The following is a 56,391-nucleotide window of genomic DNA, read 5'->3' on the forward strand; positions in this document are numbered from 1 at the left end:
TGCATGTCTTTTCTTGCACTCGAGCAGTGCGAATTCTGGCGCTTCGCACTGCTAAAAAACATACGTTTTATGAATGGTGTGATAGAAAAAATGCATGCCGTTTTCAGTCCTGGTATTCAGAATTTAAAGGATATGCGATTATCAGTTCTGATGAATGACAGCTGCAAAAACGCCCTCGATATGAGGGCGTTCATGCGTAGCGCTGATGTCATAATCCTGGCTGGAACTCTCAATCTGAGAGCCCTATGCCCGCTCGTCAGTCGATCTTGTCGAGGACGGCTTCGGCTTCATCGATTAGCTTGTTCATCGTGTCATCGAGTTTGTCGTAGGGCGCCGGCGTTGCAAGGTCCACTCCCGCGTTCTTCAATAACTGATAACCGCTTTGCGCGCCTCCCTGGGAGAGCACGTTGAGATATCTGTCTCGCCACGTCTGGGAATTTTCCTCGAGGCCTTGGGCAAAAACCTGTGCCGCCGTGATAGAGGTGGCGTATTGGTAGACGTAGAAGTCGTAGTAGAAGTGCGGGATGTAAGCCCACTCGGCGTAGTCAGTCTCGTCGATGTCGGTAATGCCCTGGTCGACGCCGTAGTACTTGCGCAGAATCTCACCGTACATTTTCGTCAGGCGATCACCGGATAGCTGTTCGCCATTCTCGGCTGCCTGGTGAATAGCCAGTTCGAACTCGGCAAACTGGGCCTGACGGAAGTAGGTTCCGCGAATTGCTTCGAGTGCCTGTCCGATGTAGAAGAGCTTCTCCTCCGGGGTTTTGGCCCGTCGGATCATGCGATCGACCAGTAGCTGCTCGTTGGTCGTGGACGCGACTTCGGCGGTGAAGATCGAGTAGTCCGACGTTGCGTACGGCTGGCTCTCCGTGGTCAGCATGCTATGTACGCCATGGCCCCACTCGTGAGCGTAGGTCGATACATCGCCGTAACTGCCATTGAAGTTCATCAGCACGTAGGGATGAACGTCGTAGGCCGAGCCGTTCATGTAGGCGCCGGAGCGTTTGCCTTGACTCGGATAGGCGCTGGTCCAGGCGGAGTTGGTGGCTTGTCCGATTAGCTCGGCGTAATGCGGGCCGAGCGGTGTCGTCGCTTCCCGGGTCAATTCGCGTGCATCATCGAGATCGAATGTTCTGTCGAGTTCGGCCAGTGGTGGGTAGATATCGTAGTAGTGCAACTGATCAACGCCGAGAATGCGCTGGCGCAATCTGAGATAGCGGTGCAGCGTGTCCAGGTGGTCGTTGGTCGAGTCGATCAGTTGCTGGTAGACCGCTGGCGGAATGTCATCGCGAGACACCGCGGCGGCCATCGCGCTGTCGTAATGGCGCAGTTTCGCCTCGGTGACATGCTGCTGGACCTGGGCATTGAGCAGTGAACCGAATGTGGAGGTGTACTGCTGCCAGGCTGGCCAATAGGCTTCGAACACTCGCTGGCGCACATCGCGATCCTGGGATTCTCGCCACTGGCCGTAACCCGCCGCGTCGAGGCGTACACGCTTGCCGTCGATCTCGATGGTGGGCCACTCGATATCGGAATTCGCCAGCAACGAATAGGGCGTCTCGTGGCTCATTACCGGGCCGAGGGCGGCCAGTGCGGTTTCGGTCTGCTCGGAGAGCGTGTGGGGCGCTTCACGAATCACGTTTTCCAGAAAGCGGCGGTGATCCTGAAGTTGCGGGTTGGAGAGCCAGCTCGAGAGGGCGCTTCGGTCCATTGCGATCAGCGTCGGACGCAGATAGCCGATGGCCGAGTCGAACCGCGCCATCAGTTGCTCGGCTTGTCCCTGACGCTCCTGCGCCTGACCGTCACGTAGATCCTCGTCGGCCTGGAGGGACGCATAGGTCTGGACGCGGTTGGCGGATTTCTCCACCGAGCGAATGGCATCCAGTGCCTTGGCCAGCGCCTCCGGGCTGTCGGTCAGTGTCGCCTGATAGTCACCGAGGGTCTGGATACGGCTATCCACCTCCTTCAGTGCCTGCTGCCAGTCGTCGAGCGAGGCGTAGAGATCGGTGAGATCCCACTCCCCATTTTCGGCGGACGGCGGCTGTGACTGCGCCAACGCGCCTGTGGAAGCCATGACCGATGCGCTGGTCAGGAGTGTGCCAAGGATCAATGACGTGACTGTCTTGTTGGGGATGAATCTGCTGGAAACCACGATGCCCTCTTGAGTCGATTGTTGTTGTTGATCGTCTTTCTTCGCGAGCTGGGTGGTAACCTCAGGCCGCTACTTCGTTCTCCAGAAACGCCGCTTTCAGCAGCGCCTGGGTGTAGGGCTCCCGAGGATTCGAGAAGATCGTCTCCGACGGCCCCTGTTCGATGACGCGGCCTTCCTTCATCACCAGCACATGGTCGGAGAGCGCGCGCACGACCGAGAGGTCGTGGCTGATAAACAGGTAGGTCAGGCCGTGCTTCTTCTGCAGGTCTCGCAGCAGGTCGATGACCCGGACCTGGACCGAGCGGTCAAGTGCCGAGGTCGGCTCGTCGAGCAGCAACAGCTCGGGCTTCAGGATCAGCGCGCGGGCGATGGCGATCCGCTGGCGCTGGCCGCCGGAGAACTCGTGGGGGTAGCGGTTGCGCATCGCCGGGTCGAGGGCGACCTCTTCCAGCGCGGCGATGACTTCTGCCTCGCGCTGGCGGCGGTTCATTTCCGGATGATGCACCTTGAGACCTTCGCTGATGATGTCGCCCACCGTCATGCGCGGGGAGAGCGAACCGAAGGGGTCCTGGAACACGACCTGCAGACGCGAGCGCAGCGGACGCATGCCGGACTTGTCGAGTCCGGAGATGTCGGCCTCCTCGAAGCGGATGTCGCCTTCGGACTTCAGCAGCCGCAGCAGGGCGCGGCCGAGTGTCGACTTGCCGGAACCGGACTCGCCGACGATGCCCAGCGTCTCGCCGCGGCGAATCGACAGGTCGATGCCGCGCACGGCCTCGAAGTACTCGCTCTTGCCGAACAGGCGCTTCTTGAGGGGGAAGCGCACCTTGATATCGCGCCCGCTCATCAGCACCGGTGCGTCTGCCGGGGCGGGCTCCTTGCGCCCGCGCGGAATGGCGTCCAGCAGCATGCGGGTGTAGTCGTGGCGGGGGTTGTCGAACACCTCGAGCGTGCGGCCGCTCTCGACCACTTCGCCATAGCGCATCACCGCGACGTGATCGGCAAAATGGCGAACGATGCTCAAGTCGTGGGTGATGAACAGGATCGCCATGCCGTACTGGGCCTGCAGCGACTTGAGCAAATCCAGGATCTGCGCCTGTACGGTGACATCGAGAGCGGTGGTCGGCTCGTCGGCGATCAGCAGCTTGGGCTCGCAGGCGAGCGCCATGGCGATCATCACGCGCTGACGCTGGCCGCCGGAGAGCTCGTAGGGGTAGCTGTCGATACGTCGCTTGGGCTCGGGGATGCCGACCTGATTGAGCAGCTCGAGCACCCGTTGGCGGTTGGCGCTGCCCTTGAGCTGCTTGTGCTTGGTCAGCACTTCGCCGATCTGACGACCGATGCGATGCAGCGGATTGAGCGAGGTCATCGGTTCCTGGAAGATCATCGAGATGTCGTTGCCGCGCACCCGGCACATGTGCCTGGGCGTTACTTCCAGTAGATTTTCGCCGTTGAAACGGATCGCGCCGGTGGCCCTGGCCAGTTCCGGCAGCAGTCGCATGGTAGCTGTCGATGTCACCGACTTGCCGGAGCCGGACTCGCCGACCAGAGCCAGCGTCTCGCTCTCGGCGATGGAAAAGCTCACGTCCTTGACCGCCATCACCGGTCCGGTGGGCAGTTGAAACGTCACACTGAGCTTGTCGACTTCGAGTAGAGCACTCATGCAATGGCTCCCGACGTTTTTGAAGACTCGGACGATGACGGAGAATCGGACGCTGGCAAAAAATGGATGAGCGCAGGCATGTTTCGTCCTCAGCGGGTGCGTGGGTCGAGAGCATCACGCAGCCCGTCGCCCAGGAAGTTGAGACAGAAAAGCGTGACGGCGAGGAAGGCCGACGGCACCAGCAGCATCCAGGGCGCGCTCTCCATCATGTCGACGCCTTCGGAGATCAACACGCCCCAACTGGTCAGCGGCTCTTGCACGCCGAGGCCGAGGAACGACAGGAAGCTCTCCAGCAGAATCACCTTGGGTACGGTCAGGGTGACGTAGACGATCACCGGGCCGATGGCGTTGGGAATCAGGTGGCGGGTGACGATCTTCGAGTCACGTACCCCCAGGGCGTGGGCGGCCTCGATATATTCGCGGCGTTTGAGCGCCAGGGTCTGGCCGCGCACGATGCGTGCCATGTCGAGCCACTCCACCGCACCGATGGCGGCATAGATCAGGAAGATGTTGCGGCCGAAAACCACCATCAGCAGGATCACCAGGAACATGAACGGCAACGAATACATGATGTCGACGAAGCGCATCATCAGGTTGTCCGTGCGCCCGCCGACATAGCCGGAAATGGCGCCGTAAAGCACGCCGATCACCAGGCTGACGAAGGAAGCCACCAGCGCCACCGACAGCGATACGCGCCCGCCGTAGAGCACCCGGGTGAGCAGATCGCGGCCGTTGGCATCGGTACCCAGGTAGTGGGCGCCTTCCAGCGTGGGGCCGGTGCCGAAGGCGTTCCAGTCGACCTCGGCCAGGCCCCACGGCAACAGCCACGGACCGGCGACGCAGACGATCACGATCAGCACCAGCAACGCCAGGCTGGCCATGGCGGCACGGTTCTGGGTCAGGCGTCGCCAGGCATCTCGGCCCAGGCTTTCCCCCACCGGCGCCGCGCCGGGTGGCGCGGTGATGGATGAATTATCGGTCGTCATGCGCGGCCTCCCTGGGTTGTTGTAACGGATCAGTCGTCATAGCGGATTTGCGGGTCGAGCGCCGAATAGAGCAGATCGACGATCAGATTCATCAACACGATCAGCACGCCGTAGAAGACCACGGTGCCCATCACCAGGGTGTAGTCGCGGTTGAGTGCGCCCTGCACGAAGTAGCGGCCGATGCCGGGAATGCCGAAGATCTGCTCGATCACCACCGAGCCGGTGATGATCCCGGCGATGGCCGGGCCGAGATACGACATTATCGGCAGCAGGGCGGGGCGGATGGCATGACGCCAGATCACCTCGCCCTCGTTGAGCCCTTTGGCGCGGGCGGTGCGGATGAAATGGCTGCCCAGCACCTCGATCATGCTGGCGCGCATCATGCGGGCGATATAGGCGATCTGCTGGATCGACAGCGCCACCACCGGCAGGATCAGATTGGGCAGCGCGCCGCCGTTCCAGCCTCCCGCCGGCAGCCACGCCAGCAGCACCCCGAAGACCAGCGCGAAGATCGGCGCGATGACGAAATTGGGCACGGCGATGCCGGTCAGCGCGGTGCCCATGACCAGGTAATCCACGGTGGAGTTGCGCTTGAGCGCCGCCGCGATCCCCAGCGGCAGGCCGACGAGCAGCGCCAGCAGGATCGCCAGCCCGCCGATTTCCAGACTGACCGGAAAGCCCTGCGCGATCAGTTCGGTGACCGAGAAGTCCTTGTACTTGAACGACGGCCCGAAGTCGCCCTGCAGCAGGTTGCCCATGTAGCGCAGGTACTGCATCGGCAGCGGCTCGTCGAGATGGTAGGCCGCCATCAGGTTGGCCTCGATCTCCGGCGGCAGCTGGCGCTCGCCGTCGAACGGGCCGCCCGGCGCCACGCGCATCAGGAAGAACGAGATCGTGATCACGATCAGTAGCGTGGGAATCGCCTGCAACAGGCGCTTCAGGGTGTAGCTCAGCATGCCGGACCTCGCGGCGATACAAGTCGAATCATTGCTCACTCTCCTGGAGATAACGCAACGGGTGAACGTCCATCGGATTGCTCTCCCAGCCCTGGAGGTCGGGCGAAACCAGGTGAACGGAGACATAGTCGTAGAGTGGCAGCAGCGCATAGTCGTCCAGTAGCCGCTGCTGGGCCTGCGTCATCAACTGGCGACGCTTCTCGGCGTCGAGTTCGCCGGTGCTCTCGGCGACGAGCGCGTCGTAGGTCGCGTCGTGGTAGCCGCTGCTCCGGCTGGCCGAGCCGTTGTCGGCGTAGGCATTGAGGAAATCGAACGGGTCGTTGATGGTTGCCACCATGCCGTAGCGCGCCACCTCGAAATTACCTTCGCGGATGGTGGCGTAGTGGACGGCCGCCTCGGAGTTGATCAGCTCGACCTCCACGCCCAGCGGCTTCCACATCGCGGCCACCGCCACCGCGATCTTCTTGTGATCTTCCAGGGTGTTGTAGTTGAGCCTCAGGTGCAGCGGATGGTCGGGTCCGTAGCCCGCTTCCTGCATCAGCTCCTTGGCGCGTGCCATGCGCTGGTCCATCGGCATGCCGGCGAAATCCAGCTCGCCCTGCGGCGCGTTGGCGGTGTTGCGCGGCACGTACCAGAACGAGGGGGGCTGGCCTTGTCCGAGGATCTGATCGGTGATGATGTCGCGCCGGACGGCCAGGTTGAGGGCTTCGCGAACGCGTTTATCCGCCAGCGGCTGGCCGTCGTGAAGATTGAACATGTAGAAGTATTCCGCCGTCAGCGGGCCGACTCTCAGCGCGTCGCCGAGGTTCTCCCGCGCCCAGGCAAAGCGCGACGACGGCACGCTCGAATAGGCGATGTCCATCTCGCCGGTGCGGAAACGGTTGAGGGCCGAGCCGGCATCGTCGATGGGGTAGAAGGTGACCTTGTCCACGGCGACGCTGTCGGCAGCATGGAAATGGGGGTTCTTCTCCACCACGATGCGCGACTGCGGCTGCCACTCATTCAGGGTGAAGGCGCCGCTGGAAACGGTGTTGCCCGGCTGCACCCAGCCTGCTTCGTTGGCGATGACGTGTTCGGGAAGCGGCGCCGCTTCGGTCATCGCCAGCGCCTGCAGGAACCAGGCGGTGGGCTGGGTCAATCGGATGCGCAGGGTATGCGAATCGACCGCTTCGACCCCGAGGGCGTCGGCGCTCTCGTCACCGGCATTGATCGCCCGGGCGTTGACGATGGGGTAGTAGAGATTGGCGTTCTGGTTGGCGATCGCCGGATCGAGCACGCGACGCAGGGCGAAGACGGCGTCCTCGGCAGTGATCGGCTCGCCGTCGGACCACTCGGCGTCGCGCAGATGGAAGGTGTAGGTCTTGCCCTCGTCGCTGACTTCCCAACGATCGGCCAGCCCCGGGACCAGGCTGCCATCCTTGGCATAGGTGACCAGGCCCTCGAACAGCGCACGGGTGACGCGTGTCTCCCAGGTGCCGCTGGTCTTCTGCGGATCGAGGGTGCCCGGCTCGGCACCGTTGGCGATATTGATGCTGAAAGCCTGCGCCGGGAGGGCGAATGCAGCCAGCGTGATGCCGCCCAGCGTGGCAAGCAGATGCCGCGAGATCTTGCTGAAGGGTGTCGAAGTCATCTGGTAATGCGTCCCTTGGCCGCCGGTCGCTGCGAATCGATGACTCGGCGGCATTGGTGATTCGAATTGTCGTTTGTCAGTCCGACGCTAGCGAAAGCCACCGAGAAAGGTGCCGGTTGAGCGCGTTGTCTTCCCAGCCATCCAGCTTGGGGTTGACCAGGTTGCGCGAGACGTCGACATAGATCGGTGCCACCGCATAGTCGGACAGCGCCTGCCGCTCCGCCTGCTGCAGCAACTGCTGGCGAGCGTCTTCGTCGGTCTCGCGGCTGGCTTTGGCCATCAGCTCGTCGAACGCCTGACTGCGATAGCCGCCGTAATTCTTGGGCGAGTCGCTCTGCAGGATGCCGAGGAAGTTGCTGGCGTCGTCGAAGTCCGCGACCCAACTGCCGCGGCCGATGTCGAAGTTGCCGTTGGCGAGCTCGGCGTAGTGCACCGCGCCCTCGGCATTGACCAGTTGCGTCTCGACCCCGAGCGGCTGCCACATCGCGGCCAGGGCCACGGCGATGCGCTTGTTGGCCTCGGTGGTGGAGTAGCGCAGCGTCAATTCCAGCGGATGGTCCGGGCCGTAGCCGGCGTCTTCGAGCAGGCTCCTGGCCTCGGCAATCCGCTCATCCATCGGCAGATCCAGGCCGGGCATGGTCTGGGCGTCGTAGTGGCTGACACCGCCGGGGACGAAGCCGCTGGCTGGCGAGACGACACCGCCCATGATCTGGTCTGCGATGACGTCTCGGCGGATTGCGAGGTTGAGCGCTTCACGCACGCGCTTGTCGGCCGTCGGATGGCCATCGCGCTGGTTGAGCGCGAAATAGTAATTGGCCAGCTGCGGCGCGAGGTGAACGGCGTCGGGGAGGTTTTCCTGCAGCCACTGGTATCGGTCCGGCGAGAAATCGCGAACGATGTCGAGACCGCCGGCGCGGAAGCGTTGCAGACCGGCGCTGCGATCCTCGACCGGATAGTAGTCGACCCCATCGAGGGCGACGTCGTCGGCATCGTGGAATTCGGGATTCTTGCGCGCCGCGATGTGATCGTGGGAGGTCCAGCTTGTCGGGGTGAAGGCGCCGTTGGTCGCGATGTGATCCATCTGGGTCCAGTCGTTACCGAACCGCTCGACCAGGTGCGAAGGCACCGGCGACGCGGCGATATGCGCCAGCAGCGTCGGGAAGTAGGGCGTCGGCTGGTTCAGGGTGATCTTCAAGGTCTTGGCATCGACCGCCTCGACACCGAGTTCGGGGGCGTCCTGCTCGCCCTTGGTGTGCGCTTCGGCGCCGCGAATCGGATAGAACAGGCTGGCGTAGACGGCGCCGTTGGCCGGATCGAACAGACGCTGGAAGTCGAGCACGAAGTCCTTGGCGACCACGGGTTCACCGTCCGACCAGTTGGCGTCGTCGCGCAGCTTGAAGGTATAGACGGTGCCGTCTTCGCTGATGTCCCAACTGCTGGCTGCGCCGGGGATATACTCGCCGGCCGGGTCGAGGATGACCAGGCCCTCGAACAGGTCGCCGAGGACGTCGTTCTCCCAGGCGGTACCCCCGATCCGGGCGGTATCCAGCGAGGCCGGTTCACCCTGGATGCCGATACTCAGCGTGGCGGCCCGGGCGGTGTCGACGGACAGGGCTGTCGCCAGGCTCGCGGCCGCGAGCAGGGGAAGAACGAGCCTGGCGGTTCTTCGATGTGAGCCGTATCTGGGCTGTGTACGCATGATCGAGTCCATCCGTTGTTGAGCGTTTGTTATTGCCGGGGCTGCTGGCGCATTCGCCGGTTTTGGCGACCCCGTCTCGATCTTAAGTCTTCATGTTCCTGCGGGAATCGCCGTTCCCGGATCGCCCGGGTCGAGAAAGCGACGCACGGCGCAGAGCTGCGTTTCGTAGCGACTGCCGGCAAGCCGGCGGCACTCGATCCGCGCATTGTTGGTCGGGGAGTGCAGCATGCGGTCATCGCCGAGATAGAGCGCGACGTGGTCGACCACCAGCCGGCCTTCGTTGTTGGGCTTCTCGAAGAACAGCAGATCGCCCGCACGGCGCGCGTCCAGCGCGACCGGAAGCCCCGTCTCGACCTGATCGTGGGCGTCCCGGGGCAGGCGGATGCCGATGGCGGCGAACAGGCTATGAACCAGCCCGGAGCAGTCGTAGCCGAAGCTTGAGTTGCCGGCCCATAGATAGCGCAGGCCATCGAAACGCCGGCCCAGCATTTCCAGGCTGGCGGCGGTAGCCGGGAAACATTCTCCCGGCAACTGAACGCTGTCACGCGGCAGCCAGCCCTGCCCCAGTGGACTCTCGACCCGGACACGGGCCGCGCCGTCGGCGACCGGCGCCGCCAATCTCAGCCGGGTCAGAAAGCTCAGCTTGAGTGAGCGGCCCCGGGGCAGACCCTGCAACCAGGCGATCGGCGCGACCACCATCGCCGCTTCGGCACCAGCGATGCAACCTTCGCCCTCGGCGAGCTGCGCCGCCGGAACCCAGCCGGGATAACCGCGGGCATCCAGCGACGAAGGCTGACTCGGCACCACCACCCGGCACCACTCGCTGCCCAGGTTGTCGGTAGTGCGTTCGATGATTTCGACCGGGGTATCCAGCAGCAGCTGGGTCGCCAGCAGCTTGTCGCGACACAATGCCAGGCGGCTATCGTCGTCCAGTGCCGATAGCCAGCGCTCCAGTTGGGCCGGATTCTCCAGCGCCGGAGCGTCGACTGCCCGCGGCGCCTGCGGAGCGGCCCAGAGTCCGGCGACCGAGACGCCGACGCAGCTCATGCCGTCACTCCGTGAAGTTGACCCAGCGGGACGGATGATCGTCCTCGACGTTGTCTTCCCAGCCTTCGAGCTTCGGATTGACCAGGTTGCGGGTGACGTAGGTCAGCATGGGTATGAACGCGTAGTCGTCCAGCGCCACGTTCTCCGCCTTTTCGAGCAGCTTCTCGCGGGCATCGGGATCCTGGGTCTGCGCCGCCTGATCCATCAGCTTGTCATACTCGGGGTTGGAATAGGCGCCGTAGTTGTTGCCCACGCCACTGTGCAGCAGGGTCAGGAAGTTCTCGGCATCGTTGTAGTCGGCGATCCAGCCGGCACGGGCGACATCGAAATCTCCCTGCTGGATGGTCTGGTAGTGGACGGTGGCCTCGGAGTTGATCATCTGCACGTTGACGCCCAGCGGCTTCCACATCGCGGCCACGGCGATGGCGATCTTCTTGTGCTCGTCACTGGTGTTGTAGCGCAGGCTCAGATTCAGCGAATGATCGGGGCCATAGCCGGCCTCCTGCAGCAGCTCCTTGGCCCTGGCCATGCGGGCATTCATGTCGTCGCTGCCCAGGTCCATATGCTGGGCTTCGTAGTGACTGGTACCCGGCGGCACCATGGCGGTGGAGGCCTTGAAGCTGCCGGCCATGATCTGCTCGGAGAGCACGTTGCGTCGCACCGCCAGATTGAGCGCCTCGCGTACCCGCTTGTCGTTCGTCGGGTGCCCGTCGCGCTGGTTGAGCACGTAGTAGTAGGAACCCAGCATCGGACTCATGTGGGTGGCGTCCGGCAGGTTCTCGCTCAGCCACTGGTAACGGCTGGACGGGTAGTCGCTCAACACGTCCAGTTCGCCGGCGCGGAAGCGCGAGATGCCGGCGTTGCGATCTTCGACGGTGAAGTAGTTGACGCCATCCAGGGAGACATCGTCGGCGTCGTAGTAGGTCGGGCTCTTCTCGACGCTGATCTTAGACTGCGAGATCCAGTTCACCGGCTTGAATGCGCCATTGGTGGCGATGTGGTCCAGCTTGACCCAGTCCTTGCCGTATTCGTCGACCAGATGCTTGGGCGTTGGATAGGCCGTGTAGTGGGTCAGCAGTTGTAGAAAGTAGGGCGTTGGGTGGTTGAGGGTGACCTTGAGCGTCTTGCCGTCATCGAGAGATTCCGCCCCCAGCGTGTCGGCGGCCTTGTCGCCGGTGTTGATCGCCTCTGCGTTGACGATCGGATAGAGCATGTAGGCGTACTTGGAGGCGTTCTCCGGCGCCAGCAGATGCTGCCAGCCGAACACGAAGTCCTCCGCGGTGACCGGCTCGCCGTCGGACCACTTCGCATCTTCCCGCATGTGGAAGGTATAGGTCTTGCCGTCGTCGGAGACCTCCCACTTCGTTGCCATGCCCGGCAGCAACTCACCATCGGGAGACTGCTTTATAAGGCCCTCATAGACGTCCATCAGCACCTGGGATTCCCACACGCCGCCGGAGACCTGGGAGGTATCGAAAGAGGCGAGCTCGCCCTGGACGCCGATGTTGAGCGTCTCGGCAAGCGCCGGCGAGGCCAGCAGGGCGGAGGATAGCGCCAGAGCGCTCAATGGAAGCAGAGCACGAGAAAGAGCAGGCTTTGACATGAAAGTGAACTCCGGCTTGTTGTTGTGATGCGCTCAAAAGATGATGCGCTTCGCATGATTCGGAGGCTGCAAATTGCCAGCCAGATAGACGCAGTACCTTCGCGCGATCGTGATTAGCCGTCTAATATAAAAACTCGATGATTCATTTCATTTCTTGCATATCTCCGGGGCAAGGGCGGGCGCTACGCCGCCCCCGGCTTGTGAATCCTGTCACATCGAGACGATAGATCGGTCACTCCTGCAGATGAACCCAGCGCGAGGCATGCATGTCCAGCGCATTGTCCTTCCAGCCTTCGAGTTCGGGATTGACCAGATTGCGCGAGCTATAGGTATAGATCGGCGTCAGCGGATAGTCGGCCAGGGCGAGGGCTTCGGCCTGCTGCATCAACTGAGCGCGCTTGTCTGGGTCCTGCTCCGCATCCGACCGGCTCATCAGCTCGTTGTACTGCTCGTCCTGATAACCGCCGTAGTTGTTGGTCTCCGCCGACAGCAGTTGCAGGAAGTTCTGGGCGTCGTCGTAGCTGGAGATCCAGGCCGCCCGCGCCACCTGGAAGTCGCCTTCCATCAGGTCGGCGTAGTGGACGTTGGCCTCGGTGTTGCGCAATTCGACATCGACGCCCAGTGGTTGCCACATCGCCGCGACCGCAACGGCGATCTGGCGATGTTCGTCGCCGCTGTTGAATCGCAATGTCAGTTCGAGCGGGTGATCCGGGCCATAGCCGGCTTCCTGCATCAACTGCTTGGCGCGGGCCAGGCGGCTGTCCATGTCATCGTCGAGGCCCGGCTGCGATTGGGCGTCGTAGCCGCTGGTACCCGGCGGGACCAGCGAGGTGGCCGGCTCGACGCCGCCTTTCAGCAACTGCTTGGCGATCACGTCGCGCCGGATCGCCAGGCTCAGCGCTTCGCGCACGCGCTCGTCGGCGACTGGCGAGCCGTCGCGCAGATTGAACACGTAATAGTAGGTGCCCAATGACGGGAACAGGTGGGTGGCCTCGGGCAGGTTCTGCGACAGCCGCGGGTACTGCGCCGCCGGATAGTCGCGCAGAATATCCAGCTCACCGGCGCGGAAACGCTGGATGCCGGCGTTCTTGTCCTCCAGCGGGTAGTAGTCGACGCCGTCCAGGCTGACGTTGTCGGCGTCATGGAAGCGTTCGTTCTTGACTGTCTCCAGCTCGGTATTGGAGACCCACTTCACCGGCTTGAAGGCGCCATTGACCACAATGTGCGAGGGATCGCTCCAGTCGTCGCCGTATTCGTCGAAGAGGTGTTTCGGGATCGGGTAGGCGAACGGCAGCACCAGGGTCTTGAGGAAATAGACCGTCGGCGCCTGCAAGGTGATCCTGAGCGTCTTGCCGTCGTCCAGGGATTCGACGCCGAGAGCATCGAGCGGCTTGTCGCCGGCATTGATCGCCTCGGCGTTGACCACCGGATAGAGCCGGTGGGCATAGTTGGATGCGGTGGCCGGGTCGACCTGATGGCGATAGGCGAAGACGAAGTCGTCGGCGGTCAACGGCGTGCCATCCGACCACTCGAGGCCATCGCGCAGGTGGAAGGTATAGGTCTTGCCATCGTCGGAGATCTCCCAGCTTTCGGCGGCGCCGGGGATGATCCGGCCGTCGGCGTCGATGGCGATCGGTCCTTCGAAAATGTCGCGCAGGACATCCTCTTCCCATACGCCGCCGGTGATCTTGGCCGGGCTCAGCGAGGCGGGATCGCCGGAGATACCCATGTGCAGGGTGGCGGCTTGGAGAGGCAATACGGTCAGGCCGGCGGCGAAGCCGATGGCGGCGGCGAGGCGGGTCGGTGACATGGAAGCGCTATCCCTTGTGTCCGGAAAGATTGTTGGTGTGGTGACATTGGCATTTTTCACTACCTTAGCGCATCGCGCTCCGGCGCACAGCGCCACGGCTTCGCGATTCGTGCCGGGATGACGCTATGCCGGGGTTTGGCTACAATAGGCGTCCTTTTTTCGGCGTCTCCCGGAGTCATCGGCGAGGCGCCCAGGCAATGCCGGCAGGAGCCCCATGCAAGAGATCAATCCCATCAACAACCTCATCAAGGACCTGTCCGAACGGACGGACGTCCTGAGGGGGTATCTTTGACTATGCCGAGAAGAAAGATCGGCTAGAGGAAGTTTCCCGCGAGCTGGAAAATCCCGACGTCTGGAACGACCCCGATTACGCCCAGAAACTGGGCAAGGAGCGGGCCTCGCTGGAGGCCGTGGTCGCCACCATCGATACGCTCGACAGCGGACTCGCCGACAATCGCGAACTGCTCGAACTGGCGGTGATGGAAGAGGACGATGCCACCGTCGACGAGGTGCGCAAGGAACTGGCTTACCTCGAGACTCAGCTCGACAAACTGGAGTTCCGGCGCATGTTCGCCGGCGAAATGGACGAGAACAACGCCTATCTCGACATTCAGGCCGGCTCCGGCGGTACCGAGGCCCAGGACTGGGCCAACATGCTGCTGCGCATGTACCTGCGCTGGGCCGAGCACCACGGCTTCAAGGCGGAATTGACCGAGGTCTCGCCGGGCGAAGTGGCCGGGATCAAGTCGGCCACCATTCATGTTCAGGGCGAGTACGCCTTCGGCTGGCTGAGGACCGAGACCGGCGTTCACCGACTGGTGCGCAAGAGCCCGTTCGATTCCGGCGGCCGTCGCCACACCTCGTTCGCGTCGGTATTCCTGTCGCCGGAGGTGGACGACAGCTTCGAGGTCGAGATCAACCCCGCCGACCTGCGTGTCGACACCTATCGCTCATCCGGCGCCGGCGGACAGCACGTCAACACCACCGATTCGGCGGTGCGCATCACCCACGAGCCGACGGGCATCGTGGTGGCGTGTCAGAGCCAGCGCAGCCAGCACGCCAACCGCGACTTCGCCATGAAGCAGTTGAAGGCGAAGCTGTGGGAGCACGAGATGCAGAAGCGCAACGCCGCCAAGCAGCAGGCCGAGGAGAGCAAGGCCGACATCGGCTGGGGCAGCCAGATCCGCTCCTATGTGCTCGACGACCAGCGCATCAAGGATCTGCGTACCGGCGTGCAGACCAGCAACTGCGAAAAGGTGCTCGACGGTGATCTGGATCAGTTCATCGAGGCGAGTTTGAAGCAAGGGCTCTAAACCGAGCTTCGCTCGCAGCTGTAAGTTATGAGCTTTAAGCCGTAAGAAAGGTCAAAAGCGAAAAGCTGGTTGTTGGTTTTTGTGGTGGTGGTTTGATTTTGGCTTNNTTTTGATAGGCGACGACATGGCGAACCAGGACAACCCGCAATCTCGACCCGAGGCGCAGGCCGAGGCCCACGACGACAACCGGCTGATCGCCGAGCGTCGTGCCAAGCTGGCGGTGCGGCGTGAGCGCGCGGTCGAGCTGGGCGGCAGCGCCTTCCCCAACGACTTCCGTCGCGACAGTCTGGCGGCCGAGCTGCAGGCCGAGTTGGGCGACAAGGACAAGGCGGAACTCGAAGCCCTCGATCGCCAGGCGGCGGTGGCCGGGCGCATCATGCGCAAGCGCGGCCCGTTCATCGTGATTCAGGACGTCTCCGGCCAGATCCAGTTCTACGTCGACAAGAAGGGGCTGCCGACGCCACTGCTGGAGGATATCCAGAGCTGGGATATCGGCGATATCGTCGCCGGGCGCGGACCGGTGCATAAATCCGGCAAGGGCGATCTCTACGTCATGCTGGTCGAGGCCAAGCTCTTGACCAAGAGCCTGCGTCCGCTGCCGGACAAGTTCCACGGCCTGACCGATCTCGAGGCGCGCTACCGTCAGCGCTACGTCGACCTGATCATGAACCCGCAGTCGCGGCGGGTGTTCGAGGTGCGTTCCGGGGTGATCGCGGCGATCCGCCGCTTCATGGTCGAGCGCGGCTTCATGGAAGTCGAGACGCCGATGCTGCAGCCGATCCCCGGCGGTGCCACGGCGCGCCCGTTCATTACCCACCATAATGCGCTGGATATCGACATGTATCTGCGCATCGCCCCCGAGCTCTACCTCAAGCGTCTGGTGGTCGGCGGTTTCGAGCGGGTGTTCGAGATCAACCGCAACTTCCGCAACGAGGGGCTGTCGACGCGCCACAACCCCGAGTTCACCATGCTCGAGTTCTACTGGGCCTATGCCGACTACCGGGATCTGCTCGATTTCACCGAAGCGATGATCCGCGAAGTCGCCGACAGTGTGCTGGGTTCGACCACCGTCACCTATCAGGGCACCGAATACGACCTGAGCCAGCCCTTCCGCCGCCTGACGCTACGTCAATCGATCCTCGAATACGGCGATGGCATCGGCGAGGCGGACATCGATACGCTCGAGGGCGCGACTGCGACCTGTGATCGCCTGGGCATTGCCGTCAAGTCAAGCTGGGGGTTGGGCAAGCTGCAGACCGAGATCTTCGAGGCCGTTGCCGAGCACCGGCTCGACCAGCCCACCTTCATCACCGAGTATCCGGCCGAGGTCAGCCCACTGGCACGGCGCAACGATACCAACCCCCACGTCACCGACCGCTTCGAGTTCTTCGTCGGCGGGCGCGAGATCGCCAACGGCTTCTCCGAGCTCAACGACGCCGAGGACCAGGCCGATCGCTTCGCCGCCCAGGCCGCCGAGAAGGACGCCGGCGACCTCGAGGCGATGTACTACGATGCCGACTACGTACGTGCGCTGGAGTACGGCATGCCGCCCACGGCGGGCGAGGGTATCGGTATCGACCGGCTGGTGATGCTGCTGACCGACAGCCCGTCGATCCGGGATGTACTGCTGTTCCCGGCGATGCGCCCGGAGTGACGGAGGGACTGCGTGCCTAATCCAGAGTTGGCTCACCTGAAAATACCTTCGGGCTCGCGGTTCGCATAGTCACACGACGATCGGAGAGGCAAGCTCCAGCGATGGGCGGTGGCAGGCGGCATGATGGCCGGCGGAGACTTCGCGCAGGACCGGGATCGACTCGCCGCAGGCGGCGGTGGCGTAGGGGCAGCGGGTGCGAAAGGCGCAGCCCGACGGTGGGTCGATCGGGCTCGGCATGTCTCCCTTCAGCGTGATGCGTTCGCGGGAATGGTGTCCCATCATCGGCACCGCCGACATCAGCGCTTCCGTGTAGGGATGTCGCGGGCGGGTGAATAGTTCCCGCGTGCTGGCGATCTCGACGATACGCCCCAGGTACATCACCGCGACGCGGTCGGCGATATGGCCGACCACGGCCAGGTCGTGGGTGACGAACAGCATGGTGAGCCGCCAGCGGCGCCGGATCTGCGCGAGCAGGTTGAGCACCTGGGCCTGCACCGAGACGTCCAGCGCCGAGACGGCCTCGTCGGCCATGATGAATTCGGGGTCGGTGATCAGGGCGCGTGCGATGCCGATGCGCTGACGCTGGCCGCCGGAAAACTCATACGGGAAGCGGTCCAGATGGCTGGCCGATAGACCCACCGTCTCGATCGTTTCGCTCGCCTTTTCCATCCGCGCGCGTGCACTCAGCCCGGGCGAGTGAAAACGTAGCGGCATGGCCAGCGACTCGCCGACGCTCATGCGCGGGTTGAGCGAGCTGAACGGGTCCTGGAAGATCATCTGCATGCGCTTGCGATACGGCTTCAGCAGCCGCTCGCTGAAGCGGCTGATCTCGGTGTCGCCGAACACGATCTGTCCCGCGGTGGGCGGTTGCTGCATCATGATCGCCTTGCCGAGCGTGCTCTTGCCGGAACCGCTCTCGCCGACCAGTCCGAGCACCTCGCCCCGGCGAATGGTCAGCGATATGCCGTCCACTGCCCGCACGACTCGATCACCGCCTTTGAGCCAGCTCCGGCGGACCGAGAAATGCTGCTTGAGATCGACCGTCTCGATCATGACGTCAGTCGGCATGGCTGGACTCCTCGCTCGCTATCCACTCCCCGGCACGGGCGCAGCGTATTCGCCGAGCGCCGGGAAGGTCGGCGAGGGGCGGGACCGCGCCGTCGCAGATGCCCGGGCGGTATTCACGACAGCGCGGATGGAAGCTGCAGCCCTCGGGCAGCCGGGCCGGGTCCGGTACGCTGCCCTCGATGGTGGCCAGGGGCGCGCCCGGCAGTCCGGCCAGTTCGAGCTTGGGCACCGAGGCTAGCAGGCCGGCGGTGTAGGGCATGAGCGGCCGCTCGAGCACCGCGCCGACAGCGCCTTCCTCCACCACGCGCCCGGCGTACATCACCGCGACACGATCGGCGACTTCCGAGACCACGCCGAAGTCATGGGTGATGAACAGCATCGCCATGCCGTTGTCACGCTGGAGCTGCTTCAGCAGCGCCAGGATCTGGGCCTGGACGGTGACGTCGAGTGCGGTGGTCGGTTCGTCGGCGATCAGTACCTCCGGCTCCATTGCCAGGGCGATGGCGATCACCACGCGCTGGCGCATGCCGCCGGAGAGTTCGTGCGGATAGCTGTCGAGGCGGCTGCGCGGCTCGGGTATCCCGACCTGCTCCAGCAGCTCGAGCGCCCGCGCCCGCGCCGCTCGTCTCGAACAGCCGCCATGGAAGCGTACCGCCTCGGCGATCTGGGCACCGATGCGCTGAACCGGATTGAGCGCCGTCAACGGCTCCTGGAAGATCATCGCGATGCGCCGTCCGCGCAGGCGTCGAATGGCGTGGTCGTCGACGGCGAGAAGATCGACGAAGTCGCCATCGCTGGCACCCGGCAGCAGTACCTGCCCGGAGAGGCTGACCCGGTTGGCCTTACCGAGCAGGCGCATCAGCGCCATGCTGGTCACGCTCTTGCCGGAGCCGCTCTCTCCCACCAGCGCCAGCGTCTCGCCGGGGGCGATCTCGAAGCAGACGTCATGGATGACCTGGACGCTGCCGCCGGCCTTGTGGAAGCTGACGCACAGCTCCCTTGCGATCAGTGCGGGGGCGGTCATTGCAGGTCGCTCCTGCTGTCCAGCGCATCGCGCAGCCCGTCGCCGATGAAGTTGAAGCTGGTGACGGCGAGGGTGATGGTGATGCCGGGGACGATGGCCAGCCAGGGAGCGTTGGTCAGATATTGCTGGGCACTGTTGAGCATGTTGCCCCAGCTCGGCAGCGGCGGCTGAATGCCGTAGCCGAGGAAGCTGATGTAGGCTTCGAGCAGAATCGCGTTGGCGATCGTCAGCGTCGCGGCGACGATGATCGGCCCCATGGCGTTGGGCACCAGTTCGCGAAACATGATCCAGCGCGCGCTGGCGCCGGCAAGCCGGGCCGCGACGGTGAAGTCGCGCTCCCGCAGCGAACGGATCTCGGCCTCGACGATGCGCGCGATCTCCATCCAGCAGGTCAGCGCGATGATCACCGTGATCATGAAAGGACTGGGCTTGACGAACGCCGACAGCACCAGCACCAGAAAGATGCTGGGAAAGGCGAGGAAGGCATCGACGATGCGCATCAGGACCACGCCGGTCCAGCCACGAAAATAACCCGCGATGACGCCGATCAGGGTGCCGAACGCGGTGCTGATCAGCATCACCGAGAAGCCCACCAGCAGCGAGATGCGTCCTGCCATCAGCAGGCGCGAGGTGATGTCCCGGCCGAGGGGATCGGTGCCGAGGTAGAAGTCGTCCGTCAGTGGCGGCGAGAAGCGTGCGCGCAGATCGACGGTCAATTCGTCGTGCGGCAGCAGGTAAGGTCCGAACACGCAGGCCAGCGTCAAGGTGACGATGACGATCAGGCCGATGAGCGCCAGGCGGTGGCGAAGAAAGCGCGACAGCGTGCGCTGTTGCCACCAGTGCGGACGTCGCTGCACGCTGATCGCAGTTGCCGTTGTCATTGCCATTACGATCTCCTCAGGCCAGGCGCACGCGAGGATCGGCAAGCGCGACCAGCAGGTCGGCCAGCAGATTGCCGAGCAGTACGAAGATCGCCGACAGCATCAGAATGCCCATCACCACCGGGTAATCGCTGTAGCCGATGCTGTCGAGAAACAGCCGGCCCATGCCTGGCCAGGTGAACACGGTTTCGGCGACCAGGGCGCCACCGAGAATGGTCGGCAGTTGCAGGCCGCCGAGCGTGATCATCGGCAGTAGTGCATTGCGCACGATGTGGTGCACCAGCACGCGATACCGAGGCAGCCCCTTCGCCCGTGCGGTGCGGACGAAGTCCTGGTGCAGCACGTCGAGTGTCGACGAACGCATGTAGCGACTCCAGATCGCCACGTTGACCAGTGCCAGCACCAGGGCTGGCATGACCAGGTGGTGCAGATAGTCCAGCACCGAGCCATCGCCTATCGTGATCATGTTGCCGGCTGGCAGCCAGGCGAGCTTGAGCGCAAAGAGATAGATCGCTACCAGCCCGAACCAGAAGGTCGGAATCGACAGCGCCACCATAGCGCCGACCGTCGCCAGGTAGTCGAAGATGGAATAGCGGCGAATGGCCCCGGCGATGCCGACCAGCGTTCCCACCACGATCGAGATCGCCATCGAGGTACCCATCAACAGCAGCGTGGCCCACAGGTGTTCGACGATGATGGCGAGAACCGGTCGCCCGTCACGAAACGATTCTCCCCAGTCACCTCTCAGCAGCCGGCCCAGCCAGTCGATGTACTGCACGATCAGTGGCCGGTCGAGGCCCATCTGGACAGCGAGCCGCTGGATGTCGGCCTGGCTCATGCCCGGTGTGAGCGCAAACTGCGACAGTGGCCCACCCGGCGCCAGGTTGAGAATCATGAAACCGATCAGGGAAACCAGAAACAGCACCACCACGCTCTGTCCCAGTCGCCCGATGAGATAACGTCCCATCGCGTCATCCTCCCATTACTTGTGGCATGGATGCCCCGGACAACGGGGCGATCAGGACCTGTCTGATGTCAGGCCCAATGCCACTGGCGAACGTTCCAGGTGGTGATGCGGGTGTTGATGTTGCCCTCGTAGCCTTCGAGCCCGGTCTTGTAGCCGCGCACGTAGGCGTACTGGAACAGCGGCAGCATCGGCAGATCCTCTCGGATCGTGGCCTGGATCCGGTGGTAGATCGGTTGGCGCTTGGCCGGGTCCTGTTCGCTGGCACCCTCGGCCAGCAGCCTGTCGACATCGGCGTTCTTGTACTGGAAGGTATTTTGGCCGCCGCCGTTCTGGGCCGGGATCGAATCGGAGCGGAAGTAGTTCGACACGTCTGGATCGCTGCCGGTCAGGAAGTTGATCCCCACCACTACCGAGTCGAACTGCGACTGCATCCAGTAGTCGCCCCACATCACCGCCGGCGGGCGATTGGATATCTGCATGTCGACGCCCAGTTCCTGCCAGCTCTGCTGCACGAACTGTTGCATCTGCTCGCGTACCTGGTTGCCGGAAGTCGTGGAGTTGGTAAAGGAGAGCCTGACCCCGTCCTTCTCGCGAATGCCGTCGCCGCCGGGCTTCCAGCCGGCGTCGTCGAGCAGCTTCTTCGCCGCGTCGATATCGTAGCGATGCTGCGGCAGGTCGGCGTTGTAGTACGGCGACTCGTGCGGCATGTAGGTTTCGGTGGGGGTCGGCAGGCCATAGTAGAGCGCATCGAGAATGGTGCCCTTGTCGAGCGCTAGGTAGAGCGCCTGGCGTACGATCGGATCCTTGAACTGAGGGCGCTCCATGTTGAAGGCAATGCTCTCGACGCTGGACGAGGGCACGACCACCACCGTCTTGCCGGACAGCCCCTTGGCCTCCTGGTAGTGGTCCGGCATGATGCCCTGCATGGCGATCACGTCGATGTCGCTGGTCTTGAACTGGGTGTAGAGCACGGTGAGATCGGGAATGTAGCGAAAGACCACCTCCTCGATTCCCGCTGGCCCAGCGAAATAGTCGCTGTTGGCCTCCAGCAGGATGTGATCGCCGGCCACCCGCTCCTTCCACTTGAACGCGCCGGTACCCACCGGTGCGTTGTTGAACGGCGCCTGGTTCGGGTCATCCGATAGCAGGTGCTTTGGCACGATGAAGGTAGTGGCCAGGATCGAGGAGAACGGAGCGTAGGATTTGCTCATTTCCCAACGCAGTTCGGTCGGCGAGATCACCTCGATGTTTTGCACCAGGTCAAAGCCTGCATGGCGGCTGCTCCTGAAATCGGGGTCCACCGTCAATCGGAAGGTGAAGGCCACGTCCTCGGCGGTGAAGGGGGTGCCGTCATGCCATGTCACGCCCTCGCGCAGCTTGATGTGCCACTTGAGCCCATCCTGCGAGATACCGCCGTTGGCGACCGTTGGCACTTCCATGGCCAGTGCCGGGACGAAATCGCCCTGCGGATCGGCAAAGAACAGCGGATCGAACACATTCCAATGGATACCGTCGTCGACCTCGATATGCGGCATCAGCGGATTGAAGACGGTCGGTTCCTGGGAAAACCCGATGGTCACGCGGCCCGCAGGTGCGCCGACGTCTGCGGCCAGGGCTTGGCGTGCCAGACTCCACGGTAACAGCAGTCCGGCGCTACCTACCGCGGCCATGCCGAGAAACTGGCGCCGGTTCGGGTGAGCCAGGAACGGTTTGTCGATGGGATTGTCGTTGTCGTTCATGGTGAGATTCCTGTTGTTGTTGAGTTGTTCGATCTCGTGGGTGATTTTTCAGTATCCAGGCTTTAGGTGCCGACAGGCCGATGATCTCCAATGTCGAATCCGTTGTCCGGCCGTACCTTCGAACCGTCGGTGAATCGAGAGAAGCGGAAGGCATGGGGATCGACCAGGGGAGTGTCGTTACATACCAGATCCGACGCCAGCCGCCCGGCTCCCGGGCCGATGCCGAAACCGTGGCCGGAAAATCCGGTGGCCAGCACCAGGCCGGGCAACGACTCCACGTTCGAGATGACGGGAATGGCGTCCGGCGTCACGTCGATGCAGCCCGCCCAGCGCTGTTCGATGTTGGCATCCCGGAAGACGGGAAATGCCTCGCAGAGTTTCTCCATCGCCTCATTGGCCATACGCCGTGAAGGTGCCGGATCGAGCACCCGGTGGTACTCGAACGGAGAAGGCTCATCCAGCGCCCACTGTCTGGGAATTCTGGCTTCATCGAGGAAACGCCAGCCCAGGCGAGGCTTGAGGTTGTAGCGCTCCATCTTCAATGCTGGTAGGAAACGGCGCAGATAGCGGAAGGTGTCAGGCACGATGTCGGCAATGTTCCCGCCGCCGTTGGCGATGGTATAGCCACCATCCTGACGCTTGCGCAGGGCGAACCCGGAGGCCCACATCGCCGCTTCGGGACCGTCGAGGGGAGACGTGCGCAGGACATTGTTGATGACCTTGAGCTGTGGCAGATCCAGGCCATGGCGAGTGCAGAACAGATTCGACCAGGCACCGCCGGCCAGCACCACGGATTGGCAGCGGATGCGCCCTCGCTCGGTCACGACGCCAGCCACTCGGCCGGCTTCCGTCTCCACGCCCCTGACCGCGCACTCTGTCAACACGTGAGCACCTTTGGCACGGGCGGCTTCGGCAATGGCTGGCGCTACCTTCTGCGGCTCGGCGCGTCCATCCGCTGGCGTGAACAGGGCTCCCTTGACAGCCAACCGACAGCCAGGCATCTGCGCTTGCAGCTCCTCCCGGCTCAACATGCGACTCTCCAACCCCGTACCTGACAGATGGCGGCGCCAGCGATCATGCTCCTCGAAGGTCTTGTCATCCTCGCATCCGAACAGGATGCCGGCTCGCCGATAGCCGATGTCGCATCCAGTACGACTTTCCAGGTTTTCCCACAGCTTCAGGGTTTCCGCCATCAGCGGTACCTCACGCGGGTCTCGACGCGAAATGCGTACCCAGCCCCAGTTTCGGCTGGACTGCTCATGGCCGATGCCACCTTTCTCGCACAGCGCCACGTGCAGACCACGTTCGGCCAGTTCCAGCGCGGTCGACGTACCGATGATACCGCCCCCAACCACCACGACATCCACTTTTCTCGGCGGTTCGAGGTCCCCATGAACCGGGATCACGTGCGGGCCGGGCATGTCAGACCTCCTTGGCGCTGGCCGAGATGGAGCCTCGACCGGGTGATGGCGATGAAAAAGGCGTCGCGGTGCAGTTTGATCGACATCCTTCTGGACCCTCGCGTTGTTATTGGTCTTCAGTGGTTAAGATGCGCTCTCGCAGGGACGTGGCTCCAGTCCCACGATGCGCTGATATGATGTTCTCAGGATTCTCATCAATTGCCGTTGATCGTCGGCATCCAGATGTGAAAAGAAGTCTTCGCTTTGTGCCTTGGCAAGGCGGCGCACCTGACGCGCGACGCTCGCCCCCTGGGGGGTGATGAATAGCTGGAGTGCTCGGCGTTCCTCCGGTGCCACCTGGCGCTCGATCAGACCGGCCTTCACCAACTTGTCAACGATCCTGCCAATCTCCGCCTTGCTCTTGGTGCTGAGGTGGGCGATGACGGAGGGACGGATGCCGGGATGGGAATCGACCAGCAACAGAGTGATAACCTTGCCGGTGCCCTTGGCGACCTCCAGGCCTTCGAGGCGCTGATCCAGGTCGCGCGACAGGGCGATGGTGATCGTTCGCATATAGAAACTCAGCAGGTCTCCCAGAATATCGAGATCGACTTCCCGGGAGTGATGGGGCGCATTGCTCATCGAGCGAGGGTCTCCTAGAGGGCCGTGATCCCGTTGGTCGATGCCGGGGCGCTTGAATCGACCTTAAGACCAAATAGTATTCAAATGCAACTGTTGTGCTTGTTGCCTATCGTGGCAAGGTGTCCGCGGCCTGGATTAGCCAATCCTGGAACAGGAGCGAACGCTGCTGGTGTGATTTCCGCTCGGGACTGACTACCCAATAGGCGTGGGGAGAGCGCACGGGATCGCCGAAGGGCAAGTGGAGTTCGCCATTCTGCAGCTCGCGTTCCACGTAGTGGGCGGGCAGGACGGCGAGCCCCAGGCCGCTCACTGCCGCGCCGATCAGCATGTCGCTATCGGCGAATCGAATGCCCTGGATCGTCCCTCTATGGTTCAAGCCCGACGCGCGCAGCCATTCGAGCCACAGGCTCGGCCTGCTGGCGTTCTGCAGTGTCGGGATGCGCGAAAAATCCAGCCGATCGAGCTGCTCTTCACGCGGAATGAGTCGCGGGGAGGCGACCACGGCCAGTGTTTCCACGAACAGTTTCCGAGCCCTGGCTCCGCTCCAGACACCGGCGCCGCGCATGATGGCGATGTCGATCTGGCTCGTGCTGAAGTCAATATCGTCGCCAACGGAGTGGATCTCGATGGGAAAGTCTGGAGCCCGCTGGATGAAGTCCGCCAGGCGGGGGGCAAGCCAGCGGGAAGCGCAAGCGACCGTGGCGCCGATCATCAGCGCGGCGTCTCTCTTGCGCCCCCTGACGAGGTCGATGGACGTCTCCTCCAGTTCGTTCAGCAGGGGTTCGATCTCGTGGAAATAGGCGTTGCCGGCATCGGTCAGCACGATTCGGGAGCCCGAGCGCTCGAACAGGCGCAGGCCGAGGTGCTGCTCCAGATTGGCGATCTGTCGGCTGACACCGCTCTGGGTGACGAACAGCTCCTTCGCGGCACGGGTAAAGCTCAAATGCCGCGCGGCGGCTTCGAACGCTTGCAGGGCGGAAAGGGAAGGGAGGAAGCGCCGCATGCGGATGTGCCTTATTTTTGATTATCGTTGTCATGACTTTTAGTCATGGATAACTCAAATTTCAACGTTTCCCTTCGGCGGCGGCCTATGGCAACAATTGACCTGAATGAGAAGGAACAGGTTTCTCGGGGCGTCGGTGCTAGGGCGCTTCCGTCACCGAGTCGATCGGTCTCGCCCTGAGTTGGCGTCATCCTGTCCCTCGATTCGCCTGATATGGGCGACAACGGAACGAGGCAGGCGGTGTTCGTCACTGTCATTCGTAGGCGCACGATTGCATGCCACTCTTGCTGGAAGACCTGCATATGTCGACTCGTGGACATCCCGAAAGCGTTCTTGGCGATCCTCGTGTCGGGGGCGAATCGGTCGCGATGGGAGTGGCAGCGGGGCCGAGCCCCGCCGATGACTTCCGGCTCGGCGTCATGATGCTCGACACCCGCTTCCCGAGACCGGTCGGGGACATTGGTAATGCCGCGAGCTTCGATCACCCCGTCCGCTTCGCCAGAGTGACATCGGCAAGCGTTCCGGCCGTGGTCAATAGCTGTATCGCGGAAACGATCGTCGAAGATTTCGTCGATGCCGGCCTGCGCCTCGTCAACGATGGCGTCAGTTGCCTGGCGACCTCTTGCGGGTTCGTGTGCGCCATCCATGACCGACTGCAGGCGCGGTTGCCCGTGCCACTGGTCTCCTCGGCGTTGAATCTCGTGCCCTGGCTGCATGAGGGGTGCGCCACCGATGGCCCCATCGGTGTGCTGACCTTCGATGCCCGTGTCCTGGGTCGGGCCCACTTCGGGCGCTTCTGGCGCGATGGCCTGGTCATCCAGGGACTGGAAGCGAGCGAGACGTTCTATCCGACGATTCGCTTCGATCGAAGGTGCTGGGACCCGGCACGGGTGGAGCAGGAGGTATTCACCGCTGCAGATGCGCTCCAGCGCCGGGCTCCCGACATGCAGGCGCTGCTTCTCGAATGCACGAATCTCGCTCCGTATCGCCAGCGCTTGAGAGCGCGACTGGGCATTGCCGTTGCCGACATCCATACGGCCATTCAACGAGTGCGGTGTGGGGTGGAGCGCTTTTGAACCTCTCATGACTCTTGGCAAATGACTCTCAACAATAAAAAGGGTATTTACCATGTGGTTGGTCATTGTTCCCGTAGCAGTGCTGTTTGCGATCATTCTGCTGCCCCTGCCGCGCATCGGCGGCAACGTCATCGTCGGACTGCTTGCGGCAGCGGCTGCCGCGGCATTGTTGGGCGGGCTCGGTCCGCTGGCGGCACTCGAAGCGGCCATACTGGGCATCGACAAGTTGGCCTGGGTGATCATGCTGTCGATTTTCGGCAGCCTCTATGCCGAAGCCCAGGTGCGCCTCGGTGCGATGCAGACGGCGTTGGATGGCTTTCGCGCGCTGTTCGGACGCTCCACCGCAGGATTGGTGTGTGCGGTCATCCTGACCCTGGTTCTGAGCGGCTCTCTGCTGGGCGATGCCATTGCCGCTGCCACTGTCATCGGGTTGCTGGTGATTCCCGCCCTGGCGGCCATCGGCCTCAGCGGTGAGCGCATCGCGGTGATCATCGTCATGGGCGCAGTGATCGGCTCGGGGATGCCGCCCATCTCGCAATCCTTCTTTCTCGCCGCGTCGCTGACCGGCATCGATCCAGGCGCGATCCTGGGGCGTGCCTATCTCACCATGGGCGGTAGCGTGGTGATCGCCATGCTGGTGGGAGTGTGGCTGTGCCGACGCACCTCGTCTGCAACACTGGCGGCACCACAGCCGCTGGCGACGATCTTGAGCTCACGCTGGTGCACGCTGATACCGATGCTGGTGCTGCTGGCGATCGTGGTTGCCGCCTCGCTGGGCTTCAATCTCTTCGAGCAGACGCCCGGGCTGGCCGATGGTGTCGCTTGGTTGAGCCAGGTGCCGATCCTGCGCGGGCTGGCGTTTCGGGTGGTGCTGGCGATCATCGCTGCGTTGCTGATCAGTTTTCTGTTTCGCACGGTACGCCGCCAGGCCGTCGCGATAGTGGGCTCGGGGTTGAGCAACATCACCAAGACCGTCCAGATCCAGCTTTGTGCCGGCGTCATGGTGGGGGTGTTCTACCAGGCTGGGCTGATCGAGGTGGTGCAGCAGGCGACCGGCCACCTGGTACCGCACCTGATGGCTACCGTCGGGGGCATCGCGACGCTGGTGGTCGGCATGTTGACCGGGTCGCAAACCACGGCTCAAACCATGATCGTGAGCATGATGGCGCCAGCGCTGACCCACCTTGGGCGCGATCCCGAGGCGGTGGCGGTGGGTGCCGCCCACCTGGCGATGGCTGGCCAGTCGATGCCGCCGGTAGGGTTGACCACCTTTGTCGTCACCGGACTGGTGGGCGGTGTGATCGGTATCCGTGTCGATCCGGTCAAGACCATGCTGCTGGCGCTACCGGTGACGATCTATTTCGCGCTGGTCGGATTCGCCTTCTGGTTCATGGGATAAGGGTTTCCGAGGCACCGCATTGCAGGAGAGATCATGAGTACGCCGAATCCGGTTTCCCACCGTATCGTCGTGATCGGCGGCGGCATCGTCGGGGTCTGCAGCGCTTGCGCGCTACTCCGGGATGGACACCGCGTCACGCTCCTGGAGCCGGGCGAGCCGGGGGCGGACCAGGCGGCCAGCTACGGTAACGGCGCCTTCCTCAGTCCGGCGTCGATCGTGCCGATGTCGGTCCCCGGATTGTGGAAGAAGGTGCCGGGCTATCTGCTCGATCCACAGGGGCCGTTCACGATTCGCTGGCGTCATCTGCTGGCGCTGTCGCCCTGGCTCATTCGCTTCCTGCGGGCCGGTTGCTCGGTGACCAGGACCGCGCGAACCGCGGAGATTCTCGCTGCCTTGCTGTCCGATGCGCCGACCCGCCACCTGGCGCTCGCCCAGGCGGCGGGCCTGGCCGGTCTGATTCGTCGGGATGGGTTGCTCTACGTCTATCCCGACCGGTCGGCTTTCGAGCAGGAGGCGTTCTCCTGGCAGTTGCGGCGCGATAACGGCGTCGTCTGGGAAACGCTGGAAGGCGAACGGTTGCAGGCCTTCGAACCCACGCTCAGCCGTCGTTACACTTTTGGCGTGCTGGTCGAGAGCGGCGCGCACTGCCTCGACCCGGGGGCATACGTGCGCGGCCTGGCGCAGTGGGCGCGGAAACAGGGGGCGATACTGGTCGAGGCACGGGCCGAAGGATTCGATGTTGCCGGGGGACGCCTGCGGCATGTGCTGACGGACCGGGGGCCGGTCGCTTGCGAAGGCGCGGTGATCGCGGCCGGCATCCACTCGAAGCGACTCGCCGCGCAGGCGGGGGATCCGGTGTGCCTGGAGAGCGAACGCGGCTATCACGTACAGATCGCACATCCCGCCGCGGCGCCACGCATCCCGGTGATGCCGGGCGACGGCAAGATGGCCAACACGATGACGCGCGGCGGCCTGCGTGCCTCGGGCCAGGTGGAACTTGCCAGCGTCGATACGCCGCCCGACTGGAAGCGGGCGGACGTCCTGCTCTCCCATCTGCTTGCCACCTATCCGGGATTGGCCGGGGATCCCGCGCGGCTGCAGGTTTCCCGCTGGCAGGGCCACCGTCCTTCGACGCCCGACGGGCTGCCGGTCATCGGCCCTGCCAGCGTGACGCCCGATATCGTGCATGCTTTCGGTCACGGGCATATCGGCGTCGCCTCCGCGCCGATGACGAGCGAACTGGTCGCCAGTCTCTTCGGCGGCAGAACGTCCCCGCTAGATATCTCTCCTTTCGCCGCGACGCGATTCCGCTAGCGGCGCAAAGGCGCCTTGCGCTCGTTCCCTGCCGGTTGAACTCTCCCTTGGTAAGGAGCGCGGGGGAATCTTGCGCGGCACAGGGAGCGACTATCTGTCGGCAGCACTTGGTTCGGCGGGCCGCTGCGCCCATAATGGCTGCGTTTCGACATTCCCGTGACTCCAGGCCGGTTCCTACGCAAGGGGTAACACCGATGAAACTGCTCAATCGTTCGGCGCTGAGCGTCAAGCCCACCCAGGCCTTCGTCGACTGGGTCAATTCGCTGGAGCCGACCGTCGGTGAAGACGATCTGACCCTAGACGATATCGCCGGCGAAAACACCGTCTATCTGATCCCCGAGATGGATACGCCGGAGGCGCTGTTCGCCTATGTCGAGGAGCGCTATGTCGATATCCTCGAGAGCGAACTGCGTGCCTGGGAGGAGGATGAACGCCAGTGGCCAGAGACGCTCGACTGGTCCTTGTTCAACGAGTTTCTCGCCCTCGAACACAGTTATCTGGTGGTGGATCTCGACGACGAGGCGGAGCTGGAGACCTCGGAGGTCGACGATGAGCTGTTGATGGAAACCGACGAGGAGTGATGGTGCTTTCGATCCCGGCTCGACATCGCGTGATACGTTATCTGACGAGGATGCTTGGCGTCGCATGTTGAGGCGTTTGTTCGAGGAGCGCGAGGGGGACGACGGTCTACCCGGGCGTGAACGCAAGCTGGCGCTGCTGGCGATGATTACCGGCACGCAACTGGCGGTGCTCGACAATGGTATCGTCAACATTGCCTTGCCGACGCTCGCCGATCAGCTATCGATCAGTGGCTCGGAATCCATCTGGATCGCCAACGTCTATCAACTGACCACGGCGGCGCTGCTGCTGACCTGCGCCGCCCTGAGTCGTCGCCTGGGGCGCCATCGGCTCTACATCGGAGGCTTGGCGGTATTCACCGTGGCATCGCTGGGTTGCGCGCTGGCACGCTCGTTCGAGTTTCTGCTGGTGATGCGGGGGCTGCAGGCCGTGGGGGCCGCCGCCATGCTCAGTATCGGGCCATCGCTCTATCGGATCATCTTTCCTACCCGGCTGTTGGGATCGGCGATCGGCTTGAGTGCCTTGACCGTCGCTTTCGGTATTGCCGCCGGTCCCTCGCTGGGCGGCCTGATCCTGCATGTCGCGAGCTGGCCGTGGCTGTTCGCGATCAACGTGCCGATCGGTCTGCTGGCGCTGACGCTGGGCATTCGTTCGCTGCCCCGCGAGAAGCCTCACCCGGGAATGATCGATATCTGGGGGGCGCTGCTGTCGATCGTCATGCTCAGCGGCAGCGTGTTCGCGCTCGACCAGTTCGGCCATGGCAAGGGGGGGCTATCGGCGGGACTGACCCTGACGGTCAGTCTCGCTTGCCTCGCCGGCTTCATCTATCGGCAGCGTCGTGTCGCCAGGCCGCTGGTGCCGTTGGCGCTGTTCGAGGAACCACGGTTCTCGTTCGCCGCCACGGTATCGATGTTCGCCTTTCTCGCCCAGGGCGTGGCGTTCGTGGGGTTGCCCTTTCTCTATCAGACGACGATGGGCGTTTCGCCGATCGCCTCGGCAATGTTGTTCACGCCCTGGCCGCTGGCCATCATGGTGATCGGGCCGCTGGCGGGACGGCTGGCGGACAAGGCCAATCCGGCGCTGATCAGTTCGACCGGGCTGGGGCTCTTTTTGCTGGGCATGCTGGCGTTGACCGGGCTTGGGGCCGACTCCAGCTATGTCGACGTGATCTGGCGCACGGCGCTGTGCGGTATCGGTTACGGCCTGTTCCAGGCACCCAATAACCGCGAGATGATCGGCAGCGTGTCGGTGGATCTGAGCGCCAATGCGTCCGGCGTTCTGGCTTCGGTGCGCACCTTCGGGCAGTCGCTGGGAACGGCCTCCGTCGGCCTGATATTGGGGCTCTCCTTCGGCTCGCTGAGGCTATCGTTGTGGCTGGGGTGCATCTCGGTGGTGTTGGCGCTGGCGCTGAGCCTTTATCGGATACCGATGGCGGCTACGCGTCGACGCTGAGATCTTGCCGTCGCTCCACGCAGTGCAAGACGTTACAATGACCCGATTGGCACAGGAGGAGCTGTCATGAGTGTTCAGGCACGTATCGAAGAGAAGCTCACGGCTCTCGAACCGCTCCATGTGACGGTCGAGAACGAAAGCCACATGCACCATGTGCCGCCCAATTCCGAAACGCATTTCAAGGTCACCCTGGTTTCCGAACGGTTCGAGGGGCTGATGCCGGTCAAGCGTCATCAGCTGATCTACGCGACGCTGGCCGATGAACTCGCCGGGCCGGTCCATGCGCTGGCACTCCACCTCTATACCCCTCGGCAATGGGCGGCGCGTGGCGAAAGCCGACCGGATTCGCCCAGTTGCCGGGGCGGAGGCGGCCGGTGATCGGCGATCCCCAGCGACTGCAGTATCTCGAGGCCATGGGCATTCCCGCCTGGGTCTCGCGCTACCGCTTCGTCAACGCCCGGCCGACCGAGCAGGGTGAATGGCAGCTGCCGGCCAAATCCGAGAAAGCCGCGCCAGGGCAGCGTCTCCAAGCGCTGCTCGAAACACCGGTCGAGGCCGGCGGGCGTGCGTCTGCCGAGCCGAGGCGTGAGGGTCCGGCGCCCGCGGCGCGAGCGCGAGCCTTGCTCGACGGCGACGGCGAATCCCCGGGCGCTGCCGAGTCGACCCGGCCGACACGCGCGCCTTCCTCCGAGCCGAACGAGGTTGCCGCACCGGAGCCGGTTGCGACAACCGCGCCACTGCGTTTCACGCTCTCGCTGGCGGTGCTGGAAAAGCGCTGGTGGCTGTTGTTGCCTGGCGAGCATGTGCTGTCGGCGTCCGCACAGAAATTGTTGCGTCAATTGCTGCGCGCGGCCGGTCTGCCTTCGAAGTGGTCGCCGCTCGCCACGCTGTCGTGGCCATTGATCGAGACGCCGGTGAGCGATCCGGCCGGCGAGGCACGCGAGGGCATCCAGGTATTCTGCGCCGGTCAGGCGCTGCGTAACCAGCTCGCGATCGACGGTGCCCTCGTGATCGGCGATAGCGAGCCCTGGACGTCGCTACTGACTGAAGACGCCGACGCGTTCGACTTCCCTTGCCATCACTGGCCGCATCCGGAGGCACTGCTCGTTTCCGCCAAGGCCAAGCGGGAGTGTTGGCCGTTACTGCACGCCTGTGGCCGGGCTTGGCAAGAACGTGCGACCACAACCGCTAGGTCCCTCTGATCCGCGAACATGACGCCATGTCCACGACTTGCCCGGCATTTGACCCGCCGCCACGCCGACTCGATTCGCGCGATCTGTCGAGGCTGATCGCGTTCGAAGCGATGGCCAATGACGACGCCTGGTCGGAAGCCCTGCTGAGCGCGGCGCTGACCGATGACACGCATGAAGTCTGGGGAGTTTCGGCGGAGGAGGGAAGCGCGCTGCGCGCCGTCGCCGTGATCGCCTATCTGCCGTTTGACGCCGAACTGCAATCGATCAGCGTGCTGCCCGAGAGTCGACGGCAGGGGCTGGCCCGGGGCCTGCTGGCTTGGTTGTCGCATCACGCGCGGCGGCGTGGTGCGGAGAAGCTGCTGCTGGAGGTCAGAGAGTCCAATCGTGCGGCGCGTAGGCTCTACGCGCGCGCCGGTTTCGCTGTCGATGGTCAGCGTCGCGGCTATTATCGACGACCCGACGGCAGTAGCGAGGACGCGGTACTGATGTCGCTCGCGTTGAATGACGACATGGCGAACCGCTGAAATGCGACGGCCAGCGGTCGCGAAGGCCGCCGGCCGTTGGGGACTGTCGGTTAGACGTCGGAGCCGCTACCGGCCTCGTCGAGCGACTGCAGTTTGTCGAGCAGGCCGCCGAGGCGCTGTTCCCACTCCTCGCGCTCCTGGCGGAAACGCGAATTCTCCGCCTTGAGCTCTTCGTTCTCCATCTTCAGCATCTCGATGCTGTCGACGGCATTCTGAATCTTCTGCTCGAGCTGGGCGAAGATCTCTCCGTTCATGACTCTCTCCTTGAAACCATCTAGTGACCGGGTTGGCCGCCAGCCTACGTGGCGTTGGTGTCGACGACAAGCGTCTCAAAGCGGCGACGTCAATCGACCGCCGGCGTGCGCCGGAACAGCCGACCATGGCTGTCGCCGGCGACGATTTCCCGATGAAGCTGCCAGCCTGTCGGTGGCTGCCAGGCGAGCTCGTGCTCGCTCTCGACGTAGATCAGCGCATCGGGAGCCAGCCAGCCGGCGCTTTCCAACCGCTCGCAGGTGGTCGCGGCCAGTCCCCTGCGAAATGGCGGATCGAGGAATACCAGATCGAATGGCACCGGCGTGCTTGCCAAGTAGCGGGCCACGTCGGCGTTCAATACTCTGGTTTCCACTGCTTTGGTCTCCACCGCCCGGGTCTCCACTGCATCGGCCTCGATGTCCAGTAGCCGCAGGTTGGCTTCGAGTGCTCCGGCCACTGCGGGGGACATCTCGACGAAGGTGACCTGAGCGGCCCCGCGCGAGAGTGCCTCCAAGCCCAGGGCGCCGGTGCCGGCATAGAGATCGAGCACGCGCCTGCCGGCAAGTTCGAACGCCAGCCAGTTGAACAGCGTCTCGCGTACCCGGTCCGGTGTCGGACGAAGCCCCGGGCTGTCCAGGATCGGCAACTTGCGGCGCCGGAACCTGCCGCCGATCAGGCGCAGCTGGCCGCTGCCATGGTGGGTTGCGTGGCGGCCATCGGCGGTATCGCCTCGGGATCTTGGGTGGCGGGAGCGGCGTCGATTCATGGCGGGCAATTGTACCCCCGCATCCCTCGCGGTGATAGGATGGGATGAGGGTCTGTTGCCGTTTCACGCAGCAACGCGGTTCGCGCTGAAACGGCAACAGACCCTGGTTATCGATATTCTCCGAAGCCGTTCCGACGGGCGCTGACGTAGCGTCACGTTGCGGCTGTCAGCAGTGAAGTCATCCATGTTCGGACTATTCAAGAGTCGCAAGAAACAGCAGCAGGAGCAGGAAGAGGCGCGTCGCCGCGAGGCGGAAGCCGAAGTAGCCGGCGCCGGCGAAACGGCTGAGAAATCGCCGGCCGGGACTGACGCGGCAGAGCCCGGCGAAGCCTCTGCGTCGGACACCGCGACTGTCACCACGGAGACGCCCGCCGGCAACACCGAGCCGGGCACCGCCGAGGTCGAGGAACCCGCGACGCAGGATCCGGAGAAACCGGAGCCGGTGGTCTACGACCCCGAGCCGGTCGAGGAAGCCGCTGCGCAAGAGGCGTTGAGCGAGCCGCTGGCGGAGGAAACCGCCGAGTCCGCCGTGCACGAGGTACCGGCCGAATCGACGCGTGAAACGGCGCTGGCCACCGACGTCACGCCGCCGGCTCCGCAAGAGAAACCCAAGGGCGGCTGGCTGGCGCGGGTACGTGCCGGTCTGGGCCGGACCCGCGCCAATCTGACCGATGGGATCGCCGATCTGCTGCTCGGCAAGAAGCAGATCGACGACGATCTGATGGAGGATCTCGAAACCCAACTGCTGTTGGCGGACGTGGGGATCGAGGCCACCAGCGAGATCATCGAACGGCTCACCGAGCGGATCTCGCGCAAGGAACTCGCCGATGCCGATGCGCTCTACCGGGCGCTGCAGGAAGAGCTCGCGACACTGCTGGAGCCGGTCTCCCGGCCGTTGACGCTGCCGCCCAAGGGGCAGGGACCGTTCGTGATCCTGATGGTCGGCGTCAACGGCGTCGGCAAGACCACCACCATCGGCAAGCTGACCCAGCGCTTCCAGGACGAAGGCCGCAGCGTGATGCTGGCTGCCGGCGACACCTTCCGCGCCGCGGCGGTGGAGCAGCTCAAGGTCTGGGGCGAGCGCAACCGGGTGCCGGTGATTGCCCAGCACACCGGCGCCGACAGCGCCTCGGTGATCTACGATGCCCTCGCCGCCGCGCGCGCGCGCAAGGTCGACGTGCTGATCGCCGATACCGCCGGGCGCCTGCACAACAAGAGCCACCTGATGGAGGAGCTCAAGAAGGTGCAGCGGGTCATGGCCAAGCTCGACGCCGGAGCGCCGCACGAAGTGATGCTGGTGCTCGACGCCGGAACCGGACAGAACGCGCTTTCCCAGGCCACGACCTTCGACGAGGCGATCCCGGTCACCGGGATCACCCTGACCAAGCTCGACGGCACCGCCAAGGGTGGCATCATCTTCGCGCTGGCCAAGAAGATGGGGACGCCGATCCGTTTCATCGGGGTCGGCGAATCCCTGGATGACCTGCGCCCGTTCGATGCCGACACCTTCGTCAAGGCGTTGTTCGACAGCGACGCCGGCCGGGACGGCGACGCCGATTCATGATTGCGTTCGAGCACGTCGGCAAGCGCTACGGTGGGCGCTTCGAGGCGCTTGCCGACATCAATTTCCGCGTCGGCCGGGGCGAGATGGTCTTCCTCACCGGTCACTCCGGTGCCGGCAAGAGTTCGCTGCTGCGTCTGATCATGCGTCTCGAGCGGCCCTCCCGTGGGCGGGTGCTCGTCGCCGGACATGACCTCGATCGGTTGCATATCAGTCAGGTGCCGTATTACCGGCGCCAGATCGGCGTGGTGTTCCAGGACCACCAACTGCTGTTCGACCGCGATATCTTCTCCAACGTGGCGCTACCGCTGACCATTCAAGGCATCGAGCCGGTGGATGCGGCGCGGCGCGTGCGCGCCGCGCTCGACAAGGTCGGCCTGCTGCACCGCGAGCGGGCCTTGCCGATAGAGCTTTCCACCGGCGAGCAGCAACGCGTGGGTATTGCCCGGGCCGTGGTCAACAAGCCGGCGCTGCTGCTCGCCGACGAGCCGACCGGTAATCTCGATCCTCAATTGTCGACCGATATCATGCGCTTGTTCGAGGACTTCAACCGCATCGGGACCACGGTCATGGTGGCGAGCCACGACCTGGCCCTGATCGCGCGCCTGCGTCATCGCGTGCTCGAGTTGCGCGAAGGACGCCTGGTCAACGACGAGGTGGCGGCATGAGTCAACGCCAGGAGGCGACACGCCGCGGGGCCCGCAAGCCGCAGCGGCGCGCTGGTGGCGGCGGTCGGGCCTGGCTGCGCCATCACCGTGCCATGCTCGGCGACAGTGCGCTGCGACTGATCAAGCGCCCGGTCGCGACGCTGTTGACCATGTTGGCGATCGCCATCGCCCTGATCCTGCCCGCCGGGCTATGGCTGGCGCTGGACAGTGCACGCTTGCTCGATGCCGAACTCGACGAGAGCGCCACGCTGACGGTCTATTTCGATGCCGGCGTCGATGAATCCGGGGCGATGACGCTGGCCGGTCAGATCGGCAGCCAGCCGGGCGTGGCCGGTACGCGCCTGATTACCGCCGCCGAAGGGCTGGCGGAATTTCAGCAGACCCTGGGCGTCGACGACGCGCTGACCCAGCTCGAGGACAATCCGCTGCCGGCGAGTGTCGTGGTGACGCCGGAAAACCCCGACCCCGCCGAGGTTCAGGCCTTGAGCCAGCAGCTGCAGAAACTCGACGGCGTCGATGAGGTGCGCCTGGACCTGGCCTGGCTCGATCGCCTTCAGCAGTTGGCCGAAGTCGGTCAGCGCGTCGCCTTGGCCCTGGCATTGCTGTTCGGTCTCGGCGTATTGCTGGTGGTCGGCAACACCGTGCGTCTGGCGGTGGAGAGCCGGCGACAGGAGATCGAAGTGGTGACGTTGATCGGCGCGACACATGCCTTCGTGCGGCGACCCTTTCTCTACAGCGGTGCCTGGTATGGCCTGGGCGGCGGTATCCTGGCCCTGGCGATCCTGGCCCTTGGCGGGAACTGGCTGGCCGCGCCGGTGGCGGCGCTGGCGCAGAGTTACGGTGCCCACTTCGCGCTGCCATCGCTGGGCTTGACGAATTCGGCTTTTCTGCTGTTCTTTAGTACACTATTGGGCTGGTTGGGAGCATGGCTGGCCGTTGGGCGTCATCTGGCCGACATCAAGCCTCGTTAGGCTTGGCGAGGCAGTTTCATCCGGGTATTGAATTGTCGGTTTGTCATCGATCGATATCCGCCGTGCTGTTCGGTCGAACTGGCCCCGACCATTGAACTTTTGTCTAAACTTGGGGTCGTATAGATAACCTCACCGACAGGCAGAACAACCTGTTGCGGTGCGTGGCCAAACAAAAGCAAGGGATCGAGCGCAGCTCTCCCTGTTCCCGCACCGCCTAGCATGGAGACATTGCACATGAGCACCAGTCTTCAACCCATTGGGAATCTTTCTCCGGGTCACGATCTCAACGGTTACATCCAGGCCGTCAACGGTATCCCCGTGCTGACGGCCGAAGAAGAGCACGATCTCGCCGTGCGCCTGCATGAAGAAGGCGACCTCGAGTCCGCTCGTCGTCTGATCATGTCGCATCTGCGCTTCGTCGTGCACATCGCGCGGAGCTATTCAGGTTACGGATTGCCGCAGGCGGATCTGATTCAGGAAGGCAACGTTGGCCTGATGAAGGCGGTCAAGCGGTTCGACCCGTACCAGGGCGTGCGCCTGGTCTCCTTCGCGGTCCACTGGATCAAGGCCGAGATCCATGAGTACGTGCTGCGCAACTGGCGTATCGTCAAGATCGCCACCACCAAGGCCCAGCGCAAGCTGTTCTTCAACCTGCGCAGCGCCAAGAAGCGTCTGGCATGGCTCAACAACGACGAGGTCGAGGCGATCGCCAAGGATCTCGACGTCAAGCCGACTGTCGTGCGCGAAATGGAGGGGCGCCTGGCCTCCTTCGATGCCGGCTTCGATGCCTCGCCGGGGGAAGAGGAAGAGCAGGGCTATCAAGCGCCGGCGCAGTATCTCGAGGACTACAGCTTCGACCCGGCGGCCCAACTGGAAGCCGATGACTGGGAGGCGGACTATACCCGTCGCCTGCGTGATGCGCTGGCGACACTCGACGAGCGTTCTCGCGACATCCTGCAACGGCGCTGGCTTTCCGAGCACAAGTCGACGCTGCATGAACTGGCAGACGTTTACGGTGTTTCCGCCGAGCGTATCCGCCAGCTCGAGAAAAACGCCATGAAGAAGATCAAACAGCAGTTGGGTGGCGCCCTGGCAGCCTGATCGCCATTAAAGACGCAGCAATGAAAAGCCCGGCCGATGCCGGGCTTTTTGGTTCTCTAGGGTATGGTCTTGGCTGCAGCCGGACTCACACCGCGTGAGTCTGCGCCACTGGTCTCAGCAAACGCCCGCCCAGCAGTTGCCACTGGTCTTCCCAGTGCGCGGTGGGGCGATGACGAAAATCGCTGCGAACGTACTGGCTGATCCGGCCCTCGACGAAGGCCGACAGCAGATTGGCTGCCGCGGATACCGATACCTGGCAGCGCAGCCCTTCGCGCAGTTCCGCCTCGCGCAGGATCTGCTTGAACTGGGTTTCCAGCCGCTCGAACAGCTGCGACATGCGCAGCCGCAGGCGCGCGGTCTCGCCGGTCAGCACGTCGCCATCCATCAGCCGGCTGAGGCCGGGATTCTTCTCGGCGAAGGCCAGCACCAGTTGCAGGATCGTCTCGCAGCGCTCGAGCGCCGAGGGCACGTCGTCGAGGATGCGCCGGATGCGCTCGAACAGGCTTGCCTCGATGAACTCGATCAGGCCTTCGAACATGCGCGCCTTGCTGGGGAAATGGCGGTAGAGTGCCGCCTCGCTGACACCGACCTGGCGCGCTAGCGCGGCCGTGGTGATGCGCTTGCCGCTGTCCTCCTCGAGCATCAGTGCCAATGCCTGAAGGATCTGTTCGCGGCGGGAGAGTTGAGAAGTTGCCTGCGTCATGACGGTTCTTATCGGTCGCTTTGTCCGGCTCCCTCCTGGAGCTGCCCGGTTGGCCTGTTTGCTGTTCGGCGACCGGGGCAGGCCATCCCGGCCCGCAATGGTTGAAACGGGGATCAGTCGCGCTGGTCCGTGATCTGGGTGCCGACGCCGGTGTCGGTGAAGATTTCCAACAGCGTCGAGTGCACGACGCGGCCATCGACGATCACGGCGCTGCCGACGCCGCCCTTGACCGCATCCAGGGCGCAGCGGATCTTCGGCAGCATGCCACCGTAGATTGTGCCATCGGCAATCAGCGCATCGACCTGCTCGGTGGAGAGGCCGGTCATGACATTGCCGGCGGCGTCCTGCAAGCCCGCGACGTTGGTCAGCAGCATCAGCTTCTCGGCCTTCAGCGCTTCGGCCACCTTGCCGGCCACCAGGTCGGCGTTGATGTTGTAGCTGTGTCCTTCGCGGTCGACGCCGATCGGCGCGATCACCGGGATGAAGTCGCGCTCGGCCAGCATCTCGAGCAGATCGGTGGAGACGTGCTCTACTTCGCCGACATGGCCGATATCGATGATTTCGGGCTCGGTCATTTCCGGGCGATGCTGCTCCACCTTGAGCTGGCGCGCCAGGATCTGGGCGTTATCCTTGCCGGTCAGGCCGATCGCCTTGCCGCCGCACTGATTGATCTGGTTGACGATGCTCTTGTTGACCAGCCCGCCGAGCACCATCTCGACCACGTCCATGGTCTCGGCATCGGTCACGCGCATGCCGTTGACGAAACGCGACTCGATATTGAGCCGCGACAGCAGCTGGCCGATCTGCGGCCCGCCACCGTGGACCACCACCGGATTGATGCCGACTTCCTTCATCAGCACCATGTCGCGGGCGAAGGAGTCGATCAGCTTGTCCTCGGTCATGGCGTTGCCGCCATACTTGACCACTACCGTCTTGCCGGAATAGCGCTGAATGTAGGGCAGCGCCTCCGACAGTATCTCGACCACGTGGCGGGGATCGCGTTCGCTAACGCTCATGAATCGTCACTGCTCCCTTTTAGGATTATCTCTGACCGACCGGACTCGTCGGCACGCACCGTCTCGCTCAGAACGGCAGCTCGACATTGGGTGCCACGTCCAGCAGGGCGTTGCGAAAACGCGCCTGCACGCGCTCCAGCGCCGCCCGATCCTTGCCCTCGAAGCGCAGCACCAGCACCGGCATGGTATTGGAGGCGCGGCAAAGCCCCCAGCCGTTGGGGTAATCGACGCGAATGCCATCCAGGGTCGTCCTGATCCCATCCTCACCGAAATCGCCGGTTTCGGCCAGTCGTTCGACGATGGCGAACTTCTCCTCGTCGCCGACGGCGACGTTGAGTTCGGGCGTACCGGGGTCCTGGGGAAAGGCGCTGAAATAGGCATCGATGTCTTGCGGCTGGCGGGAAAGCAGCTCCAGAAGTCTTGCGGCGGTGTAGAGTCCATCGTCGAAGCCATGCCAGCGTTCGGCGAAGAAGATATGCCCGCTCATCTCGCCACCGAGCGCCGCGCCGGTCTCCTTCATGCGCGCCTTGATCAGCGAATGTCCTGTGCGCCACATCTCCGGCTCGCCGCCGGCGCGATCGATGACCTGGGCCAGATTGCCGCTGCACTTGGTATCGAAGACGATCCGGGCACCCGGCGCGCGCTCGAGCAGGTCGGTGGCGAACGCCATCAGCAGACGGTCCGCAAAGATCACTTCTCCCCGCGCCGTCACCACGCCGAGGCGGTCGCCGTCGCCGTCGAAGGCCAGTCCGATATCGGCCTGGGTCTCGCGAACCTTGAAGATCAGATCCCGGAGATTCTCCAACTTGCCGGGATCGGGATGATGATTGGGGAAATCGCCGTCGATCTCGGTGTAAAGCGGCACGACTTCCGCTCCCAGCGCCGAGATCAGCTTCGGCCCCAGTTCGCCGGCCACGCCGTTGCCGCAGTCGACCACCGCCTTGAGCGGGCGCACCAGCGAGACGTCGCCGAGGATTCTTCGCAGATACTCTTCGCCGACGTTGCGCTGTTCGAGCGAACCCTGGCCCTCGGTGAGATTGCCGCCGCGGATACGATCGAGCAGATCGGTAATGGCGTTACCGGAGATCGCCTCGCCATCGAGCACGATCTTGAGGCCGTTGTACTCGGGCGGATTGTGGCTGCCGGTGACCATCACGCCGCTGCGGCTCTCGGCCAGGGTACAGGTAGCAAAGTAGAGCACCGGGGTCGGTACGCGACCGATATCGATCACATCACGGCCGGAAGCCCGCAGGCCGCGAACCAGCGCTGCCTGCAGCGCCGGGCCGGAATGGCGGCCGTCGCGGGCGACGATCACGCACTGCTGGCCGCGGGCGGCGGCTTCGCTGCCGATCGCGCGGCCGATCCACTCGACGCTTTCCTCGGTCAGGGTGTCGCCGACGATGCCGCGAATGTCGTAGGCGCGGAAAATCGAAGCGGGGATAACGTCGGTCATGCGCCGTGACATCCTTGAGTTCTCACTGGCTCAGATTCTTACTGACGCCCGGAGTGGCCGAAGCCGCCCGCCGCGCGTTCGGTGGCGACGAACTCCTCGACGATCTCCAGTTCGGCCTGGACGACCGGAACGAGCACGTACTGCGCCAGACGCTCGCCGGGCTCCAGAATGAAAGTATCGCGGCCGCGGTTCCACACCGAGATCATCAGCTCGCCCTGGTAGTCGGAGTCGATCAGGCCGACCAGGTTGCCGAGCACGATGCCATGCTTGTGACCGAGACCGGAGCGCGGCAGGACCAGGCCGGCCAGCGCGGGATCGCCGATATGGATCGCCAGTCCGGTGCGCACCAGCGCGCTGTCGCCGGGCGCCAGCGTCAGCGGCGCGTCCAGCAGCGCGCGCAGATCCATGCCGGCGCTACCGACGGTGGCGTAATGCGGCAGCGGGTAGTCATGGACGCGCTCGTCGAGAATCTTGACGGCAAGCTTGGGCGTGGCGGGCTGGGCAGTGGACGACATGAAACGGGGATTCCTGAAGGTGGAAACGGTTGTTGACGAAAGAAATCTGGCGCAAGAGTTCTAGGGTACCACCGGTCGCGGCTCAAGGAAGGTGGGCGACGATATGGTCCAGTATTGCCCCCGCCAGCGTCGCCTTGGGCTGTATCGGCAGTGGTTGCTGCTGCGTTTGGCCATTGTCGAGCCAGAGCAAGGTCACGGCGTTGTCATCGCTGCCGAAGCCGACACCTTCGCGAGAGACGTCGTTGGCGACGATCAGATCCAGCCGCTTGCGTTCGAGCTTGCTGCCGGCGTGGGTTTCCAGGTCGCGGGTCTCGGCGGCGAAGCCGACGGTGAAGGGACGATCCGGCCGTGCGGCAACCGTGGCGACGATATCCGGATTGCGCACCAGTTCGAGGGTCAGGCCGCTTTCGTCGTCGCGCTTCTTGAGCTTGTGTTCGCTGACCTTCGCGGCGCGATAATCCGCCACGGCGGCACAGCCGATGAACAGGTCGCAGGGCAGCTGCGCTTCGACCGTGGCCAGCATCTGGGTCGCCGAGGTGACGTCGATCCGATCGACGCCTGGCGGTGTCGCCAGCGTCACCGGCCCGCTGACCAGGCTGACGCTGGCGCCGCGTTCGGCGCAGGCGGCGGCCAGCGCGTAGCCCATCTTGCCGGAGCTGTGATTGGAGAGATAGCGCACCGGGTCGAGCGCTTCCCGGGTCGGGCCGGCGGTGATCACTACGCGCTTGCCGGCCAGATCCTGGTGCACGCACATGGCCTTGGATGATTTGTCGGGGCGCTGCTCGAGCGCGGCCAGCAACTGGGTCAGGATGGCTTCCGGTTCGAGCATGCGGCCGAGTCCGACATCGCCGCAGGCCTGGTCGCCGGCGTCCGGCCCCAGCAGCGTCCAGCCCAGTTCGCGGAGTCTATCGGCGTTGGCCAGCGTCGCCGGATGGCGCCACATCGCCTGGTTCATCGCCGGTGCCATCAGGCAGCGCGCTTCGCTGGCCAGGCATAGCGTGGTCAGCAGATCGTCGGCGTGGCCATGGGCCAGGCGCGCCATGAGATCGGCGGTGGCCGGCGCGATCAGAATGATGTCCGCCCATTTGGCCAGCTCGATATGGCCCATGCCGGCCTCCGCTTCCGGGTCCAGCAGCGAGGTACGCACCGGTTCGCCGGTCAGCGCCTGCAGCGTCAGCGGGGTGATGAAGGCCTGCGCGCCTGCGGTCATCACCACGCGCACCTCGGCATCCGTCTTCTTCAACAGACGGGCGAGATGCGCGCTCTTGTAGGCGGCGATGCCGGCGCTGATGCCGAGCAGAATGCGGGTTCCGGCCAGCCCCGGGCCAAGTGGTAGCGACATGGGCGACGTCCTGATAGGTCGGCCTTTACCTTACCATCGGCGCGGTGGATTGCGTAGCGTGGACGGCTCCCTCAGACGGCCGGCAGCAGGCGTTCGACGGCGAGTTCCACCCCGCGCAGTTCGGCGAGTCCCTTGAGCCGGCCAATCAGCGGATAGCCGGGGCGACTCTCCCGGGTCAGGTCATCGAGCAGCTGGTGGCCGTGATCCGGGCGCATCGGCAGGCGCTGGCCGACTTCGCGCCGGCGGCGTCGCTGTTCCCGAACCAGCGCGCTGATCACCCCGACCATGTCGACATCGCCATCCAGATGCCCGGCTTCGTGGAAGCTCGCCGGGTTCGGTTCCCGGCGAGTGGCGCGCAGATGCACGAAATGAACGTGCGGCGCGAAGCGCTCGGCCATCACCACCAGATCGTTGTCCTCGCGTACGCCGTAGGAGCCGGTACAGAAGGTCAGGCCATTGGCCGGACTCGGCGCGCTGTCGAGCACGTATTGGGCGTCTTCGGCGGTCGAGACCACGCGGGGCAGGCCGAGCAGCTCGCGGGGTGGGTCATCCGGATGGATCGCCAGGCGGATGCCGGCAGCCTCCGCCGCCGGTACGATGGCGGCGAGAAACTGGCGCAGATGGCGGCGCAGCGTATCGGCATCGATTCCACGATAGGCGTCCAGCGCTTCACGGAAACGTTCCAGCGTGTAGTGCTCCTCGGTACCCGGCAGACCGGCGATGATGGTGTCGATCAGGCTTGTGCGTGCTGCATCGTCGAGCGCTTCGAAATGGCGCCTCGCGGCTTCCCGCTCGGCCTCGCTGTAGTCCGCCTGCGCGCCGTCGCGTTCGAGCAGATGGAGATCGAAGACGGCGAACGCCGTCTGATCGAAGCGCAGCGCGGTGCCACCGCCGGGCAATGGCCAGGCGAGATCGGTGCGGGTCCAGTCGAGGACGGGCATGAAGTTGTAGCAGACCACGTCGATACCGCACTCGCCGAGATTGGCCAGCGTCCGGCGATAGTTGTCGATGTAGCCCCCGGCTTCCGGCAGGCCCTGCTTGATCGCTTCGTGTACCGGCACACTCTCCACGACCGACCAGGTCAGGCCGGCGGCTTCGATCAGCCGCTTGCGCTCGGCGATCGCTTCCACCGGCCACACTTGGCCGTTGGGGATTTCGTGCAGGGCGGTGACGATGCCGGTCGCGCCGGCCTGGCGAATCTCGCCGAGCGTGACGGGATCGTCGGGGCCGAACCAGCGCCAGGTGTATTCCATGATCAAACTTCCCGATCCGGGTTCTTGTAGGGCAGTGCGGCGATGGCCGCTTCGATGTCGTCGCTTTCGATGATTGACAGCGCTTCCGCGACGCGGTCGCTGAAACGCGTATCCTCGCGCAGCGCGGCGGGGAAAACGGCATCGAGCGCGAGGAAGGCCGCGACCAGGGCTTGGGGGTCGTTGCCATGGCGGCGATGCAACTCAGCAAGTGTCTCGGCCATGGGATCGTCCACCGGATGCGGCCGGCCGGCGAGATCGCTGCCGGCGGTATAGCGGATCCAGCCGGCCACGCCCAGCGTCGTCGTGGTGAGATCTCCGCCGTGCTGTAAACGCTCGACGCCACCGGCCAGCCAGCGCTGCGGCAGCTTCTGCGAGCCGTCCATGGCGATCTGCTGCAATCGGTGGCGCAGGCTGTCGTTGCCGAAGCGGGCCAGCAGGCTTTGGGTATAAGCGCTGACATCGGTTCCCGCCGGCAACGACAGTGTCGGGATCGCCTCCTGCTGCCAGTAGTGCTGAAGCAGCTGACGAAAGGCGGGGCGGGCGACGGCGGCGTCCACCGTTTCGATCCCGGCCAGCGCGCCAAGGTAGGCGAGCAGCGAGTGGGCACCGTTGAGCAGACGCAGCTTCATGGTTTCGAAGGGAGCGACGTCGGCGACCATCTCGACGCCGTCGGCTTCCCAGTCGGGGCGTCCCAGCGGGAAGTCGTCCTCGACCACCCACTGGCTGAAGGTTTCGCAGACCACGGCGGCGGGATCGTCGACGCCCAGTTCGGCCAGCCGCGTTCTGTCCGCATCGGTCATCGCCGGCACGATGCGGTCGACCATGCTCGAGGGGAAGGCGACATGGGCGTCGATCCACTCGGCCAGTGCCGCATCACGGTGCCGGGCCAGCGATATCACCGCCCGGCGCGTACGCTGGCCATTGTGGGGCATGTTATCGCAGCAGAGCACGGCGAACGGTTCGATGCCGGCGGTGCGGCGGCGCGCCAGCGCCGCCACCAGCATGCCCGGGGCGGTGTCCGGTGATTCGGGATGAGCGATATCGTGAGCGATCGGCGCGGCATCGGTCAGCAACTCGCCGCTGCTTGGGCTGAGAAAATAGCCTTTTTCGGTGACGGTGAGGGTGAGGATGCGAACGCCGGGATCGCTCATGCGCGCCAGCAGCGTTTCCCGATCCGGTCCATCCGGCCCCGCGTAGAGCGCCTCGCGGATGGCGCCAATCTCGCGCAGCGTGACCTGCCGGCTGTCGGCGAATTCGGCCACGTGATAGCGGTAGTCGCTGTCGCGGAGCTGATCGACGAGCGCGCGGTTGGAGCGAATATTGGCGCTGCAGATGCCCCAGTCGTCTCCCCGCTCGGCGCCAAGGCGGTTCAGGCAGCGTTGCACATAGACCGCCTGGTGGGCGCGGTGGAAGGCGCCCAGGCCCAGGTGGACGATGCCGATCCCGCTCGGAACATGGCGGGCCGGCTGGCGTTCGATCTGGATTCGGGTAGCTGCCATGGCGCTATTCCCCCATCAGCAGGTTGGGCAACCACAGCGACAGCGCCGGCACGAAGGAGACCAGCAGCAGCACGATCAGGTTGCAGATCAGGAACGGCACGATGGCGCGGGCGACGCGCAGCATGGGCAGCTTGCCGATGCTCGAGACCACGAACAGGCAGACGCCCACCGGCGGTGTGGTCAGGCCGATCATCAGATTGAGTACCGCCATCACGCCGAAGTGGATCGGGTCCATGCCGACGCCGGTGGCCACGCCCAGCAGTGCCGGGAACAGGATGATCAGCGCGGCGATGGTCTCCATGAAGGCGCCGACGAACAGCAGAATCAGGTTGAGGATCAGGATCACCACGATCGGGTTGTCGCTGAAGCCCAGGATCGCGTCGGCGAGCAGCTGCGGGATCTGCTGGCTGGTCAGAATCCAGCCGAACAGATTGGCCAGCCCGACCAGCAGCATCAGCGAGGCCGAGGTGATCACGGTGTCGGAGAGAATGCCGCCCAGGTTGCGCCAGTTGATGCCCTTGTAGACGAAGGCGCCGACCAGCAGCGCATAGAGGCTGGCGACGATCGAGGCCTCGGTGGGCGTGAACAGCCCGCCGATGATGCCGTAGAGAATGATGAAGGTCATCAGCAGCGCCCAGAACGCGCTGCGGCCTTCCTTGATCAGCTCCTTGATCGTGGCGCGCGACTCCTTGGGATAGCCGCGACGCACCGCCAGCCAGTAGGCGGTGATCATCATCGCCACGCCCAGCAACAGGCCGGGAACGGCCCCCGCCAGGAACATGCGGCCGACGGAGATGCCGGAGAGCGAGCCGACGATGATCATCGGCACGCTGGGCGGAATGATCGGGCCGATGGTCGAGGATGCGGCGGTCACGGCGGCGGCGAACGGCTTGTCGTAGCCGGCCCTGGACATCCCCGGAATCATCACCGAGCCGATGCTGGCGGCATCCGCCACCGCGGTACCGGAAATGCCGCTGAAGATCATCGAGCCGCCGACGTTGGCCAGCCCCAGGCCGCCGCGAATATGGCCCACCAGGGCGTTGGAGAAGCGCACGATGTGCTGGGTGATATTGCCCACATTCATCAGGTTGCCGGCCATCACGAAGCCGGGGATGCACAGCAGCACGAACGAATCGATGCCGGAGAACATGCGCTGCGGCACGATGGTCAGCGAAATGCCGCTGAGCATCAGATAGGCTAGCGACGAGATGCCCAGGCAGAAGGCGATCGGCAGGCCGATCAGCAACAGCGCCAGAAACGTGGTGAAGAGAACGGCGATTTCCATCAGGTCACCTCATGGGCTGCGGCGGAATCGGCAGCGCGCTCGCCGCGAACCAGCGCAATGACGCCTTCCAGCATGCCGACCACGCTGTAGAGCAGCAGCGAACCGAACAGCAGCACCGAAGAGTAGAAGACATAGATCATCGGTATCCGCAGCGTGGGCGAGGTCTGGAAGGCGCCGATCTGGGCGAACTTCCATGCCTGCGGCAACACGATCAGAGTGAAGCCGAAGATCAGCAGCGAGATGAGCGTGAGATAGGCGGCACGGCCGCGAAAGCCGAGCCAACCGTGGAACAGCTCGACATTGACGTGGCGATGGCGATGCAGCGCCACGCCGGCGCCCAGCGCCACCATGTAAATGAACAGGTAACGGGTCAGCTCCTCGGTCCAGGCCACGGTAAAGGGCAAGAACAGGCGGGATGAGACCTGCAGCAGCACGGTCAGCGACAGGCCCACCAGTGCGACCACCGCCAGCGCCAGCAATACGCGGCCGAGCAGATCGGCCAGACGGCCGAGTGGCCCGCCGAGACGGGGCACACGGGTCAATACCTCCAGCGCTTCCTCGATATCCTGTTCGCGGTCCGACATGGCGCACTCCGGCAATGTAATGGACGGGGATGGCCTCGTCGCCAGCCCCGCACACCTTGGATTACAGGTTCTGAATGGCGTCGTAGAGTTCGCGCTGCTCATCGTCGAGCGAGTCGAGCACGGCGGGACGCGCCTTCTCGGCGAAGGCCTTCTGGTCGACTTCGACGAACTCCATGCCCTTGTCCTTCAGCGCTTTTTCGAGGCGCTGCTGATCCTCGACGAACAGCTCTTCCTCGTAGGACTGCATCTCGGAAGCGGCGTCGCGTACCACGGTCTGGAGGTCGTCCGGCATCGACTCGAGCTGGTTCTTGCCGATCACCACATAGATCCAGCTACGCACGTGGTCGGTCATGTCCACGTACTTCTGGACTTCGTTGAAGCTGGCGCTCTCGATCAGGCTGAGCGGATTCTCCTGGGCCTCGATGGTGTTCTGCTGCAGCGAGGTGAAGACTTCGCTGAAGGCCATCGGCGTCGGGCGGGCGCCGAGCGCTTCCCAGGTATCGACGAACAGCGGCACGTTGGGTACACGCATGCGCAGGCCGTCGAGATCGTCCGGCGTCTTGATCGGCCGGTTGGAGGTCAGCTCGCGCGGGCCACGCTCGAACCAGGCCAACGGCACCAGGCCGGTGCGTTCGGTAATCTGCTGCTCGATCTCTTTGCCGACATCGCTCTCGACGGTCTTGCGCAGGTGATCGGCGTCGCGGAACAGGTAGGGCACGGCCATCATCGCCGCCTTGGGCGCCCAGTTCTGCAGGCTCTCGCCGGTAATGGTCATGTCGGCGGTGCCGAGCTGGATGCTGTTGATCACGTCCATCTCGCTGCCGAGCTGCTCGTTGGGGAAGACCTGGACCTCGATGCGGCCATCGGAGTTGGCTTCGACCAGCGCCTTGAACTTCAGCGCGGCCTTGTTCCAGATATTCTGCTCGTTGGCCAGATGGCCGAACTTGAGAGTGAAGTCAGCGGCCAGAACCGTCTGGCTGCCGAGCAGGGTGGCGCCGAGGGCGGCACCCGCCAGAAGGCGTTTCAGTGTCGTGGTGGTAAGCATGGCGTGAAGCTCCTGTCGCGTTGTGTGCGCGTTGTCATACGCATCGTGGGACGAGCATCGGCACCCAAGGTCGGGCTGGGCATCTCAGTGCCCGATTCGTACCAGCACCTTGCGCGCCGTTTCCGGGTGGTGATCGAGCAGATCGATCGCTTGCGGCATCTCTTTCAAGGCGACGCGATGACTGATCAGCGCCTTGGGGTCGAGACGGCCGGCGGCGATATGCGCGATCACCTCCGGGAACTTATGGTTGTTCAGACGCGAGCCGACCAGCGTCAGCTCCTTCTTGATCACTTCCAGCTGGACCAGATCGCTCGGCGTGGGACTGAAGCCCAGCAGGCCGATACGTCCGGCCGGACAGGCCATGCGTAGCATCGCCGGCAGCATCGCGGGCACGCAGGCGGCGTCGGCTATCAGCGGAATGCCTTCGCCATCGGTCACTGCCGTGATCGCCGCCTCGAGATCCTCGTCGCGACCGTTGATGGTGTGGCCGGCGCCCAGCTCCCGCGCCGTCGCCAGGCGTTGGTCGAGGATATCGGTGACGATCACCTCCTCGAGGCCGATGGCGCGCGCCATCTGCAGCACGGTCAGCCCGATCACGCCGGCGCCGATCACCAGCAGGCGGTCGCCCGGTTGCGGATCCATCCGCGAGAGCACGTTGGCAGCGATCGAATAGGGCTCGACCAGCGCCGCCGCGTCCAGATCCAGATCGTCGGGGATCTTGTGCGCATTGGCTGCCGGCACGTTGACCTGGTCGGCGAAGCCGCCGTTGCGGTGCACGCCGATCACCTGCATCGCGCTGCAGACGTTGGGCCGACCGATACGGCAGGGATAGCACCGGCCGCAGCTGACCACCGGGTCGATGCACACCCGCTCGCCGACGCGGGCCGCATCGACGCCGTCGCCGACGGCGCTGATCACGCCGGCGAACTCGTGCCCGGTGATACGCGGAAAGCGCACGAAGGCGTTGTCGCCGTGGATGATGTGCATATCCGAGCCGCAGATGCCGGCGAAGGCGACATCGACGACGACCTCGCCCGGTGCCGCTACCGGCGCGGGCTGCTCGGCGACGTCGAAATCATGGGGCGCCTTGACCTGAAATGCTTGCATGACATCTCTCCTTCGCGCGCCAGCATGGGCGGTGGCTGAACCGTGATTTACCAATGCCACAGCGTGCCGTCCTCGAGTCGGTTGACCGGCAGGCTGGCGCGCTTGTAGGGGTAGCGGGCAGCCGCTTCCTCGTCGATGTCGACGCCATGTCCTGGCGTCTCGCCGACCAGGAAGTGGCCATCCTCGAAGCGGTAGTCGTGGGGGAAGACGCTGTCCGTCAGTTCGTCGTGGGGCATGTGCTCCTGAATGCCGAAGTTGGGCACCCAGGTATCGAAGTGGATCGCCGCGCCGAGACACACCGGCGACAGATCGGTGGGGCCGTGGAAACCGGTGCGCACGTGGTAGAGCGAGGCCAGATCGGCGACCCGGCGCAGATGGGTGATGCCGCCACCGTGGGTCAGCGGCATGCGGATGTAATCGATCCACTGGTTCTGGATCATCTCGCGATAGTCGTGAATCGAGTTGAACACCTCGCCGATCGCCAGCGGCGTGGTGGTGTGCTCGCGGATCAGGCGCAGGCTTTCCTGGTTCTCCGCCGGCACGCAGTCCTCGAGCCAGAACAGATGGTAGGGCTCCACCGCCTTGCCCAGGCGCGCCGCTTCGATCGGCGTCAGCCGGTGGTGAACGTCGTGCAGCAGATGTAGATCATGGCCGAAGCGCTCGCGCACCGCGGCGAACAGTTGCGGCACGTGGTTGAGATACTTCTCGGTGCTCCAGACGTGCTCGGCGGGTAGTTCGGCATCCGCCGGCTCGTAGCGCTCGCCTTCGCGCTTGGCGACACCGTAGATGGTGGGAATACCGGGAATGCCGGCCTGCACCCGGACTGCCTTGTAGCCGAGTTCGACGTGGCGGGCGACTTCCTCGAGGCAGCTGTCGATATCCTTGCCGGTGCAGTGGGCGTAGGTCATCACCCGCTCGCGGCTCTTGCCGCCGAGAAGCTGATAGAGCGGCATGTCGGCGGCCTTGGCCTTGATGTCCCACAGGGCCATGTCGACCGCGCCGATCGCGCTCATGGTCACCGGGCCGCGACGCCAGTAGGCACCGCGATAGAGATAGTGCCAGGTATCCTCGATGCGGCTGGCATCGCGACCGATCAGCGCCGGCACGACGTGCTCTTCGAGATAGGCCGCGACGGCCATCTCGCGGCTATTGAGCGTGGCGTCGCCGATCCCGTAGATGCCGGACTCGGTGATCAGCTTGAGGGTGACGAAGTTGCGCCCCGGGCTGGTGACGATGACGCGGGCGTCGGTAATTTTCATGGCCTCATCCCATCAGGTAATTGGGCAGGAACAGCACGACATCGGGGAAGAAGATGATCCCCAGCACCACCGCGAAGACCGCCAGGGCGAAGGGCACCAGTTCGCGGCTATAGGCGGTGAATGGGCAGCGCAGGATGCCGCATACGGTGTACATCGAGATGCCTACCGGTGGCGTCATGCCGCCGAAGGTCACCAGAGTCATCATCAGCAGGCCGAAGTGCACCGGATCGACGCCGGCGGCCTTGATCACCGGCACCAGGATCGGCGCCAGCAGCATGACCACCACGGTGGCTTCGAGCAGCATGCCGAGCAGCACCAGCAGTACCGCCAGCGTCAGCAACAGCGTGGTCTGGTTGGCGAACAGGCCGAGCGTCAGCTGGGCGATGGTCTGGGGAACCTGCTCGAACGACACCACGTAGCCGATGATCCCCGAGAACATGATGATCAGCATGATCATGCCGATGTCGCGGACGCTGGCGCGCATCGCCTCGATGATCTCCCGGACACCCATCTCGCGATGGATCAGGCAGCCCACCACCAGCGCGTAGACGACCGCGAAGGCGCCCGCTTCCGAGGGGGTGAACAGGCCATAGCGGATGCCCACCAGCAGCCACAGCGGAAACAGCAGGGCCCAGACGCTACCACGGACGGCGCCGAGGACCTCGCCGAATCTGGGCAGGCTGTCGCGCACCGGGGTGTAGCCGCGCCGCTTGGCGACCAGGGAAGTGGTGATCATCAAGGCCACCATCAGCAGCACCCCGGGTATCAGGCCGGCGATGAACAGCCGGCCGATCGAGACCTCGCCGAGGTAGCCGTAGAGGATCAAACCGATGCTGGGCGGGATCGTGGCGGTGATCAGACCGCCGATCGACAGCACCGCGCCGGCGAATCCGGGGGTATAGCCTTCCTCGACCATGCCCTTGCCGAGTACCCGGGACTGCATGGCGGCATCGGCGACGGCGGAGCCCGAAACGCCGCCCATCAGCGTGCTCAACACCAGGCTGGCCTGGGCCAGGCCGCCGCTCATCCAGCCGGCCAGCAGGGTCGAGAGCTTCAATAGGCGCGGCGTGATGCCACTGGCATTCATCAAGTGACCGATGAAGATGAACAGCGGCACGGCCAGCAGCGGAAACGACTGCGACGCCGAGACGATCCGCTGGACACCGATGCCGGTGGGCAGGAAAGTGCCCGGGAGCAGGAAGTAGGAGAGCCCGGCGATGCCGATGGCAAAGGCGACCGGCATGCCGATGGCCATCAGCAACAGCCCGAGCCCGAGCAGAAGGGCGGTCGTCATAGGGTTTCCTCCGGGGCGCTATCGTCCGCTTGCTCTTCGAGCAGGCGGTCCAGTCCACGCGCGAACAGGGTGCGCACCAGCGAGAGCATCATCAGCAGGCTGCCGACCGGCAGCGCGAGCGTGACGTAGCCATAGCTGAGTCCGGCGATGCCCAGCGGGCGCTGCCAGTTGGAGAGCGCCAGCGGAAAGCCGTAATACATCAGCAGTGCCAGGAAGATCAGCATCAGCACCAGCGACAGCGCAGTGAGGCCGCGCGCCACGGCCGACGGCATGCGGGCGATCAGCGCATCGATGCGTACCTGGCCGCCACGGCGCAGGGTGATGTCGGCGCCGAGCACGGCGGTCCAGATGAACAGGAATTGCGCGAGCTCTGCGCCACCGGCAAAAGGCTGGCCGATGGCGCGCATGGTCGCGCTGGCAAGAATGGTCAGTGACGTCGCGCCGAGCAGCACGACGGCAAGCGTTTCTTCAACGATATCGAACCAGCGCCACATGGATCGTCTCCTCGAGCGTAGGGCAGTTGATGTTCGGAGCGGTCATGCGTGAAACGTCAACAGCCTCTGGTGTTCGGACGCCGTCGAGCCTGCTCAGTGCCGGCCCGGGCGGCGTCGGCGAGGTCATTCGACGTTCTCGAGCAACTGGTCGCGATACTGGTCGTAACCGAGCTCCTCGTAGACGGCGTTGACGCGTTCGCGGAACAGCGGGATATCCACCTCGTTGAAGCTGACGCCTTCCGCTTCCATCTTCTGCTTGACCTCGTCGAGGGCGGCGACGGTATTCGCGCTGGCCTCGTCGCCGGCTTTTTCCAGCTCCTCGTCGAGAATGCTCCGCAGGTTCTCGGGCAGCGACTGATACCACTGGTCCGAAGTGACGATTCCGGTCATCAGCTGGATATGGTGAGTCAGTGCAACGTTGGTGATGACCTCTTGAAGACGCTGGCCATCGGCGGCGGTCAGCTGCGCTTCGGCACCGTCGATGGAGCCCAGTTGCAGCGCGGAGTAGACCTCGGACCAGGGCAGCGGCGTGGGCGTGGCGCCCATCGCCGTGATCGTCTTGAGCCAGATCGGCGAATTGATGGTACGCACGCGCACGCCCTCGAGGTCTTCCGGGGTGTGGACCGGCTTTTGCGTCAGCATCTCGCGCGAGCCCTGGAACCAGTTGTAGTTCAGCAGGCGTAGCCCGCTGTTGGCGGCCAGTTCCTCGACCCATTTCCGGTAAAGCCCGGAGTCGGTGATGGCCTTGTAGTCGCGATAGTCATCGACCAGGTAGGGGGCGCTGAGAATGCCCAGCTCGGACTGGTACTCGGACAACCGGCCGGCATCGATCAGAACGCCGATGTTGGCGCCGCTGCGGATCTGTTCGACGACATCCTCGTCGGAACCCAGCTGGCTATTGGGGAATACGTTGACCTGCAGTTCGCCGTCGCTGCGTTCGGCGATGCGTTGCGTGGCGTGCTGCATGGCCTGGACCACGGGGTCTTGATTGTTCAACGCGGAGGACAGGTTGAGCTGATAGTCGGCCAGCGCGAGGTTGCTGGCGAAGGCCAGCGCCATGGCGGGCAGCAGAGTGGCGGTGATTTTCATGCAATCTCCTGGTATGTCCGTCGTGCTTGTCTAGGGGGCAGCCCGTCGCGCCGGGTTGCCGTTGGCAGTGGTGTCGAACATCGCGGGAAAACGTCGCATCAGTTCGGGCAGCGAAATCAGCAACTCGCGCAGATGGGCCTGCACGGCGCGTTCGGCGGCTTCGGGGTCGCGAGCCTCGATGGCGCGAACGATGCTTGCGTGCTGGTCGATCAGGGTTTCCAGCGGGGTGCCGTCGGGGACGCTGATGTAGCGCACGCGGTCGAAATGGGCCTTGACCGCCTCGGTGAAACGCCAGGCGGACTCATGCCCTGCCTGGAACGACAAGACCTGGTGAAACGCCTCGTCGAGCCCATAGAAACGATCGAAGTCCTCGTCGCCGATGCAGCGGCGCTGGCGCTCGACCAGTTCGAAGAGCTCATTCAGCCCGCGTCGCGACAGCCCTTCCGCCGCCGCCGACTTGGCCACCGCGACTTCGATCGCCTCGCGCACGAAGCGCGCGCTGTAGACCGCCTGCGGCGAGATCTTGACCACGAAGGTGCCGCGCTGCGGGCGCACTTCGACCAGCCCCGCCTCGGAGAGCCGGATGAAGGCTTCGCGCACCGGCTGACGGCTGACGTCGAAGGTGTTGGCGATCTCCTTCTCGGACAACGCCTGTCCCGGCGCCAGTACCAGCCGGATGATCGCGTGACGCAGCACGTCATAGAGGCGCTGGCGCACGGGATTGGCGTCCGAGGCGTCCCAGAGAGTTTGCAGAGTGGCAGTCAACATCGGCTCCGACAGTGCTTGTCAGGCTAGTATGGTAGTGATGGAGCCAGGAAAACGATTCAACTTTAGATGCAGGAAAAGCAACAGTTATGTGCCATCGCTGCCGATGACTCGAGAAACGACAGCGGAGTGGCTCATGGGGATACGCGACTGGCCGGAGGGGGAGCGGCCGCGGGAGAAGCTCTTGAAGTTTGGGCCGGCGGCACTATCCGACGCCGAACTCCTGGCGATCTTTCTACGCGTCGGGGTCAAGGGGCGTTCTGCGGTGGATCTGGCGCGGGATCTGCTAGCGGGTTTCGGCGGCCTGCGGCCGCTGCTGGAAGCGGATCGCGAGCGTTTTTGTGCCGAACACGGCTTGGGTGAAGCCAAGTACGTGCAATTGCAGGCGACGCTCGAACTCTCGCGACGCCATCTGGGCAGCCTGCTCGAGCGCGACGGCGCGCTGACCTCGCCGACGCTGGTACGGCACTTTCTGAGTGCGCAACTGCGTCATCTCGATCACGAGGCCTTTGCGGCGCTGTTTCTGGATACCCAGCATCGGGTGATTCGCTTCGAGATCCTGTCCGAAGGCACGCTCGACAGCGCTTCGGTCTACCCACGCGAAGTGGCCCGCCGGGCGCTGGCGCGCAACGCCGGCGCGGTCATCTTCGCTCACAATCATCCTTCCGGCGTGGCCGAACCGAGCGACGCCGATCGCCGTATCACCGAGCGCCTGCGCGAGGCGCTCTCGTTGTTCGACATCCGGGTGCTGGATCACTTCGTGGTCGGTGACGGTGAGGTGATCTCGTTTGCCGAGCGGGGTTGGCTATAAGTCGGACCCGGCCCGCTCGCCAGCACGGATCGCCTCGATGCTTGCGAGGGGGTGGGCGGTCTGGTATAAAGTACGCCCTTTGAATCAGGGCATAAGGCTTAGGCCCGTCATTTCGTCGTCGTATGGCGCAATGGCGTTTGCCCGAGATGAACCGAACAACCCAACCCGCCAGTGGTCGGAGGCTTCCATGTCCCAAGTTTGTCAGGTTACCGGTAAGCGTCCGGTGACTGGTAACAACGTCTCGCATTCACAGCGCAAGACGCGTCGTCGTTTCGTGCCGAACCTGCACACGCACCGTTTCTGGGTCGAATCCGAGAAGCGTTTCGTCAAGCTGCGCATCTCCTCCAAGGGCATGCGTATCATCGACAAGAAGGGCATCGAAGCGGTGCTCAGCGATATTCGCAAGCGCGGCGCTAGCATTTAAGGAGTCGAGACATGCGTGACAAGATCAAGTTGGTGTCCAGTGCCGGTACCGGCCACTTCTACACCACCGCCAAGAACAAGCGTAACACCCCGGACAAGCTGGAATTCAAGAAGTACGATCCGGTCGTTCGCAAGCACGTCATCTACAAGGAAGCCAAGATCAAGTAATCTGGCGCTTTTCTGTAGTCGAAGAAACCCGGTCTGTCGATCGGGTTTCTTCGTTTCCGTCGTCTGGACTGCACTCATCGGCCGCGCGGGGAGCGCCCGCCGGACGGATCGTGGAGAGTTTCGTCATGCCCGAACTGCCCGAAGTCGAAACCACGCGTCGCGGTATCGCGCCCCATGTGGCGGGGCATGAGAT

The 56,391-nt window shown here is 64.1% G+C and carries 53 protein-coding genes (1 of these 53 only partly in view); 18 read left to right on the plus strand and 35 right to left on the minus strand.

What is annotated here, in order from left to right; translation table 11 throughout:
• Positions 1–256 precede the first annotated feature (256 nt).
• The 9 genes from pepF to DOM57_RS04030 all read right to left on the minus strand — a co-directional run bounded on the left by pepF (position 257) and on the right by DOM57_RS04030 (position 13,546).
• On the minus strand, positions 257–2,074 hold the full coding sequence (pepF, locus tag DOM57_RS03990) for an oligoendopeptidase F (protein WP_110647942.1): 1,818 nt from the start codon (positions 2,072–2,074) through the stop codon (positions 257–259).
• Positions 2,075–2,213: 139 nt separating this feature from the next.
• The gene (locus tag DOM57_RS03995; RefSeq protein WP_110647943.1) at positions 2,214–3,815 is read right to left on the minus strand and encodes an ABC transporter ATP-binding protein; all 1,602 of its coding nucleotides are present in this window, start codon (positions 3,813–3,815) and stop codon (positions 2,214–2,216) included.
• An 89-nt stretch (positions 3,816–3,904) separates the two neighbouring features.
• A complete protein-coding gene (locus tag DOM57_RS04000) occupies positions 3,905–4,801 on the minus strand; it encodes an ABC transporter permease subunit (RefSeq protein ID WP_110647944.1) in 897 nt (298 codons plus the stop codon).
• Positions 4,802–4,830: 29 nt separating this feature from the next.
• Positions 4,831–5,757, minus strand: coding sequence for an oligopeptide ABC transporter permease OppB (gene oppB / locus DOM57_RS04005; RefSeq protein ID WP_110647945.1), 927 nt, complete (start codon positions 5,755–5,757; stop codon positions 4,831–4,833).
• Between the two features lie 28 nt (positions 5,758–5,785).
• Positions 5,786–7,387, minus strand: a complete 1,602-nt coding sequence (locus DOM57_RS04010) for a peptide ABC transporter substrate-binding protein (protein WP_110648169.1) — start codon at positions 7,385–7,387, stop codon at positions 5,786–5,788.
• 76 nt (positions 7,388–7,463) lie between these two features.
• On the minus strand, positions 7,464–9,086 hold the full coding sequence (locus tag DOM57_RS04015) for a peptide ABC transporter substrate-binding protein (protein WP_110647946.1): 1,623 nt from the start codon (positions 9,084–9,086) through the stop codon (positions 7,464–7,466).
• Positions 9,087–9,176: 90 nt separating this feature from the next.
• Positions 9,177–10,133 carry a C40 family peptidase gene (locus DOM57_RS04020; protein WP_110647947.1) on the minus strand — a complete coding sequence of 319 codons (957 nt, stop codon included), beginning with the start codon at positions 10,131–10,133 and terminating at the stop codon, positions 9,177–9,179.
• A 4-nt stretch (positions 10,134–10,137) separates the two neighbouring features.
• Positions 10,138–11,736, minus strand: a complete 1,599-nt coding sequence (locus DOM57_RS04025; RefSeq protein WP_110647948.1) for a peptide ABC transporter substrate-binding protein — start codon at positions 11,734–11,736, stop codon at positions 10,138–10,140.
• A gap of 232 nt (positions 11,737–11,968) precedes the next feature.
• On the minus strand, positions 11,969–13,546 hold the full coding sequence (locus DOM57_RS04030; protein ID WP_110647949.1) for a peptide ABC transporter substrate-binding protein: 1,578 nt from the start codon (positions 13,544–13,546) through the stop codon (positions 11,969–11,971).
• A 214-nt stretch (positions 13,547–13,760) separates the two neighbouring features.
• Here DOM57_RS04030 and prfB point away from each other — a divergent pair.
• Both prfB and lysS read left to right on the plus strand, forming a co-directional pair.
• Positions 13,761–14,859, plus strand: a protein-coding gene (gene prfB, locus DOM57_RS04035) for a peptide chain release factor 2 (RefSeq protein ID WP_110647950.1) whose coding sequence is annotated in 2 segments (ribosomal slippage) — positions 13,761–13,835 and positions 13,837–14,859 — 1,098 coding nt in all. Because the reading frame shifts where the segments join, the coding sequence is not laid out codon by codon here.
• 124 nt (positions 14,860–14,983) lie between these two features.
• Positions 14,984–16,513, plus strand: coding sequence for a lysine--tRNA ligase (gene lysS / locus DOM57_RS04040; protein WP_110648170.1), 1,530 nt, complete (start codon positions 14,984–14,986; stop codon positions 16,511–16,513).
• A 69-nt stretch (positions 16,514–16,582) separates the two neighbouring features.
• On the opposite strand, the gene DOM57_RS04045 is transcribed toward lysS, so the two are convergent.
• The 8 genes from DOM57_RS04045 to DOM57_RS04080 form a co-directional block, all read right to left on the minus strand.
• Entirely contained in the window at positions 16,583–17,581 is a 999-nt protein-coding gene (locus DOM57_RS04045) for an ABC transporter ATP-binding protein (protein WP_110647951.1), read from the minus strand.
• On the minus strand, positions 17,571–18,605 hold the full coding sequence (locus DOM57_RS04050; RefSeq protein WP_110647952.1) for an ABC transporter ATP-binding protein: 1,035 nt from the start codon (positions 18,603–18,605) through the stop codon (positions 17,571–17,573). Before DOM57_RS04050 ends, DOM57_RS04045 begins: the two co-directional genes overlap by 11 nt.
• On the minus strand, positions 18,602–19,486 hold the full coding sequence (locus DOM57_RS04055) for an ABC transporter permease (protein ID WP_110648171.1): 885 nt from the start codon (positions 19,484–19,486) through the stop codon (positions 18,602–18,604). The genes DOM57_RS04050 and DOM57_RS04055 overlap by 4 nt, the downstream gene beginning before the upstream one ends.
• Positions 19,487–19,502: 16 nt before the next feature.
• Positions 19,503–20,453 carry an ABC transporter permease gene (locus DOM57_RS04060; protein ID WP_110647953.1) on the minus strand — a complete coding sequence of 317 codons (951 nt, stop codon included), beginning with the start codon at positions 20,451–20,453 and terminating at the stop codon, positions 19,503–19,505.
• Positions 20,454–20,521: 68 nt separating this feature from the next.
• Positions 20,522–22,192, minus strand: coding sequence for a peptide ABC transporter substrate-binding protein (locus DOM57_RS04065; RefSeq protein ID WP_110647954.1), 1,671 nt, complete (start codon positions 22,190–22,192; stop codon positions 20,522–20,524).
• A 62-nt stretch (positions 22,193–22,254) separates the two neighbouring features.
• Positions 22,255–23,613: an NAD(P)/FAD-dependent oxidoreductase gene (locus tag DOM57_RS04070; protein WP_110647955.1), complete on the minus strand. Its 1,359-nt coding sequence runs from the start codon at positions 23,611–23,613 to the stop codon at positions 22,255–22,257.
• Between the two features lie 123 nt (positions 23,614–23,736).
• Positions 23,737–24,234 (minus strand): MarR family winged helix-turn-helix transcriptional regulator, encoded by a 498-nt coding sequence (locus tag DOM57_RS04075; protein ID WP_110647956.1) that lies wholly within the window; start codon positions 24,232–24,234, stop codon positions 23,737–23,739.
• A 106-nt stretch (positions 24,235–24,340) separates the two neighbouring features.
• Positions 24,341–25,237: a LysR substrate-binding domain-containing protein gene (locus tag DOM57_RS04080; RefSeq protein WP_110647957.1), complete on the minus strand. Its 897-nt coding sequence runs from the start codon at positions 25,235–25,237 to the stop codon at positions 24,341–24,343.
• Positions 25,238–25,512: 275 nt separating this feature from the next.
• Here DOM57_RS04080 and DOM57_RS04085 point away from each other — a divergent pair, with 275 nt between their 5' ends.
• The 8 genes from DOM57_RS04085 to rimI all read left to right on the plus strand — a co-directional run bounded on the left by DOM57_RS04085 (position 25,513) and on the right by rimI (position 32,774).
• On the plus strand, positions 25,513–26,313 hold the full coding sequence (locus DOM57_RS04085; protein ID WP_110647958.1) for an aspartate/glutamate racemase family protein: 801 nt from the start codon (positions 25,513–25,515) through the stop codon (positions 26,311–26,313).
• A gap of 52 nt (positions 26,314–26,365) precedes the next feature.
• Positions 26,366–27,712, plus strand: a complete 1,347-nt coding sequence (locus DOM57_RS04090; protein ID WP_110647959.1) for a TRAP transporter large permease subunit — start codon at positions 26,366–26,368, stop codon at positions 27,710–27,712.
• A 33-nt stretch (positions 27,713–27,745) separates the two neighbouring features.
• Positions 27,746–29,026: an NAD(P)/FAD-dependent oxidoreductase gene (locus DOM57_RS04095; RefSeq protein WP_110647960.1), complete on the plus strand. Its 1,281-nt coding sequence runs from the start codon at positions 27,746–27,748 to the stop codon at positions 29,024–29,026.
• 194 nt (positions 29,027–29,220) lie between these two features.
• A complete protein-coding gene (locus DOM57_RS04100; RefSeq protein WP_110647961.1) occupies positions 29,221–29,607 on the plus strand; it encodes a hypothetical protein in 387 nt (128 codons plus the stop codon).
• A 64-nt stretch (positions 29,608–29,671) separates the two neighbouring features.
• Positions 29,672–31,057, plus strand: a complete 1,386-nt coding sequence (locus DOM57_RS04105) for an MFS transporter (RefSeq protein ID WP_110647962.1) — start codon at positions 29,672–29,674, stop codon at positions 31,055–31,057.
• 66 nt (positions 31,058–31,123) lie between these two features.
• Complete coding sequence (locus tag DOM57_RS04110) at positions 31,124–31,435, plus strand: BolA family protein (protein WP_110647963.1); 312 nt, start codon at positions 31,124–31,126, stop codon at positions 31,433–31,435.
• Complete coding sequence (locus DOM57_RS04115) at positions 31,432–32,259, plus strand: hypothetical protein (protein WP_110647964.1); 828 nt, start codon at positions 31,432–31,434, stop codon at positions 32,257–32,259. The genes DOM57_RS04110 and DOM57_RS04115 overlap by 4 nt, the downstream gene beginning before the upstream one ends.
• Positions 32,260–32,276: 17 nt before the next feature.
• Positions 32,277–32,774, plus strand: a complete 498-nt coding sequence (gene rimI, locus DOM57_RS04120; protein WP_110647965.1) for a ribosomal protein S18-alanine N-acetyltransferase — start codon at positions 32,277–32,279, stop codon at positions 32,772–32,774.
• A gap of 50 nt (positions 32,775–32,824) precedes the next feature.
• Here the strand turns inward: rimI and DOM57_RS04125 are convergent, their stop codons facing one another.
• Positions 32,825–33,028, minus strand: a complete 204-nt coding sequence (locus DOM57_RS04125; protein WP_110647966.1) for a cell division protein ZapB — start codon at positions 33,026–33,028, stop codon at positions 32,825–32,827.
• Positions 33,029–33,117: 89 nt separating this feature from the next.
• Entirely contained in the window at positions 33,118–33,792 is a 675-nt protein-coding gene (gene rsmD / locus DOM57_RS04130; RefSeq protein WP_110647967.1) for a 16S rRNA (guanine(966)-N(2))-methyltransferase RsmD, read from the minus strand.
• Positions 33,793–33,976: 184 nt separating this feature from the next.
• Between rsmD and ftsY the strand changes: the two genes are divergently transcribed.
• The 4 genes from ftsY to rpoH all read left to right on the plus strand — a co-directional run bounded on the left by ftsY (position 33,977) and on the right by rpoH (position 38,093).
• A complete protein-coding gene (gene ftsY / locus DOM57_RS04135) occupies positions 33,977–35,356 on the plus strand; it encodes a signal recognition particle-docking protein FtsY (protein ID WP_110647968.1) in 1,380 nt (459 codons plus the stop codon).
• Positions 35,353–36,021 carry a cell division ATP-binding protein FtsE gene (gene ftsE / locus DOM57_RS04140; RefSeq protein ID WP_110647969.1) on the plus strand — a complete coding sequence of 223 codons (669 nt, stop codon included), beginning with the start codon at positions 35,353–35,355 and terminating at the stop codon, positions 36,019–36,021. The genes ftsY and ftsE overlap by 4 nt, the downstream gene beginning before the upstream one ends.
• Positions 36,018–36,992, plus strand: a complete 975-nt coding sequence (gene ftsX / locus DOM57_RS04145) for a permease-like cell division protein FtsX (RefSeq protein ID WP_110647970.1) — start codon at positions 36,018–36,020, stop codon at positions 36,990–36,992. Before ftsE ends, ftsX begins: the two co-directional genes overlap by 4 nt.
• Positions 36,993–37,226: 234 nt before the next feature.
• A complete protein-coding gene (gene rpoH / locus DOM57_RS04150; protein ID WP_110647971.1) occupies positions 37,227–38,093 on the plus strand; it encodes an RNA polymerase sigma factor RpoH in 867 nt (288 codons plus the stop codon).
• A gap of 85 nt (positions 38,094–38,178) precedes the next feature.
• On the opposite strand, the gene slmA is transcribed toward rpoH, so the two are convergent.
• From slmA to DOM57_RS04230, 16 genes are all read right to left on the minus strand, one after another.
• Positions 38,179–38,796, minus strand: a complete 618-nt coding sequence (gene slmA, locus DOM57_RS04155) for a nucleoid occlusion factor SlmA (protein WP_110647972.1) — start codon at positions 38,794–38,796, stop codon at positions 38,179–38,181.
• A gap of 113 nt (positions 38,797–38,909) precedes the next feature.
• Positions 38,910–39,812, minus strand: coding sequence for an acetylglutamate kinase (gene argB, locus DOM57_RS04160; protein WP_110647973.1), 903 nt, complete (start codon positions 39,810–39,812; stop codon positions 38,910–38,912).
• Between the two features lie 67 nt (positions 39,813–39,879).
• Entirely contained in the window at positions 39,880–41,265 is a 1,386-nt protein-coding gene (locus DOM57_RS04165) for a phosphomannomutase/phosphoglucomutase (RefSeq protein WP_239496110.1), read from the minus strand.
• Between the two features lie 38 nt (positions 41,266–41,303).
• Complete coding sequence (gene dut / locus DOM57_RS04170) at positions 41,304–41,780, minus strand: dUTP diphosphatase (protein ID WP_110647975.1); 477 nt, start codon at positions 41,778–41,780, stop codon at positions 41,304–41,306.
• A gap of 82 nt (positions 41,781–41,862) precedes the next feature.
• Positions 41,863–43,122 carry a bifunctional phosphopantothenoylcysteine decarboxylase/phosphopantothenate--cysteine ligase CoaBC gene (coaBC, locus tag DOM57_RS04175; protein WP_110647976.1) on the minus strand — a complete coding sequence of 420 codons (1,260 nt, stop codon included), beginning with the start codon at positions 43,120–43,122 and terminating at the stop codon, positions 41,863–41,865.
• Between the two features lie 71 nt (positions 43,123–43,193).
• Positions 43,194–44,375 carry a mannonate dehydratase gene (gene uxuA, locus DOM57_RS04180; RefSeq protein ID WP_110647977.1) on the minus strand — a complete coding sequence of 394 codons (1,182 nt, stop codon included), beginning with the start codon at positions 44,373–44,375 and terminating at the stop codon, positions 43,194–43,196.
• A gap of 2 nt (positions 44,376–44,377) precedes the next feature.
• Positions 44,378–45,874, minus strand: coding sequence for a mannitol dehydrogenase family protein (locus tag DOM57_RS04185; protein WP_110647978.1), 1,497 nt, complete (start codon positions 45,872–45,874; stop codon positions 44,378–44,380).
• Positions 45,875–45,878: 4 nt separating this feature from the next.
• Positions 45,879–47,159 carry a TRAP transporter large permease gene (locus tag DOM57_RS04190; RefSeq protein ID WP_110647979.1) on the minus strand — a complete coding sequence of 427 codons (1,281 nt, stop codon included), beginning with the start codon at positions 47,157–47,159 and terminating at the stop codon, positions 45,879–45,881.
• Positions 47,159–47,743 (minus strand): TRAP transporter small permease, encoded by a 585-nt coding sequence (locus DOM57_RS04195; protein ID WP_110647980.1) that lies wholly within the window; start codon positions 47,741–47,743, stop codon positions 47,159–47,161. The genes DOM57_RS04190 and DOM57_RS04195 overlap by 1 nt, the downstream gene beginning before the upstream one ends.
• Positions 47,744–47,804: 61 nt before the next feature.
• Complete coding sequence (locus DOM57_RS04200; protein WP_110647981.1) at positions 47,805–48,788, minus strand: TRAP transporter substrate-binding protein; 984 nt, start codon at positions 48,786–48,788, stop codon at positions 47,805–47,807.
• Between the two features lie 84 nt (positions 48,789–48,872).
• Complete coding sequence (locus DOM57_RS04205; protein WP_110647982.1) at positions 48,873–49,895, minus strand: Zn-dependent oxidoreductase; 1,023 nt, start codon at positions 49,893–49,895, stop codon at positions 48,873–48,875.
• A 47-nt stretch (positions 49,896–49,942) separates the two neighbouring features.
• Positions 49,943–51,154: a D-mannonate dehydratase ManD gene (gene manD / locus DOM57_RS04210; RefSeq protein WP_110647983.1), complete on the minus strand. Its 1,212-nt coding sequence runs from the start codon at positions 51,152–51,154 to the stop codon at positions 49,943–49,945.
• Positions 51,155–51,158: 4 nt separating this feature from the next.
• Complete coding sequence (locus DOM57_RS04215; RefSeq protein WP_110647984.1) at positions 51,159–52,448, minus strand: TRAP transporter large permease; 1,290 nt, start codon at positions 52,446–52,448, stop codon at positions 51,159–51,161.
• Positions 52,445–52,942: a TRAP transporter small permease gene (locus tag DOM57_RS04220; protein WP_110647985.1), complete on the minus strand. Its 498-nt coding sequence runs from the start codon at positions 52,940–52,942 to the stop codon at positions 52,445–52,447. The genes DOM57_RS04215 and DOM57_RS04220 overlap by 4 nt, the downstream gene beginning before the upstream one ends.
• Positions 52,943–53,065: 123 nt before the next feature.
• A complete protein-coding gene (locus tag DOM57_RS04225; RefSeq protein WP_110647986.1) occupies positions 53,066–54,031 on the minus strand; it encodes a C4-dicarboxylate TRAP transporter substrate-binding protein in 966 nt (321 codons plus the stop codon).
• 30 nt (positions 54,032–54,061) lie between these two features.
• Complete coding sequence (locus tag DOM57_RS04230) at positions 54,062–54,799, minus strand: GntR family transcriptional regulator (protein WP_110647987.1); 738 nt, start codon at positions 54,797–54,799, stop codon at positions 54,062–54,064.
• Positions 54,800–54,932: 133 nt separating this feature from the next.
• Between DOM57_RS04230 and radC the strand changes: the two genes are divergently transcribed.
• The 4 genes from radC to mutM all read left to right on the plus strand — a co-directional run.
• Positions 54,933–55,607: a RadC family protein gene (gene radC, locus DOM57_RS04235; RefSeq protein WP_110647988.1), complete on the plus strand. Its 675-nt coding sequence runs from the start codon at positions 54,933–54,935 to the stop codon at positions 55,605–55,607.
• A gap of 187 nt (positions 55,608–55,794) precedes the next feature.
• Positions 55,795–56,031, plus strand: coding sequence for a 50S ribosomal protein L28 (gene rpmB, locus DOM57_RS04240; RefSeq protein WP_106419421.1), 237 nt, complete (start codon positions 55,795–55,797; stop codon positions 56,029–56,031).
• Positions 56,032–56,042: 11 nt separating this feature from the next.
• On the plus strand, positions 56,043–56,198 hold the full coding sequence (gene rpmG / locus DOM57_RS04245; protein ID WP_035472447.1) for a 50S ribosomal protein L33: 156 nt from the start codon (positions 56,043–56,045) through the stop codon (positions 56,196–56,198).
• A gap of 125 nt (positions 56,199–56,323) precedes the next feature.
• Positions 56,324–56,391, plus strand: partial view of a bifunctional DNA-formamidopyrimidine glycosylase/DNA-(apurinic or apyrimidinic site) lyase gene (gene mutM, locus DOM57_RS04250; protein ID WP_110647989.1) — the 5' portion only. 748 nt of this gene lie beyond the right edge of the window; the window shows 68 of its 816 coding nt (coding positions 1–68); its start codon is at positions 56,324–56,326; its stop codon lies off the right edge, out of view.

The organism is Salinicola peritrichatus, assembly GCF_003206715.1.
Taxonomy (GTDB): Bacteria; Pseudomonadota; Gammaproteobacteria; order Pseudomonadales; family Halomonadaceae; genus Salinicola; species Salinicola peritrichatus.

What these genes read in the sequence shown, in the direction of transcription:
- DOM57_RS04220 (WP_110647985.1), bottom strand. Translation starts at nt 52,942, where the DNA reads ATGTGGCGCTGGTTCGATATCGTTGAAGAAACGCTTGCCGTCGTGCTG.
- DOM57_RS04185 (WP_110647978.1), bottom strand. Translation starts at nt 45,874, where the DNA reads ATGGCAGCTACCCGAATCCAGATCGAACGCCAGCCGGCCCGCCATGTT.
- DOM57_RS04020 (WP_110647947.1), bottom strand. Translation starts at nt 10,133, where the DNA reads ATGAGCTGCGTCGGCGTCTCGGTCGCCGGACTCTGGGCCGCTCCGCAG.
- rsmD (WP_110647967.1), bottom strand. Translation starts at nt 33,792, where the DNA reads ATGAATCGACGCCGCTCCCGCCACCCAAGATCCCGAGGCGATACCGCC.
- DOM57_RS04025 (WP_110647948.1), bottom strand. Translation starts at nt 11,736, where the DNA reads ATGTCAAAGCCTGCTCTTTCTCGTGCTCTGCTTCCATTGAGCGCTCTG.
- DOM57_RS04085 (WP_110647958.1), top strand. Translation starts at nt 25,513, where the DNA reads ATGCCACTCTTGCTGGAAGACCTGCATATGTCGACTCGTGGACATCCC.
- DOM57_RS04055 (WP_110648171.1), bottom strand. Translation starts at nt 19,486, where the DNA reads ATGACAACGGCAACTGCGATCAGCGTGCAGCGACGTCCGCACTGGTGG.
- manD (WP_110647983.1), bottom strand. Translation starts at nt 51,154, where the DNA reads ATGAAAATTACCGACGCCCGCGTCATCGTCACCAGCCCGGGGCGCAAC.
- DOM57_RS04060 (WP_110647953.1), bottom strand. Translation starts at nt 20,453, where the DNA reads ATGGGACGTTATCTCATCGGGCGACTGGGACAGAGCGTGGTGGTGCTG.
- DOM57_RS04100 (WP_110647961.1), top strand. Translation starts at nt 29,221, where the DNA reads ATGAAACTGCTCAATCGTTCGGCGCTGAGCGTCAAGCCCACCCAGGCC.
- DOM57_RS04105 (WP_110647962.1), top strand. Translation starts at nt 29,672, where the DNA reads ATGTTGAGGCGTTTGTTCGAGGAGCGCGAGGGGGACGACGGTCTACCC.
- pepF (WP_110647942.1), bottom strand. Translation starts at nt 2,074, where the DNA reads ATGGCTTCCACAGGCGCGTTGGCGCAGTCACAGCCGCCGTCCGCCGAA.
- coaBC (WP_110647976.1), bottom strand. Translation starts at nt 43,122, where the DNA reads ATGTCGCTACCACTTGGCCCGGGGCTGGCCGGAACCCGCATTCTGCTC.
- DOM57_RS03995 (WP_110647943.1), bottom strand. Translation starts at nt 3,815, where the DNA reads ATGAGTGCTCTACTCGAAGTCGACAAGCTCAGTGTGACGTTTCAACTG.
- DOM57_RS04165 (WP_239496110.1), bottom strand. Translation starts at nt 41,265, where the DNA reads ATGACCGACGTTATCCCCGCTTCGATTTTCCGCGCCTACGACATTCGC.
- radC (WP_110647988.1), top strand. Translation starts at nt 54,933, where the DNA reads ATGGGGATACGCGACTGGCCGGAGGGGGAGCGGCCGCGGGAGAAGCTC.
- DOM57_RS04065 (WP_110647954.1), bottom strand. Translation starts at nt 22,192, where the DNA reads ATGAACGACAACGACAATCCCATCGACAAACCGTTCCTGGCTCACCCG.
- rpmB (WP_106419421.1), top strand. Translation starts at nt 55,795, where the DNA reads ATGTCCCAAGTTTGTCAGGTTACCGGTAAGCGTCCGGTGACTGGTAAC.
- DOM57_RS04010 (WP_110648169.1), bottom strand. Translation starts at nt 7,387, where the DNA reads ATGACTTCGACACCCTTCAGCAAGATCTCGCGGCATCTGCTTGCCACG.
- DOM57_RS04095 (WP_110647960.1), top strand. Translation starts at nt 27,746, where the DNA reads ATGAGTACGCCGAATCCGGTTTCCCACCGTATCGTCGTGATCGGCGGC.
- DOM57_RS04195 (WP_110647980.1), bottom strand. Translation starts at nt 47,743, where the DNA reads ATGTCGGACCGCGAACAGGATATCGAGGAAGCGCTGGAGGTATTGACC.
- DOM57_RS04090 (WP_110647959.1), top strand. Translation starts at nt 26,366, where the DNA reads ATGTGGTTGGTCATTGTTCCCGTAGCAGTGCTGTTTGCGATCATTCTG.
- rimI (WP_110647965.1), top strand. Translation starts at nt 32,277, where the DNA reads ATGTCCACGACTTGCCCGGCATTTGACCCGCCGCCACGCCGACTCGAT.
- oppB (WP_110647945.1), bottom strand. Translation starts at nt 5,757, where the DNA reads ATGCTGAGCTACACCCTGAAGCGCCTGTTGCAGGCGATTCCCACGCTA.
- DOM57_RS04070 (WP_110647955.1), bottom strand. Translation starts at nt 23,613, where the DNA reads ATGCCCGGCCCGCACGTGATCCCGGTTCATGGGGACCTCGAACCGCCG.
- ftsE (WP_110647969.1), top strand. Translation starts at nt 35,353, where the DNA reads ATGATTGCGTTCGAGCACGTCGGCAAGCGCTACGGTGGGCGCTTCGAG.
- DOM57_RS04225 (WP_110647986.1), bottom strand. Translation starts at nt 54,031, where the DNA reads ATGAAAATCACCGCCACTCTGCTGCCCGCCATGGCGCTGGCCTTCGCC.
- DOM57_RS04050 (WP_110647952.1), bottom strand. Translation starts at nt 18,605, where the DNA reads ATGACCGCCCCCGCACTGATCGCAAGGGAGCTGTGCGTCAGCTTCCAC.
- DOM57_RS04205 (WP_110647982.1), bottom strand. Translation starts at nt 49,895, where the DNA reads ATGCAAGCATTTCAGGTCAAGGCGCCCCATGATTTCGACGTCGCCGAG.
- ftsY (WP_110647968.1), top strand. Translation starts at nt 33,977, where the DNA reads ATGTTCGGACTATTCAAGAGTCGCAAGAAACAGCAGCAGGAGCAGGAA.
- dut (WP_110647975.1), bottom strand. Translation starts at nt 41,780, where the DNA reads ATGTCGTCCACTGCCCAGCCCGCCACGCCCAAGCTTGCCGTCAAGATT.
- DOM57_RS04075 (WP_110647956.1), bottom strand. Translation starts at nt 24,234, where the DNA reads ATGAGCAATGCGCCCCATCACTCCCGGGAAGTCGATCTCGATATTCTG.
- DOM57_RS04030 (WP_110647949.1), bottom strand. Translation starts at nt 13,546, where the DNA reads ATGTCACCGACCCGCCTCGCCGCCGCCATCGGCTTCGCCGCCGGCCTG.
- uxuA (WP_110647977.1), bottom strand. Translation starts at nt 44,375, where the DNA reads ATGGAATACACCTGGCGCTGGTTCGGCCCCGACGATCCCGTCACGCTC.
- ftsX (WP_110647970.1), top strand. Translation starts at nt 36,018, where the DNA reads ATGAGTCAACGCCAGGAGGCGACACGCCGCGGGGCCCGCAAGCCGCAG.
- DOM57_RS04230 (WP_110647987.1), bottom strand. Translation starts at nt 54,799, where the DNA reads ATGTTGACTGCCACTCTGCAAACTCTCTGGGACGCCTCGGACGCCAAT.
- DOM57_RS04215 (WP_110647984.1), bottom strand. Translation starts at nt 52,448, where the DNA reads ATGACGACCGCCCTTCTGCTCGGGCTCGGGCTGTTGCTGATGGCCATC.
- lysS (WP_110648170.1), top strand. Translation starts at nt 14,984, where the DNA reads ATGGCGAACCAGGACAACCCGCAATCTCGACCCGAGGCGCAGGCCGAG.
- argB (WP_110647973.1), bottom strand. Translation starts at nt 39,812, where the DNA reads ATGAGCGTTAGCGAACGCGATCCCCGCCACGTGGTCGAGATACTGTCG.
- DOM57_RS04190 (WP_110647979.1), bottom strand. Translation starts at nt 47,159, where the DNA reads ATGGAAATCGCCGTTCTCTTCACCACGTTTCTGGCGCTGTTGCTGATC.
- DOM57_RS04015 (WP_110647946.1), bottom strand. Translation starts at nt 9,086, where the DNA reads ATGCGTACACAGCCCAGATACGGCTCACATCGAAGAACCGCCAGGCTC.
- slmA (WP_110647972.1), bottom strand. Translation starts at nt 38,796, where the DNA reads ATGACGCAGGCAACTTCTCAACTCTCCCGCCGCGAACAGATCCTTCAG.
- DOM57_RS04000 (WP_110647944.1), bottom strand. Translation starts at nt 4,801, where the DNA reads ATGACGACCGATAATTCATCCATCACCGCGCCACCCGGCGCGGCGCCG.
- rpoH (WP_110647971.1), top strand. Translation starts at nt 37,227, where the DNA reads ATGAGCACCAGTCTTCAACCCATTGGGAATCTTTCTCCGGGTCACGAT.
- DOM57_RS04110 (WP_110647963.1), top strand. Translation starts at nt 31,124, where the DNA reads ATGAGTGTTCAGGCACGTATCGAAGAGAAGCTCACGGCTCTCGAACCG.
- DOM57_RS04080 (WP_110647957.1), bottom strand. Translation starts at nt 25,237, where the DNA reads ATGCGGCGCTTCCTCCCTTCCCTTTCCGCCCTGCAAGCGTTCGAAGCC.
- rpmG (WP_035472447.1), top strand. Translation starts at nt 56,043, where the DNA reads ATGCGTGACAAGATCAAGTTGGTGTCCAGTGCCGGTACCGGCCACTTC.
- DOM57_RS04125 (WP_110647966.1), bottom strand. Translation starts at nt 33,028, where the DNA reads ATGAACGGAGAGATCTTCGCCCAGCTCGAGCAGAAGATTCAGAATGCC.
- DOM57_RS04200 (WP_110647981.1), bottom strand. Translation starts at nt 48,788, where the DNA reads ATGCTTACCACCACGACACTGAAACGCCTTCTGGCGGGTGCCGCCCTC.
- DOM57_RS04045 (WP_110647951.1), bottom strand. Translation starts at nt 17,581, where the DNA reads ATGCCGACTGACGTCATGATCGAGACGGTCGATCTCAAGCAGCATTTC.